The organism is Micromonospora sp. NPDC049139, from assembly GCF_055586845.1.
In genome coordinates, this window is sequence record NZ_JBVJHK010000004.1 from 395292 (window position 1) to 441546 (window position 46255).

At 69.7% G+C, this 46255-nt stretch carries 38 protein-coding genes and 3 pseudogenes (1 of these 41 running past the window's edge); 24 read left to right on the top strand and 17 right to left on the bottom strand.

The annotated features are described in order from the left end of the window. A protein-coding gene (locus tag ACZ6Q9_RS10935) for a gluconokinase (protein WP_396828879.1) crosses the window boundary here: on the bottom strand, positions 1 to 382 show its 5' end (the start). Its footprint begins 1154 nt before the window's first position; 382 of the gene's 1536 nt are visible here — the first part of the coding sequence; it begins with the start codon at positions 380 to 382; its stop codon lies off the left edge, out of view. 224 nt (positions 383 to 606) lie between these two features. Between ACZ6Q9_RS10935 and ACZ6Q9_RS10940 the strand changes: the two genes are divergently transcribed. Genes ACZ6Q9_RS10940 through ACZ6Q9_RS10950 form a run of 3 tightly spaced genes read left to right on the top strand, consistent with a single transcriptional unit; the run spans position 607 to position 5035 of the window. Further along, positions 607 to 1224: an IS607 family transposase gene (locus ACZ6Q9_RS10940; RefSeq protein ID WP_393258952.1), complete on the top strand. Its 618-nt coding sequence runs from the start codon at positions 607 to 609 to the stop codon at positions 1222 to 1224. Then, positions 1221 to 2630: an RNA-guided endonuclease TnpB family protein gene (locus ACZ6Q9_RS10945; protein WP_396828877.1), complete on the top strand. Its 1410-nt coding sequence runs from the start codon at positions 1221 to 1223 to the stop codon at positions 2628 to 2630. Before ACZ6Q9_RS10940 ends, ACZ6Q9_RS10945 begins: the two co-directional genes overlap by 4 nt. Positions 2631 to 2656: 26 nt before the next feature. Beyond that, positions 2657 to 5035 (top strand): acylase, encoded by a 2379-nt coding sequence (locus ACZ6Q9_RS10950; RefSeq protein WP_396828875.1) that lies wholly within the window; start codon positions 2657 to 2659, stop codon positions 5033 to 5035. A 110-nt stretch (positions 5036 to 5145) separates the two neighbouring features. On the opposite strand, the gene ACZ6Q9_RS10955 is transcribed toward ACZ6Q9_RS10950, so the two are convergent. Together ACZ6Q9_RS10955 and ACZ6Q9_RS10960 are read right to left on the bottom strand one after the other, a co-directional pair. Further along, the gene (locus tag ACZ6Q9_RS10955) at positions 5146 to 5598 is read right to left on the bottom strand and encodes a SitI3 family protein (RefSeq protein WP_393455881.1); all 453 of its coding nucleotides are present in this window, start codon (positions 5596 to 5598) and stop codon (positions 5146 to 5148) included. A 15-nt stretch (positions 5599 to 5613) separates the two neighbouring features. Next, positions 5614 to 6024: a CdiA C-terminal domain-containing protein gene (locus ACZ6Q9_RS10960; RefSeq protein ID WP_396829064.1), complete on the bottom strand. Its 411-nt coding sequence runs from the start codon at positions 6022 to 6024 to the stop codon at positions 5614 to 5616. Positions 6025 to 6405: 381 nt separating this feature from the next. Between ACZ6Q9_RS10960 and ACZ6Q9_RS10965 the strand changes: the two genes are divergently transcribed. Beyond that, positions 6406 to 7569 carry a hypothetical protein gene (locus ACZ6Q9_RS10965; RefSeq protein WP_393455887.1) on the top strand — a complete coding sequence of 388 codons (1164 nt, stop codon included), beginning with the start codon at positions 6406 to 6408 and terminating at the stop codon, positions 7567 to 7569. An 82-nt stretch (positions 7570 to 7651) separates the two neighbouring features. On the opposite strand, the gene ACZ6Q9_RS10970 is transcribed toward ACZ6Q9_RS10965, so the two are convergent. Continuing rightward, positions 7652 to 8209 carry a hypothetical protein gene (locus tag ACZ6Q9_RS10970; protein ID WP_393258962.1) on the bottom strand — a complete coding sequence of 186 codons (558 nt, stop codon included), beginning with the start codon at positions 8207 to 8209 and terminating at the stop codon, positions 7652 to 7654. 115 nt (positions 8210 to 8324) lie between these two features. Between ACZ6Q9_RS10970 and yidD the strand changes: the two genes are divergently transcribed. Both yidD and ACZ6Q9_RS10980 read left to right on the top strand, forming a co-directional pair. Continuing rightward, positions 8325 to 8756, top strand: a complete 432-nt coding sequence (gene yidD / locus ACZ6Q9_RS10975; RefSeq protein ID WP_393456182.1) for a membrane protein insertion efficiency factor YidD — start codon at positions 8325 to 8327, stop codon at positions 8754 to 8756. A 68-nt stretch (positions 8757 to 8824) separates the two neighbouring features. After that, positions 8825 to 9313, top strand: a complete 489-nt coding sequence (locus tag ACZ6Q9_RS10980) for a WapI family immunity protein (protein WP_393258963.1) — start codon at positions 8825 to 8827, stop codon at positions 9311 to 9313. Between the two features lie 88 nt (positions 9314 to 9401). On the opposite strand, the pseudogene ACZ6Q9_RS10985 reads toward ACZ6Q9_RS10980, so the two are convergent. From ACZ6Q9_RS10985 to ACZ6Q9_RS10995, 3 genes and pseudogenes are all read right to left on the bottom strand, one after another. Next, a pseudogene (locus tag ACZ6Q9_RS10985) lies at positions 9402 to 9842 on the bottom strand (SitI3 family protein); the annotation flags it as partial. 124 nt (positions 9843 to 9966) lie between these two features. Beyond that, entirely contained in the window at positions 9967 to 10476 is a 510-nt protein-coding gene (locus tag ACZ6Q9_RS10990; protein WP_393455890.1) for a VOC family protein, read from the bottom strand. Positions 10477 to 10706: 230 nt separating this feature from the next. Then, on the bottom strand, positions 10707 to 11255 hold the full coding sequence (locus ACZ6Q9_RS10995) for a GlcG/HbpS family heme-binding protein (protein WP_393258966.1): 549 nt from the start codon (positions 11253 to 11255) through the stop codon (positions 10707 to 10709). Positions 11256 to 11427: 172 nt separating this feature from the next. On the opposite strand from ACZ6Q9_RS10995, the gene ACZ6Q9_RS11000 reads away from it, so the two are divergent. The 4 genes from ACZ6Q9_RS11000 (at position 11428) to ACZ6Q9_RS11015 (ending at position 15143) form a co-directional block, all read left to right on the top strand. Then, complete coding sequence (locus ACZ6Q9_RS11000; protein WP_393258967.1) at positions 11428 to 12558, top strand: sensor histidine kinase; 1131 nt, start codon at positions 11428 to 11430, stop codon at positions 12556 to 12558. Continuing rightward, positions 12555 to 13187 carry a response regulator transcription factor gene (locus ACZ6Q9_RS11005; protein WP_357454977.1) on the top strand — a complete coding sequence of 211 codons (633 nt, stop codon included), beginning with the start codon at positions 12555 to 12557 and terminating at the stop codon, positions 13185 to 13187. Before ACZ6Q9_RS11000 ends, ACZ6Q9_RS11005 begins: the two co-directional genes overlap by 4 nt. Beyond that, positions 13184 to 13861, top strand: a complete 678-nt coding sequence (locus ACZ6Q9_RS11010) for an ankyrin repeat domain-containing protein (RefSeq protein ID WP_393455893.1) — start codon at positions 13184 to 13186, stop codon at positions 13859 to 13861. The genes ACZ6Q9_RS11005 and ACZ6Q9_RS11010 overlap by 4 nt, the downstream gene beginning before the upstream one ends. Positions 13862 to 13961: 100 nt before the next feature. Further along, positions 13962 to 15143 (top strand): aminoglycoside phosphotransferase family protein, encoded by a 1182-nt coding sequence (locus ACZ6Q9_RS11015; RefSeq protein ID WP_396828867.1) that lies wholly within the window; start codon positions 13962 to 13964, stop codon positions 15141 to 15143. A gap of 30 nt (positions 15144 to 15173) precedes the next feature. Here the strand turns inward: ACZ6Q9_RS11015 and ACZ6Q9_RS11020 are convergent, their stop codons facing one another. The 5 genes from ACZ6Q9_RS11020 to ACZ6Q9_RS11040 all read right to left on the bottom strand — a co-directional run bounded on the left by ACZ6Q9_RS11020 (position 15174) and on the right by ACZ6Q9_RS11040 (position 21032). Next, entirely contained in the window at positions 15174 to 15938 is a 765-nt protein-coding gene (locus ACZ6Q9_RS11020) for a hypothetical protein (RefSeq protein WP_396828866.1), read from the bottom strand. Positions 15939 to 16029: 91 nt separating this feature from the next. Next, positions 16030 to 16698, bottom strand: a complete 669-nt coding sequence (locus tag ACZ6Q9_RS11025) for a hypothetical protein (protein ID WP_396828864.1) — start codon at positions 16696 to 16698, stop codon at positions 16030 to 16032. A gap of 43 nt (positions 16699 to 16741) precedes the next feature. After that, a complete protein-coding gene (locus tag ACZ6Q9_RS11030) occupies positions 16742 to 17638 on the bottom strand; it encodes a phosphorothioated DNA-binding restriction endonuclease (RefSeq protein ID WP_396828863.1) in 897 nt (298 codons plus the stop codon). Further along, positions 17635 to 20709, bottom strand: coding sequence for a DEAD/DEAH box helicase (locus ACZ6Q9_RS11035; RefSeq protein WP_396828861.1), 3075 nt, complete (start codon positions 20707 to 20709; stop codon positions 17635 to 17637). Before ACZ6Q9_RS11035 ends, ACZ6Q9_RS11030 begins: the two co-directional genes overlap by 4 nt. A 104-nt stretch (positions 20710 to 20813) precedes the next feature. Continuing rightward, positions 20814 to 21032, bottom strand: coding sequence for a hypothetical protein (locus ACZ6Q9_RS11040; RefSeq protein ID WP_396828859.1), 219 nt, complete (start codon positions 21030 to 21032; stop codon positions 20814 to 20816). 405 nt (positions 21033 to 21437) lie between these two features. Here ACZ6Q9_RS11040 and mads2 point away from each other — a divergent pair, with 405 nt between their 5' ends. Genes mads2 through mads8 form a run of 7 tightly spaced genes read left to right on the top strand, consistent with a single transcriptional unit; the run spans position 21438 to position 37987 of the window. Continuing rightward, the gene (gene mads2, locus ACZ6Q9_RS11045; protein WP_396828857.1) at positions 21438 to 23516 is read left to right on the top strand and encodes a methylation-associated defense system DNA methyltransferase MAD2; all 2079 of its coding nucleotides are present in this window, start codon (positions 21438 to 21440) and stop codon (positions 23514 to 23516) included. Further along, complete coding sequence (gene mads3, locus ACZ6Q9_RS11050; protein WP_396828856.1) at positions 23513 to 24811, top strand: methylation-associated defense system AAA family ATPase MAD3; 1299 nt, start codon at positions 23513 to 23515, stop codon at positions 24809 to 24811. The genes mads2 and mads3 overlap by 4 nt, the downstream gene beginning before the upstream one ends. After that, positions 24808 to 25416: a methylation-associated defense system protein MAD4 gene (gene mads4 / locus ACZ6Q9_RS11055; protein ID WP_396828854.1), complete on the top strand. Its 609-nt coding sequence runs from the start codon at positions 24808 to 24810 to the stop codon at positions 25414 to 25416. The genes mads3 and mads4 overlap by 4 nt, the downstream gene beginning before the upstream one ends. 9 nt (positions 25417 to 25425) lie before the next feature. Then, positions 25426 to 26838 (top strand): methylation-associated defense system restriction endonuclease subunit S MAD5, encoded by a 1413-nt coding sequence (mads5, locus tag ACZ6Q9_RS11060; protein ID WP_396828852.1) that lies wholly within the window; start codon positions 25426 to 25428, stop codon positions 26836 to 26838. Positions 26839 to 26841: 3 nt separating this feature from the next. After that, entirely contained in the window at positions 26842 to 30918 is a 4077-nt protein-coding gene (gene mads6 / locus ACZ6Q9_RS11065; RefSeq protein WP_396828850.1) for a methylation-associated defense system protein kinase MAD6, read from the top strand. Further along, a complete protein-coding gene (mads7, locus tag ACZ6Q9_RS11070; protein WP_396828848.1) occupies positions 30918 to 32516 on the top strand; it encodes a methylation-associated defense system protein MAD7 in 1599 nt (532 codons plus the stop codon). Before mads6 ends, mads7 begins: the two co-directional genes overlap by 1 nt. Further along, the gene (mads8, locus tag ACZ6Q9_RS11075) at positions 32513 to 37987 is read left to right on the top strand and encodes a methylation-associated defense system ATP-binding protein MAD8 (RefSeq protein ID WP_396828847.1); all 5475 of its coding nucleotides are present in this window, start codon (positions 32513 to 32515) and stop codon (positions 37985 to 37987) included. The genes mads7 and mads8 overlap by 4 nt, the downstream gene beginning before the upstream one ends. Before the next feature lie 54 nt (positions 37988 to 38041). Here the strand turns inward: mads8 and ACZ6Q9_RS11080 are convergent. The 4 genes and pseudogenes from ACZ6Q9_RS11080 to ACZ6Q9_RS11095 all read right to left on the bottom strand — a co-directional run. Beyond that, positions 38042 to 38152, bottom strand: a pseudogene (locus ACZ6Q9_RS11080) (MGMT family protein); the annotation flags it as partial. 25 nt (positions 38153 to 38177) lie between these two features. Beyond that, positions 38178 to 38429, bottom strand: a pseudogene (locus tag ACZ6Q9_RS11085) (transposase); the annotation flags it as partial. 487 nt (positions 38430 to 38916) lie between these two features. Next, complete coding sequence (locus tag ACZ6Q9_RS11090) at positions 38917 to 39420, bottom strand: flavoprotein (protein ID WP_396828845.1); 504 nt, start codon at positions 39418 to 39420, stop codon at positions 38917 to 38919. Beyond that, positions 39417 to 40667 carry a helix-turn-helix transcriptional regulator gene (locus ACZ6Q9_RS11095; protein WP_396828844.1) on the bottom strand — a complete coding sequence of 417 codons (1251 nt, stop codon included), beginning with the start codon at positions 40665 to 40667 and terminating at the stop codon, positions 39417 to 39419. The genes ACZ6Q9_RS11090 and ACZ6Q9_RS11095 overlap by 4 nt, the downstream gene beginning before the upstream one ends. 295 nt (positions 40668 to 40962) lie before the next feature. Here ACZ6Q9_RS11095 and ACZ6Q9_RS11100 point away from each other — a divergent pair, with 295 nt between their 5' ends. The 6 genes from ACZ6Q9_RS11100 (at position 40963) to ACZ6Q9_RS11125 (ending at position 45042) form a co-directional block, all read left to right on the top strand. Beyond that, a complete protein-coding gene (locus ACZ6Q9_RS11100) occupies positions 40963 to 41202 on the top strand; it encodes a hypothetical protein (RefSeq protein ID WP_396828843.1) in 240 nt (79 codons plus the stop codon). Continuing rightward, positions 41199 to 41492 carry a hypothetical protein gene (locus tag ACZ6Q9_RS11105; protein WP_396828841.1) on the top strand — a complete coding sequence of 98 codons (294 nt, stop codon included), beginning with the start codon at positions 41199 to 41201 and terminating at the stop codon, positions 41490 to 41492. Before ACZ6Q9_RS11100 ends, ACZ6Q9_RS11105 begins: the two co-directional genes overlap by 4 nt. Before the next feature lie 64 nt (positions 41493 to 41556). Next, positions 41557 to 42570: an FAD-binding oxidoreductase gene (locus ACZ6Q9_RS11110; protein ID WP_396828839.1), complete on the top strand. Its 1014-nt coding sequence runs from the start codon at positions 41557 to 41559 to the stop codon at positions 42568 to 42570. Beyond that, on the top strand, positions 42570 to 42836 hold the full coding sequence (locus tag ACZ6Q9_RS11115; protein WP_396828837.1) for a DivIVA domain-containing protein: 267 nt from the start codon (positions 42570 to 42572) through the stop codon (positions 42834 to 42836). Before ACZ6Q9_RS11110 ends, ACZ6Q9_RS11115 begins: the two co-directional genes overlap by 1 nt. A 71-nt stretch (positions 42837 to 42907) precedes the next feature. Next, positions 42908 to 44212 carry a VWA domain-containing protein gene (locus ACZ6Q9_RS11120; RefSeq protein ID WP_396828835.1) on the top strand — a complete coding sequence of 435 codons (1305 nt, stop codon included), beginning with the start codon at positions 42908 to 42910 and terminating at the stop codon, positions 44210 to 44212. Next, a complete protein-coding gene (locus tag ACZ6Q9_RS11125; protein ID WP_396828833.1) occupies positions 44209 to 45042 on the top strand; it encodes a peptidase in 834 nt (277 codons plus the stop codon). Before ACZ6Q9_RS11120 ends, ACZ6Q9_RS11125 begins: the two co-directional genes overlap by 4 nt. 277 nt (positions 45043 to 45319) lie before the next feature. Here ACZ6Q9_RS11125 and ACZ6Q9_RS11130 read toward each other — a convergent pair whose 3' ends face one another. Further along, complete coding sequence (locus ACZ6Q9_RS11130) at positions 45320 to 45775, bottom strand: hypothetical protein (RefSeq protein WP_393258995.1); 456 nt, start codon at positions 45773 to 45775, stop codon at positions 45320 to 45322. A gap of 141 nt (positions 45776 to 45916) precedes the next feature. Here ACZ6Q9_RS11130 and ACZ6Q9_RS11135 point away from each other — a divergent pair, with 141 nt between their 5' ends. Continuing rightward, positions 45917 to 46159 carry a hypothetical protein gene (locus tag ACZ6Q9_RS11135; RefSeq protein WP_396828831.1) on the top strand — a complete coding sequence of 81 codons (243 nt, stop codon included), beginning with the start codon at positions 45917 to 45919 and terminating at the stop codon, positions 46157 to 46159. Positions 46160 to 46255: the final 96 nt, after the last annotated feature.

Here is a 46255-nt window from a genome sequence, read left to right on the forward strand (position 1 = left end):
CGGTGCGGCGGTGCAGCGCCAGCCCGGACGGGACCGCCCGCAGCCGTTCGGCCTGCCGGCTGGCCCGCGAGTCGGCCCAGGTGAGCGACGGGGTGAGCGGGTTGCCGTCGGCGTCCAGCCCGATCAGGCTGTGCATCGCGGTGCTGAACGCCAGCCCGGCGATCGGCCGGCCCAGCTCCGCCACGACCGCGCGGATCGACTCGAGGACCGCCGCGTGGATGCGGCGCGGATCCTGCTCGGCCCAGCCGGGGTGCGGCTCGTCGAGCGGGTAGCCGACCGAGCGGTGCAGGAGCTGCGTGCCGTCGACGTCGTACGCGACCGCCTTGGTGCTGGTGGTGCCGATGTCGACGCCGACCACGACGGCGCGGAGCGGCTCGCTCACCGACTCCACCCCCTCGCCGTACGCACGGTGACACCGGCCGCCGCTGACGTTACCGAGCGTCCCGACGCCCCGCAGGGGGAACAAGGAGTCACGATCAGCCCTTCCCCGGGCCGCCCTCGCGGCACCAGAATGCCGATCAGTGTGAATGTTCTGCATGTTCACCCAGACGGGCAGCAGCTACTAGTGGTTGTTTTCCTTTCTAGAGCTGTCCATAATTGACTGTCGTGGGAAGTGTTTATCGGATCGGCGAGTTTGCCAAGCGGGTGGGCCGTTCGGTGAGCACGGTGCGCCGGTGGGAGGCGGAGGGCCGGATCGCGGCTCGTCGTCTGCCGTCGGGGCAGCGGTATTTCGACGATTCGGATGTGCGCAGGGTTTTGCAGCCGGGCTTCGCCGTCGACCGGCGGAGGGTTGTGGTGTATTGCCGGGTCTCGTCGCCGGGTCAGAAGTCCGATTTGGCTTCGCAGGTGGCGGCGATGCAGCAGTTCTGCCTCGCTCGCGGTCTGGCCGTGGACGAGTGGATCAGTGAGGTCGGCGGTGGGATGGACCTTCGCCGTAAGGAATTCCTGGCGTTGATGGACGCCGTCGACCGGGGTGAGGTCGCCACGCTGGTGGTGGCGCACAAGGACCGGTTGGCCCGGTTCGGGTTCGACTTGCTGGAGCATGTGGCGGCGCGCGGCGGCTGCGAGATCGTCGTGGCCAACCAGGAGTCCCTGTCCCCGCGGCAGGAGCTGGTCGAGGATTTCCTGGCCATCATCAACTCCTTCTCGTGTCGGCTGTACGGTTTGCGCCGCTTTGAGGAGGAGTTGAAACGGGCGGACTTGACCGTGGAGGGTGACCGGTGAAGGTCACCCGGATCGCCTACTCGGCCCGTCTGAATCCTGGCAAGTACGCCGCTCTGGTGGAGCAGGCCCGCCGGTTGGGTCGGGTGCGTAGTGAGGTGTGGCAGCGTTACGGCGCGATCAACGGTGTCGGGTCCGGGTTGAGAGACCGGCAGGTGCGGGACCGCTGGTTGGCCGACGGCATCCACGTGCAGTTTGGTGTGTTGGCGAACGCGTGGAAGGAAACGGTCCGCGACGCCGTCGCCGACATCGCAGCGAACATGGAGGCGGCCAAGGTCGACGTCCGGCGGGCGGTCAGCCAACGCACCAACGATCCGGGCGAGCGTCAGCGGATGTTCACCGCGCTGCGGGCCGACCAGTGGGCCAGTGACCCGTTCCTGGCCCGGCAGATGCGCAAGCATTGGAAGCGGGGCCGCAACCGCACGCATGATCAGATCGTGGTGCGCGCCGACAAGTACCACACCGCCGTCGATGGGTGGGGCCGGTTGTGGCTGGCGGTCCCGGGCCTGGAGCCCCGCAAGATGGTCAGGATCCCGCTGTCCACGACGGTCACGCCGACGGGTACCTTGCGGCTGATCCTGCGCAGCGGCCGGGTCGAGGTGCACTACCAGATCGACGCGGCGCAGATGCGGTCGTCGCAGCGGCCGTGCGGCGAGGCGACGGTCGGTGTGGACAAGGGCTACACCGAAGCCCTGACCGACTCCGACGGCCAGCCCCACGGTGAACAGCTTGGTGTGCTGCTGTCCAGTGAGTCGGACCGGTTGAAGGAACGGAACCGGCGGCGGGCGAAGCTGCGCTCGATCGCGAACACCGCCGCCCGGCGTGGGGACCACGCGAAAGCGCACCGGGTCAAGGTCAACAATCTCGGCACCGTGAAGCGGGACCGGCAGGCCGCCCGGCATCGGGCGCGGGTGCGCACGGAGATTTTCACCGCCGTGCACGAGGTCGTGGACAAGGCCGCCACGGTGGTCTCCGAAGACCTCACCAAACGCTTCACCAGCCGCAGAAAGCTTCTTAAGAACATGAACCGGCGTCTCGCCGCGTGGACCAAAGGAGTCACCGCCGAGGCCCTGAAAAGCGTGTCGGAGCGTAGAGGTTCTGCGCTCGTTCCCGTCAACGCCGCCTACACCTCACAAACCTGTCACCAATGCGGCGCCTTCGGCCGCCGTAGTGGGGACCGGTTTCACTGCACCCGCTGCGGGGTGGTGTGGCAGGCCGACGTGAACGCCGCGATCAACATCCTGCACCGAGCCGGCGACCCCGACATCGCCCTGCACACCCCACACCAGCGGGTGAAGCAGATCCTGCAGGACCGGACCGATCGCCACCGGACCAGACTGCCGGTCCAGGACTCCAGCCCGCGGCCACCGCAGGGCGGAGAGCGAACTATCCGAACTGCTCGGCTATGAGCAACGAGTAGGAAGCAGGAAACAGGATGAGGCTGAAGCCGGCCGGCGCGGTGCTCACCGCACTCGCCACGGTCCTCACCACGGTGGTCACCGGCGTCCCGCCGGCCGCCGCGCAGCACCGCGACAGCGGCTACTCGGCGGAGATCCGCCGGGCGTCGTACGGCGTCCCGCACATCACCGCCCGCGACTTCGCCTCCCTCGGCTTCGGCGTCGGTTACGTGCAGGCCGAGGACAACGTCTGCGTCATCGCCGAGAAGATGGTCACGGTCAACGCCGAGCGGTCCCGCTTCTTCGGGGCGACCGGCCCGACGGACGCGAACGTGCGCAGCGACCTGTTCTTCCGTAAGGCCATCGACGAGCGCACGGCCGAGCGGCTGCTCCAGGGGCCGCGCGACGGCGTGCACTCCCCGTCGGACGAGGTCCGCGACCAGATCCGCGGCTTCGTCGCCGGCTACAACCACTATCTGCGCCGCACCGGCGCGGCGAACCTCACCGACCCGGCGTGCCGGGCGAAGCCGTGGGTGCGCCCGCTGACCGAGCTGGACGTCTGGCGCGCGAGCTGGGCCAGCATGGTCCGGGCCAGCTCGCGGGCGGTGCTCGACGGGATCGTCGCCGCCGCCCCGCCGACGGCGACCGGCCCGGCCGCCGCGCTGGACGCGCCGGGCGCGGCGGCGGTGGTCGCCTCCGCCGACGGCGCGCCCGCCGGGGTGGGCAGCAACGCGTACGGGCTGGGCGCGCAGGCCACCACGCACGGCGGCGGGATGGTGCTGGCCAACCCGCACTTCCCGTGGGAAGGTGCCGAGCGCTTCTACCGGATGCACCTGAAGGTCCCCGGCCGCTACGACGTGGAGGGCGCGGCGCTGGTCGGCGACCCGATCGTCGAGATAGGGCACAACCGCACCCTCGCCTGGAGCCACACCGTCTCCACCGCCCGCCGCTTCGTCTGGCACCGGCTCGCGCTGGTCCCCGGCGACCCCACCTCGTACTACGTGGACGGTCGGCCCCGGAAGATGACCACCCGCACCGTCACCGTGCAGGTGCCCGGCCCGGGCGGCGGGACGGTGCCGGTCAGCCGCACCTTCCACGACACCCACCTCGGCCCGGTGGTCGTGGTCCCCGGCACGTTCGACTGGACCGCCACCAGCGCGTACGCGATCACCGACGCCAACGCGACCAACAACCGCGCGTTCGACGGCTGGCTCCAGATGGGCCGGGCGAAGACGGTGCGGGAGCTGAAGCAGGTGCTCGACCGGCACCAGTTCCTGCCCTGGGTGAACGTGATCGCCGCCGACGCCCGCGGCGAGGCGCTCTACGCCGACCACTCGGTGGTGCCCCGGGTCACCCACGAGCTGGCCGCCGCCTGCATCCCCGCGCCGTTCCAGCCGCTCTACGCCGCCAGCGGCCAGGCCGTCCTCGACGGCTCCCGGTCGGCCTGCGCGCTCGGCCGGGACCCCGACGCGGCCGTGCCCGGCATCCTCGGCCCGGCCAACCTGCCGGTCCGCATCCGCGCCGACTACGTGACCAACTCCAACGACAGCCACTGGCTGGCCAACCCGGAGGCGCCGCTGGAGGGCTACCCGCGCATCATCGGCAACGAGCGCACCGAGCGCAGCCTGCGTACCCGGCTCGGCGTGGAGCAGGTGCGGGGGCGGCTCGCCGGCACCGACGGGCTGCCGGGGCGGGGCTACACCACGTCCCGGCTCTGGCAGACCGTCTTCGGCAACCGCGCGTACGGCGGCGAACTCGTCCGCGACGACCTGGTGGCGCTGTGCACCGCGCACCCCACCGCGACCGCCTCGAACGGGAGCACGGTCGACCTGCGCGACGCCTGCGCGGCGCTGAAGGGCTGGGACCTGCGCGTCGACCTGGACAGCCGGGGTGCGCACCTGTTCACCGAGTTCGCCCTGTCCGGCGGCATCCGCTTCGCCGACGCGTTCGACGCCGCCGACCCGGTACGCACCCCGAGCCGGCTGAACGCCGCCGACCCGCGTGTGCTCACCGCGCTCGCCGACGCGGTCCGCAGGCTCGCCGGCATCCCGCTCGACGCGCGCCTCGGCGACGTCCAGACCGAGCCGCGCGGCGACCGGCGCATCCCGATCCACGGCGGGCGCGCCGAGGCCGGCGTCTTCAACATGATCATCAGCCCGCTGGCACCCGGCGTCGGCTACCCAAAGGTGGTGCACGGCTCGTCGTTCGTGATGGCCGTCGAGCTGGGCCGGAACGGCCCGTCGGGACGGCAGATCCTCACCTACTCGCAGTCGAGCAACCCGAACTCCCCCTGGTACGGCGACCAGACGCGGCTCTACTCGGGCAAGGGTTGGGACACCATCAAGTACACGGAGGCGCAGATCAAGGCCGACCCCAACCTGCGCACCTACCGGGTGGGGGAGGGCCACCGCCACTGACCCGCTCCGTTCGCCGCGCCGGTCGGGTCACTCGGCCCGGCCGGCGCGCCATGTCTCGCCGCGACCGACCCAGCCAGATCATCCACCCCGCTGACGGTCGGCTCGAAAGCTCACGGAGCGACGAGGCGATCCACACCGTAGTGGTCCCACCAGGACTGTCGGTGCTTGCGGACGCGCCCTGCGACGCGGGTCAACAGCAGCCAGTTGCCGTTCTGCACCAGTGCCGCGTCCTCCGACCGCCCGGCCAGCACTCGTGCGACCGCCGCCGCCATGTTCGGAATCCCCTTGTCGACCAGGTCGTCCGCGTGCATGGAAAAGTCGAGGTCAACGTACGTTTCAGGCTCCCACTCCCAGCGGGTTCCGTCGTCGTCCTCGGCGTCGTAGTAACCGTGACGGCCCGCGTAGATGGTCAAGGCGTACCCGCGTTCCTCGTAGAGCCGGGCGCTGAACAGCCGGGGGTTGTCCGTCGGAGTCGGCATCTCGGTGACATCCGCGGCCGCCAGTTCGGCCACCTCCTCCAACGGGGCACTGCCCGCCAGCGTCAATCGGAACTCGACAGCCATCTCTCCAGCCTCTCGTCAATCTCGCCACACGATTTGCACGATCGCGCCTCCTCGTGTCACCGCCACCAGTTCCCTCAGCTTGTCGACAGGCCAGGTGTCGAACTGATTCCGCAGGGCCGAGAGATCACCACGCCAGTCCTGGAGGTTCAGCACCACGCGTTGGGTCTGTTCCTTGTCGATCTTCGCGTGGACCTCGCTCCACACACCCCGTACTGGTTTGTCGGGAGTGGGAGAGTAGCAATCGAAGACGTGGCCCTCGATGAGGTAATCCGGGTCCTTGTCCGGGTTGCCGGAGTCGCCGGTGCTGAGCCGCGCCTCGGCGATCTCCTGCCTGGTCGGGTTCTGGTGCACCCGGTAGCCTCTGTCGGCGACCTGGTCGGCGCACTCGTTCTCAAGTTCCAGGGGACGGCGCCCGCCGATGTCCAGCTGGCTGCCAGCCCCTGAGCTCTGTCGACGCCGTTCATCAGCACACGGAGTTGGCCGACAATCCTCTCGATGTGCGACACGGCTGACCCTCCCCGATCGGCGATGGTGAGGATGTTCGCATGTCAGAACGTACCGTGGCGCCGTGACGCCGACCAGACGACAGGAGGGTGGCTCCCGGTAGGCGGGCAGCGTGTGACGTGCTGGTCCCCGTGGCAACCCTTGCGTCGCCACAATGTGAGTCGAGGCGGCAGAACCCCCTTATCGTCCGATTTGGTCCGCCGTTCGGCTATTTTGCCCGGCTGCGTCGTGTCCCTGCCGGCCGTTGACACCGTTGACACCGGTGACACCCCGATTGGTGGCCTGCGCGGCGAAGGAGTCGGCGTGGCAAAGACTGATTCGACGGGTTCCACGTGGCGGTACCGGTGGGCGCACCGGCAGAACGAACGACGGCGGCGCGAGTTCCGCAGCGCCGAGCAGGAATGGCGACGACGCGACGACGAACTGCGCCGCCTGCGTACCCTCGCCGAGGCGTTCCACGGCTCGACCGCCGCGGGCGCGGGACTGCCCCTGGAACTGGCCCCCGACGAGGTGGTCTTCTGGGTGCTGCCGGCCGCGCAACTGGTGGAGGTCCGGCACACCGCCGTGCTGCCCGCGCCGGACCTGACAATCGCCCCGGAGGCCGCCCCACTGCGCGCCCGCAGGCCCGACGGCGTCCGCGTCGCCGACGCCGGGATGGCGGTGATCACCAACCGCCGGCTCGTGCTGCTCGGCGGGCGCGGCCGGCGCGACTGGGCGTACGGGAAGATGACCGGCCTGTCCCACGACCCGCACGCGCCGGTCACGCTGATACAGGTGCTGGACCGGCGGCGCACCTCCGGGCTGATGCTCCCCGCCGACGTCGCCGCCGACTTCCGGTTCAAGCTGGCGCTGGCCTTCGCCGACGCCATCGAGCAGCGCGGCGCGGTGCTCGACCAGCTCGACGAGGCGATCGCCGAGCACGCACAGCTCAAGCCGTTCCGGCCACAGATCGCGACCCCCGGGCAGGCCCGGCCCTTCGCGTTCGTGCCCGGCGGCCGGCGCACCGTGGCCGTCGCCGCCGGCATCGCCCTGCTGGTGCCCGCCGCGCTGCTCGACACCGACCCCTCCGACCCGACCGGCTCCGAGGTCGCCGTCGCCGCCACCCCCGCGCCCAGCGGCACCCCCGCGCCCAGCGGCACCCCCGCCCCGAAGGCCGCGACGCCCGTCGTCCCGCCGAAGGCGGCGACCGCGTCCGCGCCGCGCCGCGACACCACGTCGCCCTCGCCGACGCCCGCCCGGGAGCGGCGGTGCGGCGCCCCCGCCAACCCGATGGGGTACGACTTCTGCGGCGGCAACCGCATCCGCAAGCCGGCGGCGGAGATCTGCGACTGGTTCGACTGCGTCCCCGAGTTCTGGGCCGGGCGGGGCTACCTGGTGCAGTGCCGCGACGGCTCGGTCAGCCTCACCGGCGGGCGGCGCGACGCCTGCGCCGAGCACGACGGGATGCGCCGCACCGTCTGGAGCTGACCCTCGGCGGGTGTGTCCCGGGCGCGCGGTGCGGCCTCGCTGCTCAGCGCGCTCCGCGTCGGGCGGGTCCGCGACGACCGCCTCAGCGCAGCCGTTGCAGGGGGAGCAGGCCGGCGAGGATCGCCGCGGCGGCGAGGGGCAGCAGGTCCAGGTCCGCGGCGATCCCCACGAACCCGAGCAGTACCGGCACCGGCACCCACGCCGGCAGCAGCCGGGGTCGCGTGGTCCCCGCCTGCACCAGCAGGGTGAGGATGCCGACCTGGAACAGCAGCGGCCCCAGCATCATGGCCGGATCGGGCAGCGCGGCGGCATCGGCCAGCCCGGGGAACAGGTCGCCGAGGATCACCCACACGAAGGCGGCCACCCCGACCAGCCCCAGCACGGTCGCCGCCTCGGTGAGGACCCGTCGCCGGGGCGCGACGGCCAGCAACAGCCGGCGCAGCCCGACGACCAGCGCGCCGAACAGCAGGATCCCGACGAGGAAGAAGGTGTGGCCGACGTCCCAGGCCAAGCCGTCGCCCCGGTCGCCGTCGAGGCCGTCGACCAGGCGGAGCAGGCCGTAGAGCAGCAGGAGCGCCGGGCCGCCGACGGCGGCCGCCCGCACGAGCCTCGTCGACGTCCGCGCATCGGTGTCAGTCATCCACCCAGCGTCGACGCCCGACCGGCCGCGCTCCATCCGGGACTTCCCGCATCGGCCCCCGACCGACCACCCCGAGCACCGCCCGGGGATGCGAGGGTGGCGCGCCCTTCGCATGATGTTCCCCGTGATCAACGACAAGCACGACCAGCACCGCAAGAAGAAGAAGCGCGACTACTGCGGCGGGTGCAGTTGCGACGTGCCCAACTGCGACGTGCCCAACTGCAACTTCGGGCTCTTCTCCACGCTGCTCACCCTCGGCGCGCTGCTCGCCCGGCTCGTCGCGCCCGGTCGGGCGTCGGCACCCACGGCCGCTCCGGCCAGGCGGGCGCCGCTGGTGGATCGGGCCGGCCGGGCCGCGATCCTCGGCTACCGGCGCTGGCTGTCGCACCGCTGGCCGGGGCAGTGCCGCTACACCCCCACGTGCAGCGCGTACGGGCTGGCCGCCGTGGAGCGGTACGGGCTGGCCGTCGGCGGGCGGATGGCCGCCGACCGGGTGCGCCGCTGCCGTCCCGACGTGCCGCGCGGCACCCACGACCCGGTGCGCTGACCCGGGGATGCCCCTGACCTGCGGAATATCCCGCCCGCCCGCGCTCCCGGTTCGGCCATGATGGGGCCATGGAGATCCGCTCCGACGACGGCGCCCGGGTGAGGATCCGGCCGGTGGGCTACCAGCCGGGGGTCGAGCCGCCGGACGACCCGGACGAGGCGGCGGACTGGGACGACTGGCTGCTCGTCGAGACCGACGCCCGCACCGCCGACGGGCAGTCGTGGTCGCACTACACGCCCTGCCTGACGGTGTCCGAGGCGTACGCGCTGGCGGGCTGGCTGCGGCAGCAGGCCGAGACGACCGGAGACCCGGCGGAACCCTTGGCGGTGGTGCGCTTCATCGAGCCGAACCTGGCCTTCCGCGCCCGGGTGCTGCGCCGTCGCCGGCTGGCGCTGACGGTCGAGTTCTCGTACGAGTCGCTGCCCCCGTGGATGCCGCGGCGGCCGCTCAGCGCGGTCTACCCGCTGACGCTCACGGTCTCCGCCGGGGCCCTCGCGGTGGCGGCGGAGCAGTGGGCGCGGGAAGTCGAGGCGTACCCCCGCCGGGTCGCCTGCTGACTGCCGCCGACCCGGCCGCGACCGTGCGCCGTGCTGCCGGCGGTGGTGTGGGCCCCTCCCTCCGCCCGGTTGCGGCGGCTACGGCCGGACGATCATCGTCCGCCTCATGGTGGCTCCACCACGTCGGCCGGTGTTTGCTCAACCTCCCCGCGACGCGGGTCAGCAACAGCAGGTTGTGGTTGAACACGAGGGCCGCGTCCTCGCTTCGTTCGTTCAGGACCCGCGCAGTGGTCGCCAGCACGTTGGGGATCCCCTTGTCGGCCAGCACGTCCTTGCGCATGTAGAAGTCGATGTCGACGTACGTTTCCGGCTCCCACACCCACAGCGAGCCGTCGTCGTCTTCGGCGTCGTAGTAGCCGTGCCTGCCCGACGTGATGTCGACGACGAAGCCGCATTCCTCGTTGAGTGCGGAGGTGAGCATGCGGTTGCCGGAGAAGGTGCACGTCTCGACGGCGTTCGGTGCGGCGAGTTCAGCCACCTCGTCGAGGGGGATCTCGCCTGCCAGCGTCAACCGGAACTCAACAGCCATCCTCGCAGTCACTCCCTCAGTTCCGCGTTGAGCTTCTCGGTGTGCGACATGTGGCCGGTGCCCCCGATCGAAGGCGGTCAAGGTCCGGGAGGCTGGGGCCACGAAGCAGCCCGTGGCACCTGAGTCACTCCGGGCCGCTGCCGGCTTCCACGTCGTCGGCGCCCCGGCCGAAGTCGGGGACGGTCAGCGAGCCGTCGTCGGCGAGGGGGAAGCCCGGGTTGCAGGCGATCTCCCAGACGTGCCCGTCGGGGTCGGCGAAGCAGCCGGCGTAGCCGCCGTAGAAGGTTTCCCGCGCCGGCCGGGTCACCTCCGCCCCGGCGTCGGCCGCCACCGCCAGCAGCTCGTCGACCTCGCCCCGGGACCGGACGTTCTGCGCCAGCGTCATCCCGCCGAACCCGCGCCCGTCGGCCACGCCGGCGTCGGCGGCCAGCTTGTCGCGGCTCCACAGCACCAGCGCCAGGCCGCCGGCCTGGAAGAAGACGGTCTCCTCGACCTCCTGGCCGCGCCAGCCGAGCCGCTCGTAGAAGGCGCGGGCGCGGGCCACGTCGGCGACGCCGAGGGTGACCAGGCTGATCCGCTGCTCCATCGCCCGGCCCCGAGGGTCGTCGCCCGGGTCGTGGACGTCATCGATCATCGCGGGAACCTCCAGGGGACGACCGGCATCGCCGCCACCGTAACGTGGGTTCACGACAGGCCGGGGTGGCGGCACGCGAACGGATGGTGCCGCCGCAGCCGGCGTCCGACCAGGCACCGTGGATCCGACGCCGCAGGGGCGGGTCTCCGGTCAACAGTCCCGGAGGCCCGCCCCTGGCGGGTCATGGCACTCAGCGCGGGGTGGCCGCGCTCGGCGCAGGGTGGCCGGGCTCAGCGCAGGGTGGCCGCGCCGGCGTCGGCGTACTGCTCGTCGAGGTCGCCGGAGGGCGCGCCGCCGACGCCGATGGCTCCGACGACCTGCCCGTCGACGCTTACCGGCACGCCGCCGCCGAGGAACAGGGTCCCCGGGATGTCGCGGAGGGTGGCGCCCGCCCCGGTCACCCGGCCGGCCAGCGCGGAGGTGGGCTGGCCGAAGGAGACGGCGGTGAACGCCTTGCGGTGCGCGGACTCGGCCGTCTGCGGGCCGGCGCCGTCGCCCTTGAGCTGCACCTGCACGGTGCCCGACCGGTCGAGGACGACCACGGTGACCCGGTGGCCGCCCTTCTCGGCGGCCTTCACGGTCGCCTCGGCCGCGCGCAGCGCCGCGTCGAGGTCGAGCGACGGGTTCGCCACGACGTTGCTCTTCGCGACGGTCGCGGCCTGTGGCTTCGCCACCGGCTCGGCGGCGGAGGCGGTGACGGCGACGCCGGTGACGGCGGCCACGGCCACGGCGCCGGCGCCCAGGCCGAGCGCCATCCGGCGGCGGAAGTTGTGGATCATCACGATGCTCCCTGAGGTCTTCGGATCGAGGTGACAGCCCCAGCCTGGCCGCCGCGCGCGGCGCGGTCATGGCACGCCGGATGCAACCGGGATACCTCGAATGGTTGAACCGGCCACCCCGTTCCTGCCGTACGCTGGACAGTTGTCAAGATCAATTGATCGGAGGTGGGCGGTGGGACGGCAGGACCGGCTGCGCCCGGCGATGCGGTGGGGGTTCCTGCTCCTGCTCGCCGCCGCCGCCTCCCGCTACGGCGTACGCCACGGCTGGGGCGCCGACACCGGCGCGGTGCTGGCGCTGGCCGGGGTGCTGCTGGCCGCGTACGCGATCAACGAGCTGGGGCGGCGCGCGCCCGGCGCGCGCTTCGCGGCGGTGCTCGTCGCCTTCCTCGCGCTGGTGCTCGCCGCGCCGAGCTTCGCCCTGGTGGCGATCCCGCTGTTCTTCGTCGGCCTGCGCCAGCTCCCGCGCCGCGCGGTCTGGCCGCTGGTCGGGCTGCTGACCGGCGCGGTCGTCGTCGCGCAGATCCGGCTGGCCGACCGGCTCGACCCCAGCCTGGTGCTCGGCCCGGTGGGCGTCGCCGCCATCACCACCGTCGTCTTCCTCGAACTCGACCGGCAGAACCGGGCCCGGCAGCGCGCGCTCGACGACCTCCTGGCCGCGCGGGACGAGCTGGACCGCAGCCAGCGCGAGGCCGGGGCGCTGGCGGAACGGGCCCGGCTGTCCCGGGAGATCCACGACACCCTCGCCCAGGGCCTGTCCAGCATGAACCTGCTGCTCCAGGCGGCCGACCAGGAGTGGGACACCGGGCCCGCGCAGGCCCGCGCGCACGTGCGGCAGGCCGCGGCGACCGCCCGGGAGAACCTGGCCGAGGCCCGCCGCTTCGTCCGCGGCCTGGCCTCCCCGGCGCTCGACGGCGCCACACTGACCGACGCCCTGCGGCGGCTGTGCGCGGCGACCGAGCGCGACACCGGCATCCCGGTCCGGTTCGCCGTCGTGGGGACCGTCGCGCCGCTCGGCGTCGACGACGAGGTGGCCCTGCTGCGAGTCGCCCAGGGCGCCCTGGCCAACGTGCGCCAGCACGCCCGCGCGCGGCGGACCGCCGTGACACTGACCTTCGGCGACCAGGAGGTGACGCTCGACGTGTACGACGACGGAACCGGCTTCGACCCCGCCGCCGTCACCGGGTTCGGGCTGACCGGTATCCGGGAGCGGATCACGCAGCTCGGCGGCACCGTCGCCGTCGAGAGCGCACCCGGCGAGGGCACCGCGATCGCGGTCAGCCTGCCGCTGCGGGAGGCCCGATGAGCACGCCGCTGCGGCTGATCCTGGTCGACGACCACCCGGTGGTCCGCGCCGGACTGCGGGCGCTGCTCGGCGGCCGGCCCGACATGACCGTGGTCGCCGAGGCGGCCACCGCCGGGGAGGCGCTCCGGCAGGCCGCCGCGCTGCGCCCCGACGTGGTGCTGATGGACCTGCAACTCGGCGACGGCGTCGACGGCGCGGCGGCCACCGCCAACCTGCTCGCCCTGCCGGAGCCGCCGCGCGTGCTGATCCTGACCACGTACGACAGCGACGAGGACATCATGCGCGCCGTCGAGGCCGGCGCGACCGGCTACCTGCTCAAGGACTGCCCGCCCGACGAACTCTTCCGCGCCGTGCACGCCGCCGCAGCCGGGCAGACCGTGCTGTCGCCGCCGGTCGCCGCCCGGTTGATGGGCCGGATGCGCGGCCCGCAGCCCACGCTCAGCGCCCGCGAGGTGGAGATCCTCACGCTGCTCGCCCGGGGCCTCGCCAACAAGGAGATCAGCCGTCAACTCTTCATCAGCGAGGCCACCGTCAAGACCCACCTGGTCCGCATCTACGCCAAGCTCGGCGTCGACTCGCGGACCGCGGCCGTGCACGCCGCCGTCGAGCGGAAGCTGATCCGCCGGTGAAGCGCCGCGCCCTGCTCGCCCTCACCCTCGCCACGGCCGCCGGCTGCGCCCGGCCCGCCCCGACACCACCCCCGGAGGAACCCATGTCCCGCCCCGCCGACCAGGACCTGCTCACCGCCGCCGACGCCGGGGACCCCACGGTGGTACGCGCCGCGCTGGCCGCCGGCGCCGACATCGAGACCCGCGACGCCCGACGGCGTACGCCGCTGCTGCTGGCCGCCGCGAACGACCACGTCGAGGTCGCCCGGATCCTCGTCGAGGCGGGAGCGGACCCGGACGCGCTCGACGACCAGCACGACACCCCGTGGCTGGTGACCGGGGTGACCGGCAGCGTGGCGATGCTGGAGGTGCTGCTGCCCGCCGACCCCGACCTGACGATCGTGAACCGCTACGGCGGCATCTCCGTCATCCCGGCCAGCGAACGCGGCCACGTCGACTACGTCCGGCGGGTGGTCCGCACCGGCATCGACGTCAACCACGTCAACAACCTCGGCTGGACCGCGCTGCTGGAGTGCGTGATCCTCGGCGACGGCAGCCGGCCGTACCAGCAGATCGCGGAGATCCTGGTGGGCGCCGGGGCACGCGTGGACGTGCCCGACCGGGACGGCGTCGACGCGCGGGAACACGCCCGCCAGCACGGGTACGCCGAGATCGTCGCCATCCTGTCGCGCTGAGACGGCGTGCTCCCAACCGGGCGTCTGGGCTTGTCGGCTGCCCCCACGGTGCCGGCTTAAGCGGTCGCGGAGGTTCGGCGGCCGGCGGTAGCGTGCCGACGTGTCCCGCACCGTGACCCTCGCCCTGCTCGACGCGGCCGGCGCGCCGCTGGGCACCCTGCCGCCGTTCGACGTGCCGTCGCCCTGGTGGCAGGACGTCGCCCCCGTCGTGGCCGAGGCCCGCCGGCGGTACGGCGTCGAGGTGGCCGTCCTGCGCCTGCTGACCGGCGACGGACCGAGGGCGGCAGGCGGCGCGGTGGCGTACCTCGGGCAGGTGAGCGACCCGCCCGCCACGCCGCTCGTCCCGGCGGAGGTGGACCTGTCGGCGGACCCGCTGCGCGCCCCCTACGCCGAGCCCGGCGGCCCGGCCCGCAGCGTCGCCTGGGCGACGGCCGAGCTGGAGCTGCTCGGCCGGCCGGCGGAGGCCGTCGCCCAGCAGCGCACCTGGAACCTGTCGGCGGTGTGGCGGCTCGACGGGCCGGGCGGGACGGCCTGGCTGAAGCAGGTGCCGGTGTTCTTCCGGCACGAGGCCGCCGTGCTGCGTTGGCTCGGTCGGGCCGTGCCGGGGAGGACGTCGACGCTGCTCGCCGACGACGGCGACGGCCGGATGCTGCTCGACCACGTGCCGGGCGAGGACCGCTACGGGGCGCCCATCGAGGAGCGGCTGGCGATGGCCGCTGACTTCCACCCGGTGCAGGTACGGTCAATTCTGGACGTGGCGGAGCTGGTGGCGGCGGGCGTGCCGGACCTGCGTGCCCCTCAGCTCGCTGGCTGGATCCGCGACCGGCTTTCCGGTCACGACATCTCGTCGGTGGATTCCCTGCTGGCCGGGCTGGAGGCGCGGCTGGACGAGGTGGCCCGGTGTGGGCTGCCGGAGACGCTGGTGCACGGGGACCTGCATCCCGGCAACGTGCGCGCCTGTGCTGGCAGGCATGTCGTCATCGACTGGGGCGACGCGTTCGTGGGGCACCCGGCGTTCGACGTGTTGCGGCTGGCGGAGGGGCTCGACGCCGCTGCGTCTCAGGCGGTCGTTGCGGAGTGGTGCGCGCGGTGGCGGGCCGACGTGCCGGGGTGCGAGCCGGAGCGGGCCGCCGAGCTGCTGCGTCCGGTCGCGGCGCTGCGGATGGCCGCCGTGTACGCGATGTTCCTCGACGGGATCGAGGCCAGCGAGCGGGTGTACCACGCCACGGACGTCGACGCCTGCCTGAAGCAGGCGCTCGGGGGCGCGGCCGCTCCGGCGTGACGCGCCTGTCCGGTCGGACGCCCCAACCACTCAGTCAGGCTTGGCGCCCTCGTCACCCCAACGTGCCAGCGTGTCCGAAAGCTCCTCCAGCAGCGCGTCGACCTGTGCGCAGCTGTATCCGCGGGTGGCAAAAGGCAGGGCGATGCGCGCCTTGTCGAGCTCGGCCTTGGCCGCGTAACGCTGCGACGTCTGACCCGAGATCAGCGCGTCCTGCCCCCGCCGGATCAGCTCGTCCACCCGCGCCGGGTCGTAACCGCGCAGGCCGATGGTGAAGTCGGGCGAGTCGAACCGCTCCCGGCGTAGTTTCCGGACATCCGTGAAACGGCTACCTCCGAAGCGGGCCAAGGCGGCTGCCACCTCGTCTGCCGACTGCCGAACGTCATCGAGGTCGAGGAGGACGAGGGCAGTTCGGCCATCGAGCGGGCTCCGGCTGGTGTGCGGGCGATCGATGGTCGATCCGGTGGCCGGCACCAGCAACAGCGACGGGGAAGTCGACTTCTTGCCACCGGGCGTCGGTACCGGCTCGTCGAGGATGATGGAGTCGATCTCCGCCCACGGCACGAGCCGGTCGAGCCCGGCCAGCCGCAGGGTCAGCCCGTCGGCCCCGATGTGGAACCTGAACGGCTTGAGCTCGCTGACGGCGAACGCGCCACCCATCAGCGCCACGATCCCACCGAAGAGCCACGAGCCGATGGAAGGGGACGAACTGCCCGCTGCGCACAGCAGCACGAGTACGCCGAACGCCAGGAACACAATGCCAGCCACCAGCAAGCGCCGGCTCTTGCGCAGCTCCATGCCCATACCTCGATCTCGTCAGGCCGCCGTGGAGAGCATTGCAGGGCGATTCAAGCGACCGCCGATGGCGGAGCCAGGGGCACCTTGCCGTTCACACCGCCGCCGCGGCCCGCATGCGGGCGTACTCGACCTCCATGTCGGGTGGGCCGAAGCCGTAGTTGGCGTAGTCGGCACGCATGTCCTCGATCGCGGCATCGAGTTCGGCCGACGGGCCGCCCTGGGCGAGCAGCACCACCAGCGGCTCCCACATCGCGCCGCCGAGATCGCGTATGCCGCGCAGCGCCTCGAGGTAGCGGCCCGGCCGGAGCAGGTCGAGCGCGGTGTGGGCGAGCTTGTCGGCCGCACCGACCAGCAGCGCCGCGGCGTGGTCGAGCTCCTCGGTCGTCGTCACGGTCGCCGGGTACCTGGCGGGGTCCATGCGCAGGTGGTAGTAGCTGCCCTCCGGGCGTTGGCGGGTCTCGACGAACCCGATCCGGTAGGACGTGGCGTCCTTGTCCAACGGGATCGGCGGCTGGCCCCAGCGGGCGGCGCGCCAGTTCACGTACTCCCACCAGGCAACCGGCACCACATCGATGCCCACGCTGACGAAGATCGTGCCGCCGCCGACGCTGCGCATCACACTCCGTCCGACATTGACCTGCGCGACGCCGTCGGTCGTGACGACCGACCAGGTCCCGCGAGTGCCCTGGAAGCCCAGCGGCCGCACAACGGCGCCGATGTCCTTGTTCAGCCGGCTCGTCGTCTGCGCGGGAGTGATCATCCGGTACACGGTAGCCGCTCGACGCGCCCGTAAGTGGACGTCACTAGGCAGCGAGAGACTCGCCCTTGAACACCTCACGACGGTGCCAGGAGATGTGTTCGACGGCGGGGACCTGGGTCCCGGGGCGCGGCCGCAGCATCCTGCCGTGCAGGTCATAGGTCGACCGGCCGGCCGGCGTACGAGCCGTGAAGGCGGCCGACACCGCGATGCGCAGGTCGGCGTCGAGCCCCAGCGCGCCGAAGTCGAACAGCTTGTGGTGCAGCACGCAGAGCGCCAGCCCGTTGTCGGGGCGGTCCGGGCCGTCGAAGGCCCACCAGCGCACGTGCGCCGCCTCCACGCCGACCGAGGCGTGGCCGAGCTGGCCGTCGTACCCGCAGAACGCGCACTGCCGGTCCCACGCCTGGAGCACCGCCACCCGCCACGCCGCGTCCCGCCGCCGCCCGGGGATCGGCGTGACGCCCGGCGCCTGGAGGACGTCGTCCGGGTCCAGGCCCGCCGCAGTCAACACGTCGGGCGCGATGGTGGGCGGAAAGTGCTGCTCCACCAGGGCGCGGGCGACCCGCCGCACCAGCTCGGGATCCCGGCGCAGCGCCGACTCGGTGGCAGCGTCGAGACGCCCCGCCACGTCGTGCGTCGCCAACGGCCCGACCAGATCCATCGGTACGTCCCGGTTCAGCGTCCACACGCCGTCGCTGCGGAGCCGGGTGAACGGGTACGCGGCACTCTGCGCCCGCCCGGTCTTCGACGCCGGCCCGAACTCGGCGATCAGGTCACTCAGCCGTTCCTGCGCCGCTGACCACGGCAATTCGCTCGACCCGCTGTGCGTGAGCTGCCCGAGCGCCAGCAGCACCAACAGCGGCTTGTGCGGTGCCCTCCGGCCGCGCTGCTGGTGCAGCCGAAGCGAGGTCAGCCGGTCCAACACCTCCTGACGGGTGCTCATGCGGCGATCGCCCGCGCGGCGGCGTACATGTCGGCGGGGAGCGGGTGGTGCAGCCGCCAGATGATCCGCATGGGACGGTCGCCGGTGTGCTCCTGGTAGGTCATCGGGCCGGCGTAGAGGTAGGCCGGCGCGCCCAGGTCCCGATCGGCGACCCGGGTCTCCCGCACGAAGAGGTGCACCGTCGATCCGCGCGAGGCGTGGTGGATGTAGCGCTGGCCGATCGCCGAGGCCGACGACGTGGTGCTCTGCGACTCCCACTGGAACAGGCTGTCGGTGATGGCGCGGTCGGCGTACATCGTGGTGGGGGAGTAGTGCGCCTCCGACTTGACCAACGTGACGAAGAAGAGGTCGGCCTGGGCGCCCGGCAGCCACTTCACGCCCTCCCGCAGCGACCCCGGGTTCGGCATGCCGAAGGCGGCGCATGCCTCGTTGCGGCTGTACCGGGCGTGCACCCGCAGCGGCACCGCCGCCGACAGCGGCTCCGGTGTGACCCGGTGGATCCGGTCGCGCAGCACCTCGGCCACCTGGCGCAGTTCGGCGCAGCGGGCCGGCTCCGCCCGGAGCCGCGCCAGCCGCTCATCCCGAGAGGTCAGCGGGGCGTTCGGCCCCCACAGGTCGAAGTGCAGCATGTCCCACAGCCGCCCATCGCCCGGCTGCTCGCCCGCCGCCACCCGAGCCAGCAGGTCCAGCCGGTCCGGGTCGTCGATGTGCAGCATCCGCCCGATGGCCCGGCCGAGTTCGCGGTCGTCCGGCCCGGGCGTCGAGGCTTCCAGCCCGACGAGCCGACGCAGGCCGGTCCACCCGCCGACGCTCGCCGAGCGATACACGTCCTCGATCTCCACGCCGGTCTCACGCAGGAACTCGCCCAGGCTGACGTCCCCCAGCAGCCGCAGCTCCGCCACCAGGCCCCGCTTCGAGGTCGGCAACGCCGAGCGCAGGTTGCCGAGCACGATTTCCTTGGCCACCCGGTCCAGCTCGATGTGGCAGCCGCTCGGCAAACTCGGGAAGTCCTGGTCGACCGCGTCGTAGACGGACTTCCGGCTCACCCCGGTCAGCGCCCGCCAGCGCAGGTCGAAGCGGAAGTTGGCGTGCTGCCCGCCGATGAAGTCGAGCACCGTCAGGCAGGGCTTGTCGTCGTCCAGGCGCAGCCCACGGCCGAGCTGCTGAAGGAAGATCGTCGCGCTCTCGGTGGGCCGCAGCATCAGGATCGTGTCGACCATCGGCAGGTCGACGCCCTCGTTGAACAGGTCCACGGTGAAGAGCACCCGCAGCGCGCCCTTGCGAAACTCGGCGAGCAGCGCGTGCCGGCTGGGCGTGTCGACCTGCGAGGTCACCGCCGCCGACGGCACGCCGTGCTTCGTGAACCAATCCGCCATGAACCGGGCGTGCCCGATGCTCACGCAGAACCCGAGCGCCCGCATCCGGCCCACGTCGACCTTGTCGCGTACCGCCCGCAGCACCGCCCGCGCCCGCGCGTGGTTGCCGGTGTAGACGCCGTCCAACTCCGCCGGGTCGTACCCCTGCCCGCGCTTCCAGCGAAGCTGCGACAGGTCGACGTCGTCGTGCAGCCCGAAATACTGGAACGGCGCCAGCAACTGCCGCTCCAGGGCATCCCACAGGTGCAGCTCCACGGCGGCGCGGCCGTCGAACCACCGCCGCACGTCGCCGCCGTCGGCCCGGTCGGGGGTCGCCGTCAGCCCCAGCAGTACGCGCGGCCGAAGCCGCTCCAACAGTCGGGCGTACGTCGGTGCCTCCGCGTGGTGGAACTCGTCGACGATGACCATGTCGTACGCCTCGGGGTTGATCTCCCGCCGGTGCAGCGACTGGATGGAGGCGAAGACGTGCCGCCAGTGGGTCGGCTCCCTGCCCCCGACGAGCATTTCGCCAAAGCTGCCGTCGCCCATCACCTGCCGGAACGTCGCCAGGCTCTGCCGCAGGATCTGCTCCTGGTGAGCGACGAAGAGCAGCGAATCCGCCTTGCCGGCCCGGTGTAGCCGGCGGTAGTCGAGGGCGGCGACCACCGTCTTGCCGGTGCCGGTCGCCATGACGACGAGGTTGCGCCAGCGCCCGTGCACGTGTCGCTCGGCGTCCAGGTCGGCCAGGATCTCCGCCTGGTAGGGGTACGGCCGCACGTCCAGGTTGGCGATCTGGAGCGGTGCCTCGCCGGGGCGCTCGCCGCTGAGCGCCTGCCGGAGCCGGTCGGCGTCCCTGCTGGCGTCGTAGTCCTCGAACGCGGGATCGTTCCAGTAGTCCTCGAACGTGGCGGTGAACGTGTCGATGACGTGCGGCTGCTCGACGTTGGATATCCGGACGTTCCACTCCACGCCGTCGACCAGCGCGGCCTTCGACAGGTTGGACGAACCGACATACGCGGTCGTCATGCCGTTGCCCCGGCGGAACAGCCACGCCTTGGCGTGCAGCCGGGTGGTCCTGGTCTCGTAGGACACCTTGATCTCGGCACCCAGCTCGGCCAGCCGGTCGAGCGCACGCTGATCGGTCGCGCCCAGGTAGGTCGTGGTGATGACCCGCAGCTTGCCGCCCCGCGCGATCAGGTCGCGGATGGCGGGCTCGACAATGCGCAGGCCGTACCACTTGATGAACGCGCAGAGCAGGTCGACGGAGTTGGCGGAGGCCATCTCGTGCGTGACCTCGTGGCCGATGCGCGGCTGGTGGCGGCCGTTGACCAGCAGCGCGCCGGTGGAGAGTGGGGTGGTGGGGCGCTGCGGGAAGGCCGGTTGCGTGGGCGGGGTGGGCGGGGCGGCGATGGCGTGCAGGAGGTGCCTGGCGTCGGTGACCTGGTCCTGCGCCGTGGATGCCTGCGGGCTCTCGGCGGCGATGGCGGCGGCGATGCGGTTGGCCAGCTCGATCTGGCGGTGGAGCTTGTCGTCGCCGCCGGGGAGGGCGTGCAGGGCGCGGTGGGCCAGGGCGGCGATGTGACGGGCGAGAGCGTCGGGGGCGTCGGCGGGGTCGAGCCTGTGGTGCTGGACGAGGGCGGGGTCGACGTGCCGGAGGCGGCCGGCCAGCTCACGGGTGATGAGGTGCTCGTAGACGCCTCGCTCAAGATCCGTCACCCCGGCAAAGTAGCTGCCCTCACGCTGCAGTGCTGCTGCGGATTTGCTGTCAGATCCACGACAGTTTGCTCCACAGTCCTGTGCCTCGACGGGTCCCGCCGCCGTCAACGGCGGAGCAGGACGGTGGGCGCAGCAGCGGCGACGAGCAGCAACACCGCCTCGTCCGGCACTGAGCCGAGGGTAGCGGTCACCCACTCCTGTGCCGCGCCCTCGACGTCGGTCAGGCCCACGCCATCGGAGAGCCCGGCGGTGCCGTCGAAGGCAAGGAACAGCGCGCCGAGCGCGATGAACAGCAGCCCGGAGATCAGAGAGGTGCTGTGCACCCGGAACCGGCCGACCGGCAGGAGGCGCCCGCGCAGCCAGCGCCGAAGCCCTGACCGACACCCACGCCCAACTGCTGACTGCACAGACGTCGATGCCCCTGGCTGCCCAGCTGACCGGGCTCGCTAGCAGCACCACCCGCCGACGCTCTCGCCCGCCGGTGACGTGTGCACCCACGCCTCGGCTGGTGCCGGCGAACCGGCTCAGCAACGTCGAACGCGCTCGGATCCTGGCGATACTCGACAGCGACCGATTCGTTGACACGTTACCGCGCTGACGGTGCGAGAGTGATGTCCTCCTGACGGACCCGGCTCCGGCCGCTCGGCGGGCCGTCGACTGCTGGGGATGTCTGTCGCTGGCCGTAGGATGCGAGGCCGATGTGGCATGCGACCGGCGAGGAGCGATACATGGGTCAGGCAGCGGTAGGTAGCGGCGACGAGCAGGTCCCGATCGCCGACGACCAGCTGCCTGAGGACGTGATCATCGACCTGATTACCGGCGACGCGGTCAAGGAGACCGAGAAGGAGAAGGTCCGGCAGGAGCTCATCCGGGGTCTCTGGCGGGAGTACCGGATCCCCCTGGCCGATATGGCCCGTGACTTTCCGGTGCCGACCCTGACCGAGGAGGGCCGCCGGCGCATCCGCCGCGCGGACATCGCGATCTTCCGGCCGGGCACCGCGCACACCGCCGACAACGTGCAGCGGGTAGTGATCTGCAAGCCGCGCCCGAAGAACGGCAAGGTCACCAAGATCCGCACTCATGAGCAGGCCCGGCGCGACCTGGAAGAGCTGGAAGTGCTGATGGGCTACGATCTGGCACTCCAGATCGAGTATGGGATGTGGGCCAACGGAGTCGACTACTTCTTTCTGCACAAGAAGCAGGAACGGTTCGGGGTCACCTACCACCCTATGACCAGTTGGCCGCTGGTCAACGAAAGTCTCGCCGGCCCCAATAGCCTGATCTCGGCTGCTAAGTTGCGTCGAGGCGAAGCGGGCATGCTCAAGACTGCCTTCCGTCGCTGCCACAACTACATTCACGGCAACGAGGGCATGTCAAAGGACGCCGCCTTCTGGCAGTTCCTCTACCTTCTCTTCGCCAAGGTCCACGACGAACAGGTGAGCAAGGGTGATCCGAACGCCCGCCGGTTCTACGCCCTGCCCGAGGAGCCTTACGACGACGAGGGCCGGCGAAGGATCCGACGGCGGGTGCTCGACCTGTTCGCCGAGGTAAAACAGGAATACCCCGACTTCACTGCACGGGACGAGATCACTCTCTCCGACCGGGCGCTCGCCTTCATCGTCAGTGAGCTCGGGGCCTACGACCTCGACGACACCGAGATCGACGTCAAGGGGCTCGCTTATCAGGAGCTGGTCGGCACCAATCTGCGTGGTGATCGGGGGCAGTACTTCACCCCCCGGGGAGCGGTGCAGTTGATGGTCGACATCCTCGATCCGCAGGCGGACGAGACGGTCTTCGACCCGGCCTGCGGGACGGGCGGATTCCTCCGGGAGACGCTTCGCCACCGGCTGGTCAGTTGGCAGGTGGCCGAGGACACCGCCAACCGGTCCAAGACGCCTCAGCAGCTCGCCGCCTATCGCAGCCGGCTCCGCGGCTACGCCGAGAAACACCTCTTCGGGGCGGACTTCGACCCGTCCCTGGTGCGCGCCACCAACCTCAATGTCATGCTGCTCACCGGCGGACCGGGCAACATCTACCACATGGACTCGCTCGCCTTCCCGGTCGGGCATCTGGATGGGCTCGCCGAGGCACGCAGCCGCATCCCGCTCAACAGCATCGACGTGTTGATGACCAACCCGCCCTTCGGCACCGATATCAAAATCGTCGATGGTGACGTCCTGAACCACTACCGCGACGGGGTGGCGAAGTCGTGGTCCCGCAACAAGGAGACGGGCCAGCTCAACGCCGCAGACCGGGATGCGGCTCCGCCGATGGCCCCCGAGCAGCTCTTCATTCAACGCGCCGTCGAGTGGGTCAAGCCCGGGGGGCGGATCGGTATCGTCCTCCCGAATGGCATCCTGTCGAATCCCGGCCCGGCGGACGAGGCGATCCGGCGGTGGATCCTGGCGAACTGCTGGGTGCTGGCCAGCGTCGAGCTGCCGGTCGAGACGTTTATTGTCGAGGCGAACGTCAACATCCTGACCACCCTGCTCTTCCTCAAGAAGAAAACGGCGGAGGAAAGGATGGACCAGACTCTCGGGGTGCAGCAGGATTACCCGGTCTTCATGGCAGTAGCCGAGAAGGTGGGCGTCGACCGTCGCGGCAACGAGGTCTACGAGCGAAAGCCGAACGGCGACATCATCTACACGACGTACGTCGAGACCGAGGAGGTGCTGAATCCCGACGGCCGCACCGAGACCCGGGTGATCCAGCGACGACAGAAGGTCATCGACAACGACCTGCCGAAGATCGCTGAGGCATACCATGCCTTCCGTCGCCACCATCCCGAGCCGGGCAAGCCGCGATGATCACGCGAATTGAGGCGTACAACTATCGGTGTTTCTCGACGCTCAGCGTCGACCTCGACCGCTACCACGTCCTGGCCGGCGCCAACGGTGCCGGCAAGACCACCCTGCTCGACCTGTTGCCGCTCCTCGGCGACATGCTGCACGAGCGGCGTATCACCACCGCCTTCCTACAACGGCTCGACTCGCGGAGGTCGGTCCGCGCCAGCACCCCCACCGAGCTGCTGCACCACGGCACCGGTGATCGCATCGCGTTCGCCGTCGAAGCTCAGCTCCCGCCGGAGGTCACCGCCGTGCTGGCCGGCTCCAGCCTTGCGCGGTTGGACCGGCCCACCCCCACTCATCTACGCTACGAGCTGGGCTTGGAGGTCTCGCGGTACGGCATGGAAGTCGCCGAGGAGCACCTCTTCCTATTCGCCGCCGACGGCAACCGCCCAGTGCCAGGAGAGATGGGGCAGGGGCGACCCGGCCGGGATCACGACGGCGAATTACGGCACCCCGACTGGCAGTCGGTCATCGCCCGGGAGGGCCGGGGCACCACGCGGTTGACCGCCGAGACCACCGCGAGCGAAACCGAGCTCCCGCAGATCCGGGTGCCGCCCGCCCAGCTCGCCCTGGCCACCGTGTTGCCCGACCCGGGTCTCTTTCCGGCCGCACTCTGGCTCGCCCAGTTGATAGGGGAGGGTGTCGTCTTCTTCGACCCGGAGTGGGATTTGCTGCGCCGGCCTGCTCCGCCCGGCGATCCGCTACGCCTGATGCCATCCGGCCGCAACACCCCATGGCTCGCGCTGTACCTGCAACGCGCGGACCCGGAACGCTTCGCCTCCTGGATCGACCACGTGCGGACCGCGCTCCCGCAGGTCGAGAGCATCCGCCCGGTCGAGCGGGAAGAGGACCGGTACGCCTACTTCGCCGTCCGCTACAGCGGTGGTTACGAGGTCACGTCGTCCGGGCTCTCCGACGGCACGCTGCGCGTCCTGGCGTTGACCCTGCTGCCGTACCTGCCCGCCGACGCGGTGCCGGCGTTGATCGTCACCGAGGAACCTGAGAACGGCATCCACCCGCGCGCGATCGAGACCGTGATGCAGTCACTGAGTTCGCTTTACGAGTCACAGGTATGGGTCTCCACCCACTCACCGATCGCCCTGGCCCACACCGACCTCGCCGATGTCCTCGTCGCCCGCCTCAACCCTAATGACGGGGTCAGCGTGATACGCGGCAACCGGCATCCACGTTTGGTCGACTGGCGCGGGTCGTTGGACGTGGGCAGCCTCTTCGCCGCCGGGGTGCTGGCATGAAGCGGGACGTCGTCTTCCTCGTCGCCGACGCCGCCATGGATCAGATGCTGCGCGGCTTTCTCGGGCGGCCACAGTGCCACCGCAGTATCGGTTGCAACCCCTTCCGCTTCGATGCGCGAGAAGACCTCATCGTCGCGCCGTTCCGTGACCCCGACGTCTACGGTCGAGCGGCTGAGCTGCTCCAACCATACGAACGGTCGCACCGGCACGCGGTCGCCATGCTCGATCTAGCCTGGGAAGGGAGCCCCACTCCCGAGCAGATCCGGGAGCACATCGGGGCGAAATTGAAAGCCGCCTGGCCCCACTCCGCGGTGATCGTCATCGAGCCGGAGCTGGAAGCCTGGGTGTGGCAGGAGAATCCACACGTCGCCGAGGCATTCAAGTGCGGCACCGACTTCCGGGACGTGCTACGGCGCAGCGGCCACTGGCCGGACGGTGCCAGCAAGCCACCTGACCCCAAGGCCGCGCTGGAGTTCCTCCGCCGGTACCACCGGGCCGACCGATCCAACGCCGCCTTCGGCCGCCTGGCCCAGAAGATCTCCGTACGGCACTGCGAGGATCGCGCCTTCTGTCAACTTCGCGACACTCTACGCGAATGGTTTTAAGGAAGCTTCTTGAAGCTCGTCAATGCTGACAACCCGGTCCGCTCCTCTTGGCTCGCTGAGCAGGGCTTCCGCCTCGACCCGTCACCCTTCCTCTCCGGCGCCTATGAGGCCAAGAAACTCCTCGAGCGCCTACCGCGCACTCAGCCGCTGAGCCAGGTGACCCAACCGGACGGCATCTTTCACCCGGGGCGGTTCTCCCGGCGCTGGGTCACCGACCCGGAGCACGGTATCCCATTCTTTTCTAGCACCGACATCCTAGAAGCCGACTTCAGCTACCTGCCCCTGATCGCCAAGTCCGCCGCCAAGGAGAACCCTCGACTCAGAATACAGCCCGGCTGGATCTTGATCACCCGCTCCGGCACGGTCGGGCGCATCGCCTATGCGCGCCCGGACGTACGAGATTTCGCATGCAGTGAGCACGTGCTACGGGTAGTCCCAGACAGGACCAAGATTCCATCTGGCTACCTATTTGCCTATTTAGGCAGCAGATACGGTTTGCCGATCATCACCAGCGCCGCCTACGGGGCGATCATTCAGCACATCGAGCCGCACCATATCGCCGGGCTTCCGGTTCCGCGGTTCGATGCGGACATCGAGAATCAGATCCACCAGCTCATCGAGCAAGCCGCTGAGCTGCGCGCAAGCTTCCAAGCCGGCGTACGTGAAGCCACCCGCGACCTCTTCACCAGCGCCGGCCTCCCCGAACTGGTCGACTACTCCTGGCACAAGCAGCCTCGCGCTACTGGCTTCGCCGCACTTCCCGTTAGACCGACTTCGCTTCGCGCCTCGAACTACGACGCACGCGCCAAGTTCCTGACTGAAAGAATCAGTTCCGTTGAAAGCATCCGACTAGGAGATGTATGCGCCGGAGGCAAGCTTGCGTCGGGAGTTAGGTTTAAAAGAATAGACAGCCTCCCTGAAGCTGGCGCCGTCCTACTGGTCGGGCAAAAGGATGGATTCTGGTCGCGTCCTGAAGGGCGCTGGATCAGCGCCGACCAATCGCCTAGCGGAATCTTCGCCAACAACGAGACGATCATGGTGGCGTCGCAGGGGCTTCCCGGAGAGTCGAGCTTAATCTGTCGCGCAATGATGGTAACCGGCAGCTGGCTGAAGTTTGCATATACTCAACATTTCCTAAGAGTCGAACCTGGAAAAGAAAGCATATCAGGCGCTTACTTATTCGCATTCCTTCGATCAGAGCCGGCCTTCCGGATGCTTAGATCGATGCTGCAAGGAACGGGACCTCAAGATATCCATCCAATTTTGCGGCGGGAGATTCCCGTGCCGTTGTGTACGCCGGAGGACCGGGAGCGGATTGAGGAGACTGTGCGGCAGGCCTACCGGGATCGGGACGAGGCTGATAGAAGGGAGGATCAAGCTCTGACTCTGCTCGATCAAGCGGTCCGAGAGGCGGCTGGCTAGCTCATGGCACAAATCGTCGGTGGCGGTCCCCCGGTCAACGACGCAGAACGCAAGGTCGTCGCCCTGCTGCGGGATCACGCCCCCGACGATTGGTCCGTCCTGCACAACATCGAGGTGCGCGGCCGCGCCGGCATCTTCGAAGTCGACCTGGTGGTGATCACGCCGCACGCGGTTTGGCTGGTGGACGTCAAGGGCACCTCCGGGCGGATCGAGGTAGCCGGTGCGCGGTGGTACCCGTCCGGTCGGGACGCCTTCGGCTCCCCCGCCGCCAAGCTGCGGCAGCACGCCCGGGTGGTCGCCGATCTGCTGCGCCGGCAGCACTCCGCACTAAATCGGGTCTACGTCGGCGCGCTCGTGGTGTTGACCGCGGACAACGCGAAGCTGATTGACCCGGTCGGCAACGACGCCGAGGACACCGTCACCCTGCCCGACCTGATCGACGCCCTGGGGGACCCGACCCGCGTGCGCACCGGCTTCCCTCGGGACGTCCGTGGCCATCATGCGGCGATCATTACCGCCCTGCACGGCATCGTCGACCTGCCCACCGGCCCACAGCGGTTCGGCAACTGGGAGGTGCGGGAACGGCTGGGCGGAGACGACGTCATCACCGAGTATCGGGCGGTCAACTCGGCCACCCGGCACTCTGGGGACAGCGCCCTGCTCCGGGTCTACCGGGCCGACCCGTTCCTGCCCGAAGAGGAGCGGCGGGCCGAGGAGCGCCAGATCTCCAACGCCTACGACGCGCTCACGCGAATGGGCGGTCACCCATGCGTGGTGGGGCGGCGGGACTTCTTCCCGATCGAGGATGGCAGCGCGTTCGTCCTCGTCCTCGACGACGTGGCCGGGCAGCCGCTCCGCACGTACCTGGACAATCCCCGGGCCGCGCTCGCGGCGGACGCGAAGCTTCGCGTCGTGGTCGACGTGCTGCGCGGACTCACCCACGCCCACCGCAACCGGGTCGTCCACCGGGCGCTCAGCCCCACCACGGTGCTGGTCACCGAGAGCGGGCGGGGGCTGCTGACCGGCTTCGACTACGCCCGCCCGGCCGGCCCACCCCGGGACCCCACCGTGCTGCGGCTCCTCGCCGACGCGCTCGACGAACAGTACGTGGCCCCGGAGTGCCAGGCGCACCCGGAGAAGATGACCACCGCTTCCGACGTGTATGCGGCGGGTGTGATCGCGTATCGGGTGCTCACTGGGGAGTTGCCCTTCACCTCCTCCACCGACCAGTTCGAACGCGGCAGCATCCTCCCCGACGCCCCGATGGCGGAGGCGGGGTTGCCGACGGGGCTCAGCGCGCTGCTAAAGCGGATGTGTGCGAGAGCCCCGTCGGGCCGGCCCAGCGCCGACGAGGCGCTCGATGAGATGCAGGCGGCACTTGGGCGGCGCCGGAAGCCCCCGACGCCGCCCCCAGCCGCCCCCGCAGGCTCAGGCGGAGCGGACGAGCCGGACTTTTGGCACCTGCCGGAAGGGTATCCGCTGACCCCGAAGTACACGGTGCGCCGACGGCTGGGGCGCGGCCAGTCCAGCGTGGCGTACCAGGTCTACGACGACCTGGCCGGGGCCGACCGGGCGGTGAAGCTGGTGCTCCGGGACAGGGAGTCGGTGATCGAACGGCTCCGGCACGAGTACAAGATCTTGATCGGACTGCCGCCGCACCCGAACGTGGTCAAGGTCGAGGTCGCCGACTACCTGCACGGCCGGCAGATCCCCTACCTCGCCTTCGAGTACGTCGAGGGGCAAGACGTCAAGACGTTGCTCGCCGACAAGTCGTTGGGCCCGGCCGACGCAGTGGCGCTCGCCGCGGACGTGGCACGCGGCCTGCTCTTCCTGCACCAGCACGGCGTCTACCACTGCGACATCAAGCCCGCCAACCTCTACTGGAGCGAACGCGGTGCGAAGATCATCGACTTCAACATCGCCCTGCACAGCGAATCCACCCTGTCGCCCCCCGGCGGTACCCCCCGGTACGTCGCCCCGGACCTGCGTGGTCACCGCCACCTCGACCAAGCCGACCTCGCCGACCGGGACGTCTACGCGCTCGGCGTGACGCTCTACGAGTTGCTGACCGGCGGCGGCTACCCCTGGGACGCTGCACAACCCGTCCCTGGGGAGCCACCGCGTGATCCACGCAGCTTCATCGGCCTCGGTGATCTGGCCGATCCGCTCGCCGAGGTGGTCCGCCGAGCTATCGCACCGCGTCGTAGCGATCGCTACGGCACCGCCGAGCGGTTCCTCGCCGCCCTTCACGAGATCCGGGAGGTCCGGACGGCGTCGCCGCCGCCGCCCGTTCCGGAGCCGGCCCCGGAGACCACCGGCGCGAACCCCTTCGTCGACTACCTTCAGACGCTCTACAGCCAGAGCGTCCGCAGCAACGCCGGCACCCGAGGCAAGGACACCCAGAAGCTGTACGTGGAGACCGCGCTGGACGACCGCCTTCGTCCGGCGGTGCTCAGCGGCGACCACGACCTGGTGATCATCACTGGGAACGCGGGTGACGGCAAGACGGCGTTCCTGGAGCGACTCGCCGAGCAGGCCGCCGAGCGGGGCGCGGTGATCGGTCCGCCGCGCTCCAACGGCGTCGACTTCCAGCTTCCCGGCGGTCGCTGGTGTCGGATCAACTACGACGGCAGTCAGGACGAGGGTGACACCACCAACGACGAGGTGCTCCAGGCGTTCTTCGCGCCCTTCATAGGCGCGGACGCCACGGCCTGGCCACAGGACGAGACACGACTCATCGCCATCAACGAGGGCCGGCTGGTCGACTTCCTGAGCACCGAGGAGAAGGCGTACCCGAAGCTGGCCGATCTGGTCCGCGCCGGGCTGCGGGGCGAGCCGACCCCAGCGCGGACTGTGGTGGTCAACCTCAACCGGCGCAGCCTGCTCGCCCCGACCTCCGAACTGCAGGAGTCGATCTTCGATCGGTTGTTGATCCGGCTCACCGACGAGCGATACTGGTCGGCGTGCGGCGGCTGCGCGCTGGAGCGGACCTGCTACGCACGGCACAACGCGCTCACCTTCGCGCACCCCACTGCCGGCCCGCAGATCCGGGAACGGCTGCGTGACCTATACCGGCTCGCCGACCTGCGTGGCCGGCTGCACATGACCATGCGGGACCTCCGGTCGGCCTTCGCGTACATGTTGACCTCCGGGCGGGACTGCGCCTCGATCCACCAGTTGTACGCGGCCAACGAAACCGAGACGATCCTCGACTCGTACTACTTCACCAGCTACGCCGGCCCGTCCGGCGGGCAGGACCGCCTCCTGCGACTGCTTCGGGAGGTCGACCTGGCCAGCGCCCCGGCTCCCGCGCTCGACCGACAGTTGGACTACCTTGGTCCGGCGGCGGGCCGGGCGCTGGTGACCGTCGACGGACGTGGCGACCAGGATCAGCGGCTCCTGGCCCGGCTCGCCGAGCACCTCACCCGAAGTTCGGCACCCGATCAGGACGAGCGGGCAGCACATCGCCGGTACGTCGCGGCGGCCCGCCGGAGATTTTACTTCGAGAGCCTCGACCAGCGTCGGTCCCGCAACCTCCTGCCGTATCGGGGCGCGGACCGACTGCTGACCCTGCTCAAGAACCCCGAAAGCGTCGGGGAACGGCTAGACGAGCTGGTGGACGCGATCAATCGCAGCGAAGGGCTCACCGATCCGCGACAACTCGGGGACGTACTGGCATTGCGGCTGCGTCAGGTGCCCGGGGAGACGATCCGCAGTTACCGGCTCTTTCCGAAGGAGCGACTCGCCCTCTCCGTCAGCGACGAGCCGAGCAATCCGTACCTGGAGGGCCAACCCGACGCCGTCGTGCTCCGCTACCACGGTGAGGTCGGTCATCGGGCACAGTTGCGAATCCGGCTCGACCTCTTCGAGCTGCTGCATCGGCTGGGGGTGGGCTACCTGCCGGGAGAGGCCGACCAGCAGGGGCTCTACCTGGGATTGACGATCTTCAAGAACGAGTTGTCCGCCGCGCCGTACCAGGAGATTCTGCTCGCCTCCGCCCTGGGTGAGCTGAGCCGGGTCCGACGGGAGCCAGGCGGGCTGCTCGTGATGCATCGCGGCGAAGCGACGGGGGGCCGGTAATGGGGCTGAAGCAACAGGACACCGATTTCCGCTACCCCGGGATTAGCTACATCGACTACAAGCTGCTCGACATGGATCGGGTGCTGACCGCCTTCCTGATGCGGCTCAACCACGGTGGCGCGCCCAGCCGGGTCTCCCGCAGCGCCGACCTCACCGTCGACCACTATGCCGAGGAGATGAGCAAGAAGGAGGAGAACCGGCACCTCTTCGAAGGCTTCGACGAGGAGACCACCCGGCGGTGGGTGGAGAGCCACCTGATCGACATGGTGAACCGCGGCAAGCCGACCCAGAAGATCGCCGGCCTCCGGCCGCTGTACGGCTACACCTACCGGCTGCGCAACGCCCGGCACTCCCGTTCCTACGGAGCCGACGAACACCTCTACGAGCTGCTCCGGCACGCGTCGGCGGGCCGCGACGGCGACACCCTGCGGTTGCTGCGCGAGTTCTTCTTCCCCGACCTGAATGGTGCGCTCGGCCCGCTTACCGCGACGGCCGACGTCGACGTGGAGACTCAGGCGCTGATCAGCCTGGTGGAGGCGGTCAAGAACCAGGTCACCGACACCCGGGACAACCGGGCACGGATGTCGTACCCGCCGTTACTGCCAGACGCGGCGAAACTCCTCGCCGACGACGTGGTTCGGCTGCTCTATCACCGGCGGTACATCCCCCGAAGCGTCATGATCGACTACCTGAAGATCCTCTTCGCCTTCCATATGGGGCTCTACCACCTGAGGCTGCTCAAGACCCTACCCGCACTCACCGCCGGTCAGATCCCCGAAACCCAGCACGGCTTCTTTCTCGACGTGGGCGGAACGCCGAACAGTCCGTCGGCGAAGCTCGCCGAGCGCAGCGCCCAGACATGGTACGCACGAATCCCGGACTTCGTCCGGTCCACCTACTTGGTCAAGAAGCTCGACGACTTCGCCCGGCATCTCCACCGGCGCGGCAAGCGGGTCAGCGGCGCGGAGGGACCGGTGCCGGTGACCGACCTGCTCCGCCTGCTCGGGCCGAGTTGGACCAAGGACCGGGATGCCTTCGGCACCTTCAAGTTGACCGCGCTGTTGGAGAGCACGGCGGCGGACGACCGTGAGCGGGAGATCAGGGAAATCATCGATCTCGGGCTCGACGACTTCACCACGTACGTCGAGATCGTCACCGCCTACAAGGTCAACTTTCACCGCAAGTACCTCACCGAATGCCTCGACGCGCTGTTACTGAAGAACCGCTCCGGCGCGATGATCGCCCAGCCTCGCCGGGGGCGACGGCGCTTCGTCCTGGACGGTCGACTACTCGAGGTGCTGTTGCAGATCGCCCTGCTCACACCGGCGCCGGGCGGCGGACTGCACACCGCCGAACTCCGGGTCGACGAGTTCCTCGCGATCCTCCGGGACCGCTACGGGTTGTATGTGGACCGGCTACCACCCGGAGACGGCTTCGACCGGGCGGCGATCACCGACCACACCGCTCTACGCGCCAACCTGAACGCCTTCGTAAGCAGGCTGCGGGAGATCGGCTTCTACTCTGACCTCTCGGATGCCTATCTGAGCCAGACCATAACCCCACGGTACGTGGTTAGCACGGACGGGACGACGCGGTGAGCACCGGGCTACGAGAACTGACCGAGGACGACGTCGACAACGCGCTGGAGCGGCTGCTCGCTCCCCGGCTGGCCGACTTGCTCCGGCACCGCGAGCCCGGCCACTGCATGCGGAACACCGATCTCGACGTGGCGCTCGCGGGCCGGCTCTGCGACAGCGTCCGCCGCGCATTGGGTCCGAACGGGCAGGTGTACGTCCTGGCCGGCGCGGACTCCGCAGCCGGTGGCAACTCCGTCACCAGCACCAAGCTGATCGAGCTACGGAATCCCGACGCGCACGGCCACCCCCGGCCGCCGCTACTGGTCTTCGTTCCTCCGGGCACCCGAGCCAGCGCGGAGGACTCCTTCGGCATCGCCACCTTCGAGCAGATCGAACTCGGCGACGTGTACGCCGATCTGGCCGCCCATCTACTGGCGGAGCTTCCCCCGGCGCTGCGCGACGGTGTGATCGAGGTCTTCGGGGTACTTCGGGAGCGCCGGTGGGTGTACGCCTCCGCGATCGCCCGCGCCCGCTACCTGCTCACCGTCATTCAGAACGACAGCGACCCGCAGGCCGCGGGAGCGGCGATCTTCGAACTCGGCCTGGTCCCCGACTTCGCGCTCTTCACCGACCTGCGTAGCGTCCGCACCTGGACCGCCCGCAACCTGGAGAGCACTCTCACCATCGTCGATTCGGCCCGGCCGGCGCGGCAGCGGGTCGTCGAACTGGAACTGACCGACCCGGCATTCCGGGCGCGGCTGGCCGACTTTCTCGCCACGTCCAGCGCGTCGACCGAAGCCGCCGGTCTGACCGATCCCCGCCGCTGGGCCCGCCGAATCGTCATCGATCGGGCGAACTGGCGATTCTCCTTCCAACAGTGGCCGCTGCGCGAGGTGCAGGCCACCGTCGCGCTCCGGATCACAGTCGCCGAGCTGGATCTGCCACGTGCGGGCACCGACCCGCAGCACGTCGACGATCCTGTACTCCAGAACATCAGCGGCCAGCTCTACCTCCCGGCCGGGACGCACGGTCAGAACGTGCTTCCGGTCAGCTTTCAGGTCGAACCGGACCCGCGACAGATCGCCGGCCTCGCCAAGTTCGCCGTGGAGCTCGTTCCCGAGGACGGCGGGCCGACGGGTGTGGCCACCAAGGTCAAGGTCAGCACCGTCGCCAAGTCGACGTACCGAGCGAATCTCAGGAACCTTCGCGCGGCCGGGCTGGCCGCGGGCTGGCACTACGTGCGGGTGCTGCCGGTCGACTCGGAGGGCATCCCACTTCCCGTCGAGACCACGCGGCCCGACCAGCCCGGCAACGAGAGCGATCGTTTCTTCGTCGTGCCGGACGGAGACATCGACGAGCCGGAGCCGCGGCAGAACCGGCGCGACATCGGACTCACCCACGCCCTCCTACGCTGCGCCTTCGACGCGCCCGGTGACGCCGTCGAGGTGCACCACCGGGCCTGGCAGCACAACGGTGATCTGGTCGAGGTTAGCTTCGGGGCGGCCGGGCGGGTCACCATCCCGCTCTCCCCGGCACTGACCCGGATTCAACGCGCCATCCTCGCCGAGCCCCGTCGTCTCGCCCACTGGCGGGTGCTGTCCGGCAACGGCGCCGATCCGGGTGCGGCGGAAGCGCAGCCGCTGGCTTGGCCGGACCATCTCGTCGATGTGGTTGACCGATTCCACGCCGCGCGGCACACCGTCTCGACGGCTGTCCGAGGTGATCAGGAGTACGTGGTCGAAGGCTGCGACCTGCGCGACATCCGGGAAGCCAGCCGAGAGTACGCCGAGCGCTACGCCGAACTAATCGCCTGGCAGCTCCAGCGGGCCGAACGTGCCTCCCCCGACGAACTCCCCGCGCGCCTGCGCGAGCTCTCCGAAATTCTCCGGGTGGACACCGTCGCCGTCGACCACACGGATGCGTATGGTGTCCGATCCGAAGTCCTGCTGGTCGCTCCCACCCATCCGCTCCGCCTTCTCTGGCTGGTCACCTGGGCCGAGTTGGGCCTGCGGTGGCTCAACGACATCCGGGACCGAGAACCGGACGCGGCGGAGAGCGCGCAGCAGGCGTTATTCCAGCTCACTCCCACCGGATTTCCACTCACCGTCCCGCGTTCGGGCGGTCGTCTGGCGGTAGCGGCGGAAGGCCCGTTCACCTACTGGGGGGTGTATCTGCCGTCGGACACCGCTGACCCGCAAGATGTCCTGGCGGGAGTCGCCACCACCCTACGGCTGCCGGACCCAGCCGGACGTCCGGATGCCGGCCTGACCGGTCGACGACTTGCCGATCGCATCGAGCGTTATCTGCGGCTCCATCCCTACGTCACGACGCTGGCTCTAAACGCGGTCAACGCTGGCCGGGCCGAACACCTCGCGGACGCCCTCGTCGAGTTGCAGGGTCGAGTCGAGTGCGCAGACCTCTGCTACGATATCCGCCTCTTCCTGCCCGACCCAAGTCACCCCGACGCTGGATCCGCTCTCGCCAGTCTCCTGAACGGCACCTGGAGCACGGCGGCCGAGGCGGAAACGTTCCACGTGCCGCTCCCGAGCATCGTGCCGAAAATTTCGGTCGCGCTGCGGCCGCTCACCGAGTTCCGCTCTGCGGCCGGAGACACCTCGGCGCATCTGACCGTGTTCTTCGACGCCTTCGGTGGCGAGCAAATCGATGCAGCACCCCCGCTGCCCCCCGTCCCCGCGCCCGTCCACGGGCTCCGCCAGGACCTGACCCTGGAGTACGGGCAGGACGCCGAGCTGACCTCGTGGCGGAAACGGCCCCGGCACGGCCCGGCCCATCCGGTACCTGGGGCTGAGGAGCTCTCCGATCTACTGTCTTCCCTTCCAGCACTGATCTCCGCTAGCACCGCCACCGTCTCCACCGGCGAGCCCGGTACCCGAGCGGTGCCACGAATCACTCTCTCCCTCACTGCGCAGGACCGTGCGCTGCTCCACAAAGCGCATACCGTCAGCGACTGGGTGCTCACCATCGACCGCACCCTGGGCCTCGACTACTTCGACGAGCCGGGCAGTGGCGAGCGGCCGCACTACGTCATCGACTACGACTCGGAGCTCGGTAATCCGCTCGGCCACCACGTGGTGATCAGCTCGCGGTCCGTCGAGGAGTTGCGCGCGCTGCTGGACCCCGTCATCCGGCAGCACGGCTTTCCGGTCGACGAACGGCACGTCGCCTCCTTCTTCGACCAGCTCCGGCTTCTCTCCGGGCGGCTCGCGCTCAAGCTCGCCTCGACCACGCCGAACCAACGGACCGAGGTGTTCGGTCTTGCTCTGGCGCGACTGTACCTGGACTATCAGGGAGTCCTGTCGGATCAGGTGCTGCTTCCGTTGGACTCTCATCTGGATCTCTACCAGGAGACGCGCCGCCGTGCCGACGCCGTCGGCGAACGCACCCGGCTGCACCGGAGCGATCTCGCCCTGTTCAGCCTGAATGCCCGCCGTCGGACGATCACCTGCCGGCTGGTGGAGGTGAAGAGCTATTCGACGCTGGCTGACCCGGGCGCATACCAGCAGCTGAAGGATCGGATGCAGGCGCAGCTCGACGGTAGCCAGCGTGTTATCGCCGAGCACTTCGACCCCGAACACCACCACCCGGACCGGGTGGACCGAGTCCTGCACAACCACCGGCTGGCCACGATCCTTCGCTTCTACCTCGATCGGGCTGTCCGTCATCGGATCATCCACTCGACGGCGGCAGCAGAGGCACGCTGGCTCATCGATCGGCTCGACGAGGGCTACCACCTCGAGTTTACTCGTACCGGTCTGATCTTCGACCTCAATGGTCACGGCTGCGACACCGAGCAGGAGGCGGGTACCGAGTTCCACCGGGTTGGCCGGGAACTGATCCAGGAACTGATCACAGCGATTCCCACCGACCCCGCCAGCCTGACGGGGGAACGACCCGACGGCGTGACGCTGGCCGGGGAAGAGCTCTCCGTACCCCGGCTCTGGGCGGCCGCGTTCCGTGCGCCCTCGCGCAATCATGATGTTCCCGCCAGCGCTACTGCCGACGATGACGGTACGACAACGAAAGGCACTATTGGTGCTGCGGCAACGTCGGCGCCCGCCAGCGGTAGCGAAGGTCAATCAGGTTCTACTATGGACGAGCCAGGACCGCCGGCCGGACCGGTCAGCCAGGACGGAACTACTCCCGGCGACGACAAGCAGCCTGTCCGCCGGGTCCCCAGTCAGGCCACCGCCCCCGTCGATGAGTATCCGAGCACTGACGCCGGCTCGGCGGACACGAACACACCCAAGGTGGTGGCTCGCCCGGACGTAGTATTGGGCGCGACCCGCGAGTCGCCTCAGTTCGGGCTGTTGGGCGAAAGCGCCGGGCTCAAGGTGGCACTCGATCTGAACGAAACGCACACCATCAGTCTCTTCGGCGTCCAGGGCGGTGGAAAAAGCTATACCCTTGGCACAATCATGGAGATGGCCCTGCTTCCGGCTCCGCCGGTCAATGTGGTGCCACATCCGCTGGCGACCATCGTCTTCCATTACAGCCAGACCCAGGAATATGCTCCGGAGTTCACGAGCATGGTGGAGCCGAATGACGATCCCGATCAAGCGCGAGATCTCCAGAACCAGTACGGCATCACCCCGCAGGGGCTTTCCGACGTCGTCATGCTCGTACCCGAGGACCAGCTTACGCAGCGCCGATTCGAGTACCCACACCTCACGGTACTGCCCCTGAAGTTTGGTTCCGCCGAGCTTCGCGCCGAGCATTGGCGCTTCCTCATGGGGGCAGTGGGCAACCAGTCGACTTACATCCGGCAGCTACAGCGGATCATGAGAGCGCATCGAAACGATCTACGAATCGACGTCATTCGTCAGGGGATTGAAACCTCAGGCCTGCCGGATCACCTCAAGCAGCTGGCACAACAGCGCCTTGATCTCGCCACCCAATACGTCGATGACGAAGCTCGCATTAAGGACCTGGTCCGTCCCGGCCGGATGATCATCGTGGACCTGCGCGATGAGTTTATCGAGAAGGACGAGGCGCTCGGTCTCTTCGTGGTGCTCATGCAGCTTTTCGCCGAGGCCCGAAGTGGGGAGCGGCGATTCAACAAACTTGTGGTTTTTGACGAGGCGCACAAGTATATTGACAGCCCTGACCTGGTCGCTGGGCTCGTGGAAAGCGTCCGAGAGATGCGACACAAAGGCATGAGCGTGCTAGTCGCGAGCCAGGACCCGCCGTCCGTGCCCATCTCGTTGATCGAACTGTCGAATCATATTATTTTACACAAATTCACTTCACCAGCTTGGCTCAAGCATTTACAGAAGGCGAACGCCGCCTTGTCAGACCTCACCCCTGGCAAGATGGCTGATCTCTCACCAGGCGAAGGGTATGTTTGGTCTAGTCGAGCTACAAACCATGCGTTCACCACTAAAGCAATCAAGATTCGGACTCGGCAGCGTATTACCAAGCATGGTGGGGGCACCAAGACTGCGGTAGAGACACGCTCTTCGGGCGACCTCTGACATGAATTGGGTAAGGTCGATCAGGGTTCGGTGGGCAGCAGAGCGCCCAGGCCTTCAACTCAGCGGGCGGCGCTTGCGGTCCAGGCGCCGCCGAAACCCGACCGGCTGCCCCCTGGCGCCGACGACGCAGTGGCAGGGCCCGATTACCGGGGTCGGGTTGCGGTTGCAGGCTACGCCCCGTGCGGGGTTTGAAGCGCAGGCGGCACAGGGCGATGGTGTGTAGGTCGTGGCTGGCGCCGTGGTTGCCTCCTCGGTGGTGTCGGTGGCGGCGTACCCGTCCGGAGCTGGCGGGGATTGGTACGGCGGCGCAGAGGTGTGCCAGTGCTACTTTCGAAGCGGAGCCGATCCGAGCTATCGCCGCGGTGGTAAGCAGTTGGGCGGCGACATCGGTGCCAACGCCGAACAAGGCGCTGGTGCGGGACGCGGCCGGTCTCTGGGGCAATCCGTACCGCCCCCGTCTGGCCCCGGGGTAGCAGACAGCTCACACATGAACAGACGAGCAATCCCCGAGCATCGTAATTCCACAGTGGATTTCGGAGCGGTGCATATGCCCAGCTCAAGCGATTAATCGTCTTAGCGCCAGCGGAAATTCTGTGGATTAAAAGTCCACAGACTCGGATAGCATCAATTATGCCTGCCCGGCTGAAGCGCTTGCCGTCTGACGACGATCACCAAGAGCGAGGCGCCTGGGCGGCTTGACCGAAACCAGGGCGCGCCGTGCTGGCGCACACAGGCAGATCGACGATCTTCAGCCGTCGAGCTATTGCCTGTGGCGAACGGTCGGCGACAGGCAGGAACAGAGTAACCGCAGGCAGCCGGCCTGCGGAGGTCATAGAGCGGCGTCTTAGGAAGTTAGTTGGACGGCTGCCGTTACGACGTCGGTCGAGGTCGGCGTCAAGCGTCGCCATCACGGTTCGCATGCTTGGGGATCATCGAGGACCGCGCGCTTCGCTGGTCCTGCTCGTGACTAGACGCCAGTCCAAGTCGGGAGCCAAGTCGGTGATGGAGACACCAGCGGCATCAAGCTGCCGCAGGTTTGCTTCATAGGCCGGATGCGCGGCGAGTTCTGCCTTGACGTTTGGAAAGGCGTAGACGGGCAATCGGGCGCCGAGTGCTTGGTTGAGAGTGCCGAGAGCACGATTGTCGTTGATGCCGAGTGCCCACTTATTTATGACATTGAAGGTGGCCGGCGCGACGACAGCCACGTCAGCTGCCGGGTGAGGCTCCGGTTCGCTGGGTAGTCGCCACTCGACCCGAACCGGGTATCCAGTTTGCTGAGCTACGGCGTCCCGATCGATCCAGGTTGCTGCAGTCGGCGTAGCGGTCACGCAGACAGTCCAGCCATCATCCTTGAACAACTCGATGAGTTCACCGATCCGCAGCGCCGGCGGCGCTGCGCAGACAACAAGGGCCAACACCGGATACGTGCTCATACCAATAGCCCTGCTCGCTCAGCCAGCGGTCGGAGCCCTGGCGTAGCACTCCGCCGCTCCTTGGACAGCAGGTCGAGCAGAAGCTCGCGGGCCTGGATGTTGGTGTGTACCACCTCTGCGGCTACCCGCTCGGCTTCCAGCAGGTGGAGCACAGCGGCGGATTTGTCCGGTGAACCCATCATCGCTGCTGCGGCCAGGTCGACATGCACCTGCGCCCGCCGGCTGACGAGCACCGTTGGCAGTTGTGAGGTGTCGAGCCGAACTCCGACTTCGACAGCATGGCCTGCGTTGCCAGCACGAACCGCCGCCGAGACGGTGTGGATGGCGACATTGGTGGGACCGAAACCGGTCCACAAGCAGTTGCGGTCCGACCCCAGCTTCTCGGCCAGCTCATCGGCACCGGCGAGGCTCCGTGCCGCCTCCTTCGGCTTACCTCGGCCTGCGGCAATCACGGCAGCCAGGAGCAGCAGTGCTCCGTGCGCGGAGAGGAGGTCACGATCGGCCGATCGCATGTCGCGAGCGAGTTGCGCGATGCTGGTCTGCACGACCTCCTCGGCTTCGTCTCTTCTTCCTGGCAGTCGCAAGAGCCCGCAAGCGGCCTGGTAAGCGGCAACTGCCGCCAAGGCGCGATCGCCAGCGAGCCCTGCGGACGTCGATGCCCGGTCGGCCGTAACCAAGGCGATGTCGCCATCTCCCACCTTGACCGCGAGCTTCGAGGCCGCAATATAGGCAGCGGCGAGCACCCGGAACGCGCTGGGGCGGTGGACTTCAGACGCCTGCCCCGCCAGGTCGGTGGCCTGGCTGAGCACGTCCGGCAGGAGTCGAGCCGTGGAGCTGTAGCTTGCCCGCTGGTAGAGGTTGTGGACCCGACCCACGTTCCGGCGTACCTCTACGGGGGAACTTGGCGGCTCAACGGACCGGCCAGGTATGTAGCTGATGAGGAAGGCACGCACGCTGGTGAGGAGTTCTAAACGGGCCGCTGCCGATGCGGGACTGTGGATTTCCTTATCCATCGTTTTTCCTCGGCACTTCGCCACTGACACGTCAACGAGCATCTCGTCGAGCTGTTCGAGGGTAATTCGCAGCGCCGAAGCGATCCGGCTCCGATGCCATGGCTGTGGGTCTGTCTCGGCGGTCTCCCAGCGGACGACGGTCGACCTCTCCACACCGAGCGCTTCGGCGAGTCGCTCCTGACTGAAGCCCAGCGCCTTCCGCCGCTGGCACAGCCGGTGTCGCTTAAGGGCCACGACCGGTTCTCCCTCCGTATGCCGCCACTGTAGTAACAGTCCGTCGATAGAGCAGGTACGTGCATGCCTCACTTGTGCGTCACTTCGGCCCCTCGAACGCTGTAGTCCCTGGTCGGCCCGGCAAAGAGGCTGAAGCGCATGGCCCGGGGCGGGTGCTGGCTCCGGAGCTGCGTCGACCCGAACGACACAGCTCCGCTCCCGCCCGCCCCGGCGCCACTCCACCCGTTAGCAGGGGCCCTTCCTCTACCGGATCCGTTAGCAAGGGCACCTGCCTTACACATCTCCCGGAGCCCGCATGCCCACTCTGCTCGATGACTTCCCGGTCCTCACCCCCGTCACCGACGAGGACCTCGCCATCGCCGTACGGGCGGTGCGAACGCATGTGCCCGAGGACTGGCCGGAGGGCGAGCTGTGCCGCAGCGAGCGCGTCCCATACCCCTGCCGCCTCGCCCGCTGGGGCCGCGCCACCCTGGCAGCCGCCGGCCTCACCGAGGCCGAGGCTGGGGCCGGGGCGGAGCACGGCGGCTGGGCATGATCGAACAAGAGGCGGTTGGGCAGAGGCTGCGCCTCGTCGTGGCGGATGCGGAGCTGTCGCCGTACCTCGTCGGGGTCGACCTGGAGCGGCTTGGCGCGCACCTGACGGCGACCTTCGCCGCGGCCGTCGATGGCCACCCGGCCGCGGATCCGTGGCGTGGGATCGGCCTGTCGGAGGCGCAGCACCGGCGGGTCGTGGACTACAGGGTGGGCGTCCTGTGGGCGCTCGGCCTGCCGGACGACCGAATCGCCCGCGCCCGCCGGGCCCTCGCCGGCGAGGCGTGCGCGTGAGCGTCGTCGCCGCCTGGGAGGCGGCCGTCGACAGGGGCGTCGACGAGGCCGCCGACGACTTCTGGTGCACGCTGGAGGACGGCCGCCCCGGCCTGCTCCCCGAGCGGGACGCCCGCTGCTCTTCGCCGCGCTCGGCCGCCTCACGGTCGGCGGCGACGACCCCGCCGGGCGGGCGGCGCTGCTGGCGGTGCTCGGCCGCGCGTACCGCCGGCACGGCCTGCTGCCCCACCAGGCCGCCGTCGGCGAGGCGCTGCGGGCCGCCGTGGCCCGGCGGGCCCGACCACTGTGGACGCCGCCGGTCGCGGACGCCTGGGAGCGCGCCGGACGCCGCGCCGCCGAGGCCGTGCGCCGCGCCGCCGAGCGGGCCGGCGACGGCCCGGCCTGGTGGCCCGCCGAGGTCATCGGCCACGACCGGCCGTGCGACACCATCGCGATCCTGACCGTACGCCCCTGGCGTCGCCTGCCCCACCGGCCCGGCCAGGCCGTCCCCGTCTGCACGCCACGCCGCCCCGGCCGCTGGCGGTGGCTCTCCCCGGCCAACGCGCCGCGCCCCGACGGCACCGTCGAGCTGCACGTCCGCGCCGTCGCCGCCGGCACCGTCTCGCACAGTCTCGTCCACGACGTACGCCCCGGCGACCCGCTCTGGCTCGGCCCACCGCGCGACGCCGGCCTCAGCCTGGACCCGCTCCCGCGCCGGGACCTGATGCTCGTCGCCGGCGGCACGGGCCTGGCGCCGCTGCGCGCCCTGGTGGAGCAGGTCGCCGCCGCGCCCGACGGCCGGCGGGTGACCCTGGTCGTCGGGGCGCGCGGATTCGCGGAGCTCTACGACGCGACCGCCCTCGACAAGCTCCAGTGTGCCCACGACTGGCTGACCGTCGTGCCCGCCTTCAGCCACGATCCCGCCGCCGAGCCGGCCGAGCAGGGCGACGCCCTCACCATCGCCCTCGACCGTCACCGCCCCGATCATGACGTCCACGTCTGCGGCCCGCCGTCGATGCTGGCCGGCGCGCGGCTGCGGCTGCTCGCCGCCGGGGTGCCCGCCGACCGCGTCCACCTGCCGTACGCGATGGTGCCCTGATGGCCGTCTACCGCAGCCGGCACGCCCCGCCCGACCCGCTCACCCCCGACCGGGTCCTCGGCGTGACGCTGCCGCGCGCGCCGCTCGGCCGGCGCGGCTACCGGGTCGACGAGGTCGACGCCCTGCTGCACCGTCTCGCCCACGAGCTGCGCGACCGCACCCGCCAGCTCGACCTCACCCGCGCCGAGAACCACCGCATCAAGGAGGCGTTGCGCACCTGGCAGACCCGGCACGCCGAGGAGCGCTCGCGCGCCCGGCGGGCCTGATCCTCCGCAGTGGACGGTGCGTCGACACCCGGTCTGCCGCGAGCGCGATGATCACTAGGATCGGCGCCGTGATGATCAAACGACGGCTCCCGGCGGTCCTCTTAGGACTGTTGGTGGCCTTCCCGACACTGGGCGTCCCCGCCTACGCCGACGAGCACGAGACCGAACCCGCCGAGCCGCCCAAAGTGGAGCTGGTGCTCGACGTGAGCGGCTCGATGCGCGCCAAGGACATCGGCGGTCGTACTCGTATCTCCGTCGCCCAGGAGGCGTTCAACGACGTCGTGGACGCGCTGCCCGAGACGACGGATCTCGGCATCCGCGTCCTCGGCGCCACCTACGGCGGCGACGACAAGAAGGTCGGCTGCCAGGACACCCAGCAGCTCGTACCGGTCGGCCCCGTCGACCGGGTGAAGGCCAAGAACGCCATCGCCACCCTGCGCCCGACCGGCTTCACCCCGGTCGGCCTGGCCCTGCGCGAGGCCGCCAAGGACCTCGGCACCGGCGAGACCACCCGGCGCATCGTGCTCATCACCGACGGCGAGGACACCTGCGCGCCGCCGGACCCCTGCGAGGTGGCCCGCGAGCTGGCCGCCCAGGGCACCCACCTGGTGGTCGACACGCTCGGCCTCATCCCCGACGAGAAGGTACGCAAGCAGCTCGTCTGCATCGCCTCGGCGACCGGCGGCACCTACACCTCCGCGCAGAGCAAGGACGACCTGACCCGGCGGATCAAGCAGCTCGTGGAACGGGCCAAGGACACCCACGCCAGGACGCCGGCGAAGGTGACCGGCACCGACGTGTGCGCCAAGGCGCCCGTGCTCACCCCCGGCGTCTACACCGACCGGGAGCGCTTCGAGGAGCACCGGTGGTACCGGATCCCGGTCCAGCCGGGGCAGGAGCTGCGGGCCTCGGTGAGCATCGGCCTGGACCGGCCGTTGAACCGGGACTACGGCGTACTGCTGCGGGCCACCGCCACCGACGGGCGGGAACTGGTCCGGGGCAACGACGCCGGCAGCGGCCGTACCGACGTGCTGTCCACCGGCGTGCGCTGGTCGGCGGCGGAGGACGACGACGAGGAGGCCGAGGACGACGACAAGGGCGGCGTCTTCTCCGGCTCGACCGGGAAGGCCCCCGAGCCCACGGTCGTCTGCCTGGTCGTCAGCAACTCCTTCTCCGCCAAGGCGGGTGCGGCTCAGGCACCGGGCATGCCGCTCGAACTGACCATCGACCTGGTCGACGCGTCGCCCGCCCCGAACAGCCCGGGCCTCGGCCGGGGCTGGGTGCTGCTGGGCGTACTGACCCTCGCGGGCCTGCTCAGTGGGTTGATCGTTGGTTGGCTGACCCGTTGGTGGGTAGCGGTCTGGAGGACCCGATGACGATGCGGAAAGCTCCGGCCCTGATCTCGGCCCGCCGGGCGGCGGTGCTGCTCGCCGCCACCGGTGTCGCCGTCGCGCTGCCGGCCGCCGCCAGCGCCGACACCCCCACCCCGTCGCCGGGGGCCGCCACCATCAACAAGGCCGGCACCTCGTTCCTCACCGCCGCCGGCATCAGCCCCGGCCAGCCGGTACGCGTCGGCGCCTCCGTGGGCGACTACCTGTACTGGTCGTTCACGGCTGCGGCGGGGGATACGCATCACGTGGCGGCCACCGTGTCGCTGCCTGCTGCGGCGAGCCGACACGGCGACTCCACCTGGACGGTCGAGGTCTTCGACGGGCTGCGCCGCCGGCAGGCCTGTGTCGCAGGGGCGCAGACGCCGGTGGCGTCGAAGAGCGCCGCCAGCATCGAACTCGACTGCGAGCTACGCCAGGTGCGTTCGTGGGCCGAGCCGTGGTCGGGGGATCCGCTGCCGGGCACCTACTACGTCCGGCTGTCCGGCACCGAGTTGCCGGAGCAGGAGTTGGGCCTGCCGATCGAGGTGAGCCTGCTGGTCGGGGTGGAGTCCGACGGCGACACCAAGCCGGAGGGCGGCGAGCTGAAGGAGCCCCTGGTCCCGGCGGTTAACCCGGGCAAGGTGCTCGTCGACGATCCGACCGCCAGTACGCCGGACCCGGCGGCGGCCGGTGAGGAGGAGGACGGCTGGTTCGACTGGGTTCGGTGGCCGAGCCTGTCGTCCCGCTGGTACTGGACCATCGGGGGCGGCATCCTGGCCGCCGTCGCGGGTGTGGTCGGTTTCGCCCTGACCCGCCCCCGACGGCGCGTCGGCTGACCATACGAGATCAACGATGACGGCAGTGCGGGCATGACCCGCCTCGGACGATCAGAAGGCGTGCGGAGCCTCGATGATCATCTGAACGGGTCATGCCTGCCGTAACTCCGCCACCGCCTCGGCGGAGCTGCGGGCACTGGCCAAGCGCACCGACGACCCCGAACACCGTCGGCTCGCCCTGTCGTATGCCTGATGCCGTACGCGGGGTCGGGTGAGTGATCGGCCGTGTACGCCCTGCAACTCGCGCGGCAGAGTAGGCGTGGCGGCCCGGCGGCCCTCAGTCTGCTGCGGGGCGGGTGGTCGTCTTGCGCTCGGGCACCCGGATGAGGTCCGTGTCGATGCCTGGTCGCCGGGGGACGTAGAACCAGCCCTCATCGGTGTCCGGGTCGTAGTGCAGAACGATGTTCTCCCTCGCGAGCCGCTTGAGCCAGGCGTCCAGCTTGACTCTGTCCTCCTCGCGCAGTTGCTTGCCGGCGCGGCGGCGCGCTTCGGTGCGCAACATCCGGATCGGGAAGAGCCACCGGTGCTCGTCCTTGAGAAGCCACGGGATCAGGTCGTCGTCGCGGGTCGTCCGCCGCTGGAGCCCTCGCCGTCGGCGGAAGTTTCCCCAGAGCGAGGGTACGGTCTCGATGCCGTACTTGCGGCGGTACTCCTCCACCATCCACTGGTAGCTTCGCCCCTCCTCGAACCATCGCAGGACCTCTTGCTCATTCTGGATCTTGCTAGCGGGCATCCCGATTCGTTCGACTTTCTTCCTGGCTGGGCGCGCCAGCTGATCAACAACCTGCGGGAAGAGTGAACATCCGGGTGGTCGACACGTCAACCACTGTCAGTAGGCTGCGGTGCAGCATCGGCAGCACGAACAGGAACGGTTGTGAAAGTCACCATCACCGTGTGTGACGTTTGTCAGGACAGGCAGCGTGAGGCCAAGACGTACGAGGTCGTGTCGGAGGGCCGGACTGCGGAAACCGACCGCTGCGCGGAGCACGCGGCTCCGTTCGAGGCGCTGTTCGCAGTGACCGAGCCGCGTCCCGGGCGACGCCGGTACCAGGCCACCACGATGGAAGAGATCGAGGCGCGCAAGGCGAGCCAGGCCAGCCTCCGCTCGCGGGCTTGAGTAAGAGCGCGTCTCAGGTGGCGGTTGGCTGACCTTGGTGGTAGATCATCTCTACTGTGGATGAACGGTTGGTTCACCAGTGGGTGCCGGATGAGT

Excerpts from the sequence above, each read along its gene's own strand:
- ACZ6Q9_RS11025 (WP_396828864.1), bottom strand. The coding sequence starts at position 16,698 with ATGATCACTCCCGCGCAGACGACGAGCCGGCTGAACAAGGACATCGGC.
- mads3 (WP_396828856.1), top strand. The coding sequence starts at position 23,513 with ATGATCACGCGAATTGAGGCGTACAACTATCGGTGTTTCTCGACGCTC.
- ACZ6Q9_RS11115 (WP_396828837.1), top strand. The coding sequence starts at position 42,570 with ATGGCCGTCTACCGCAGCCGGCACGCCCCGCCCGACCCGCTCACCCCC.
- mads6 (WP_396828850.1), top strand. The coding sequence starts at position 26,842 with ATGGCACAAATCGTCGGTGGCGGTCCCCCGGTCAACGACGCAGAACGC.
- ACZ6Q9_RS11100 (WP_396828843.1), top strand. The coding sequence starts at position 40,963 with ATGCCCACTCTGCTCGATGACTTCCCGGTCCTCACCCCCGTCACCGAC.
- yidD (WP_393456182.1), top strand. The coding sequence starts at position 8,325 with ATGTTCCCCGTGATCAACGACAAGCACGACCAGCACCGCAAGAAGAAG.
- ACZ6Q9_RS11030 (WP_396828863.1), bottom strand. The coding sequence starts at position 17,638 with ATGAGCACCCGTCAGGAGGTGTTGGACCGGCTGACCTCGCTTCGGCTG.
- ACZ6Q9_RS10970 (WP_393258962.1), bottom strand. The coding sequence starts at position 8,209 with ATGACTGACACCGATGCGCGGACGTCGACGAGGCTCGTGCGGGCGGCC.
- mads7 (WP_396828848.1), top strand. The coding sequence starts at position 30,918 with ATGGGGCTGAAGCAACAGGACACCGATTTCCGCTACCCCGGGATTAGC.
- ACZ6Q9_RS10995 (WP_393258966.1), bottom strand. The coding sequence starts at position 11,255 with ATGATCCACAACTTCCGCCGCCGGATGGCGCTCGGCCTGGGCGCCGGC.
- ACZ6Q9_RS11005 (WP_357454977.1), top strand. The coding sequence starts at position 12,555 with ATGAGCACGCCGCTGCGGCTGATCCTGGTCGACGACCACCCGGTGGTC.
- ACZ6Q9_RS10955 (WP_393455881.1), bottom strand. The coding sequence starts at position 5,598 with ATGGCTGTCGAGTTCCGATTGACGCTGGCGGGCAGTGCCCCGTTGGAG.
- ACZ6Q9_RS11130 (WP_393258995.1), bottom strand. The coding sequence starts at position 45,775 with ATGCCCGCTAGCAAGATCCAGAATGAGCAAGAGGTCCTGCGATGGTTC.
- mads2 (WP_396828857.1), top strand. The coding sequence starts at position 21,438 with ATGGGTCAGGCAGCGGTAGGTAGCGGCGACGAGCAGGTCCCGATCGCC.
- mads4 (WP_396828854.1), top strand. The coding sequence starts at position 24,808 with ATGAAGCGGGACGTCGTCTTCCTCGTCGCCGACGCCGCCATGGATCAG.
- ACZ6Q9_RS11105 (WP_396828841.1), top strand. The coding sequence starts at position 41,199 with ATGATCGAACAAGAGGCGGTTGGGCAGAGGCTGCGCCTCGTCGTGGCG.
- ACZ6Q9_RS10950 (WP_396828875.1), top strand. The coding sequence starts at position 2,657 with ATGAGGCTGAAGCCGGCCGGCGCGGTGCTCACCGCACTCGCCACGGTC.
- ACZ6Q9_RS11090 (WP_396828845.1), bottom strand. The coding sequence starts at position 39,420 with ATGAGCACGTATCCGGTGTTGGCCCTTGTTGTCTGCGCAGCGCCGCCG.
- ACZ6Q9_RS10990 (WP_393455890.1), bottom strand. The coding sequence starts at position 10,476 with ATGATCGATGACGTCCACGACCCGGGCGACGACCCTCGGGGCCGGGCG.
- ACZ6Q9_RS10980 (WP_393258963.1), top strand. The coding sequence starts at position 8,825 with ATGGAGATCCGCTCCGACGACGGCGCCCGGGTGAGGATCCGGCCGGTG.
- ACZ6Q9_RS11020 (WP_396828866.1), bottom strand. The coding sequence starts at position 15,938 with ATGGAGCTGCGCAAGAGCCGGCGCTTGCTGGTGGCTGGCATTGTGTTC.
- ACZ6Q9_RS11125 (WP_396828833.1), top strand. The coding sequence starts at position 44,209 with ATGACGATGCGGAAAGCTCCGGCCCTGATCTCGGCCCGCCGGGCGGCG.
- ACZ6Q9_RS11120 (WP_396828835.1), top strand. The coding sequence starts at position 42,908 with ATGATCAAACGACGGCTCCCGGCGGTCCTCTTAGGACTGTTGGTGGCC.